This is a genomic window from Chryseobacterium sp. FG46, assembly GCF_057809135.1.
In genome coordinates, this window is the sequence record NZ_JBMDJJ010000017.1 from 57,672 (window position 1) to 102,881 (window position 45,210).

The following is a 45,210-nucleotide window of genomic DNA, read 5'->3' on the forward strand; positions in this document are numbered from 1 at the left end:
CTGTTGGTCCATGGCTGGATACTCCAATCAGAACGATGGAGCAGGTTCAGAATATTGAAACTCCGGATGTGAATGATACTTTAGGTTACGTTTTTGATGCTATTGAACTTACGCTTCAGAAGCTGGACAATGATATTCCATTGATCGGTTTTGCGGGTTCTCCATGGACTATCCTTTGCTACTGTGTGGAAGGAAAAGGAAGTAAAGCTTTTGATATTGCAAAATCTTTCTGTTTCCAGCAGCCTGAAGCCGCTCATTTATTATTACAAAAGATTACAGATACTACAATCGCTTATTTAAAAAGAAAAGTAGAAAAAGGAGTTTCTGCAGTACAGATTTTTGATTCCTGGGGTGGGATGCTTTCTCCTACGGATTATCAGGAATTCTCATGGCAGTACATCAATCAGATTGTTGAGGCATTAAGCCCGCTTACGCATGTTGTGGTATTTGGAAAAGGATGCTGGTTTGCACTGGAAGATATGACCATGTCTAAAGCTTCTGCTCTTGGGGTAGACTGGACTATTAAGCCGGAATTCGCAAGAACTTTAACGAACCATACGATGACACTGCAGGGGAATTTTGATCCTGCAAGACTTCATTCAACCCCTGAAACAATCAAGAAGATGGTGAATGAAATGATTAACCGTTTTGGAAAAGACAGATATATTGCCAACTTAGGTCACGGAATTCTACCGAATGTACCTGTTGAAAATGCTGAAGCATTCATCAGAGCGGTAGTTGACTGGAAACCGAATGTATAAGATTATTCTCTTAAGAAAATATAAAAGCCTTGTTATCCATTAACAGGGCTTTTTAGTATAATTATTTCTCCTGCAAACTGTTAACTATTTATATTTGATTACTAATACTTTAAATCATAATCATGAAAAAACTAAACAAAGAAAAAATGAAAACCGCCGTAGCAGGAGGAGAAATCTACCTTGAATGTGCGATCGGATATTATCAGGTTATATTGATGGCCACTGCTATTGCATTCCCATAGATTAATAAGAAAAGCAGCTCAACAGCTGCTTTTTATGTATATATAATAAGTATAGTATTGATCAGCTCAACATTCTCTGCGCTTTCTTAACGCCTTCTACCAAAGCATCAATTTCTTCGAAAGTGTTATAAACAGCGAAACTTGCTCTTACCGTTCCTGCAATATTAAAGAAGTTCATAATAGGTTGTGTACAGTGGTGTCCTGTTCTTACAGCAATTCCCATTTTATCAAGGATCATCCCTACATCAGAGGCAATCCCCACTCCTTCCAGATTAAAGGAAACAACACCTGTTCTCTTTGCTTTTTCACCATAGATTTTAATACCCTCTATTTCCAAAAGCTGTCTTTGAGCATACTCTAATAATGCATTTTCATGGTTCTGAATATGGGTATGGCCAACTCTGTTCATAAAATCAACAGCAGCACCTAAAGCAATATTTCCACCTACATTCGGTGTTCCTGCTTCATATTTAAAGGGAAGACCCGCATAGGTAGTTCCTTCAAAAGAACAGGTTGCAATCATCTCTCCTCCTCCATGAAATGGCGGTAAAGCTTCTAATATTTCACGTTTTCCATATAAAATACCTGTTCCCATAGGAGCATACATTTTATGACCTGAAAATACAAAGAAGTCGCAATCCATCTTCTGAACATCAATATTGAAATGCGGCGCAGACTGAGCTCCGTCTATCACAACATAGGCATCCGTATTTTTTCTTGTCTTGGCAATAATCTCTTCAATAGGATTCACAATACCCAGCGCATTGGAAACCTGATTTACAGAAACAACCTTCGTTTTTTCACTTAAAAACTGATCAAAATAATCCATCTGAAGAATTCCGTTTTCATCAATCGGAATCACACGAAGTTTTGCTCCTGTCCTTTCACAAAGCATCTGCCAGGGAACAATGTTAGAATGGTGCTCCAGATATGAAATAATGATTTCATCATCTTTCTGCAATTTCTGGGTTAAAATATAAGCGATAAGGTTTAATCCTTCTGTTGTTCCTTTTGTAAAAATCACTTCAAAGTCATGCTCAGCATTGATGAATTTTTGAATCTTTCTTCTTGAAAGCTCCATTTCTTCTGTTGCCAGCTGGCTCAGCGTATGAATTCCTCTGTGAACGTTGGCATTAAGTTCTGTATAATATGCGTGACAGACTTCCAAAACTGAATTTGGTTTTTGGGATGTAGCGGCATTATCCAGGTAAACCAGGGGCTTACCGTTCACTTCTCTGTCCAATATAGAAAACTGGCTTCTTATTTCCTGAATGTCAAACATTTATTTATTTTTTAAATTAAAACGTCCTTATTTAGAACTCTTCAAATTTACGGCTTTTTTTCCGAAAGGAAGCATGGGGTTGGGTACTGATCGTTATCTGTTGATAGAAATATTCAATAGGGCAAGGTGAAGAAAGCCAATAAAACAAAAGATGAAATTACTAAAGGGCAAAAAGACAAAATTGAAAGCAGCCTACCAGATTGTTCAGGTATCCTGCTTACTCGTTATCAAATAAAAAACCCGCCATAACTGACGGGTCCTTATATTGTTTAAATAAGCAATTCTTATTCTGCTGCAGTTTCTGCTGCTGCTTCAGGAGCTGCACCTTCTTCAGTTGCAACTTCATCCTCATCATCATCATCCATTGCAGCTGCACCTCCTTTCATTGCATTTCTAGACATCTTAACAGCAACTACTACTGCATTGTCCGGGTGTACGAAAGAATATCCTTCTGTTTTGATACCACCGATGTAAAGTTTGTTACCAATTCTTAATGGAGTAACATCTACAACGATTTCGTCAGGTAGGTTAGCAGGAATAGCTTTTACTTTTAGTTTTCTGAAAGACTGACGTAAAACACCACCAGCAACAACACCTTTAGAACGTCCGGTAATTCTTACAGGAACTTCCATGATCACTGGCTTATCGTCAGATAACTGATAGAAGTCGATGTGAAGAATTTTGTCAGTAATTGGGTGAAACTGAATATCCTGAAGAACAGCTGGAATTGTTTTTCCGTCAACCTCAATAGATACCGTGTGTGCTTCAGGAGTGTATACTAATCCTTTGAAAGCTCTCTCTTCAGCAGAGAAGTTCAAAGGTGCTTCACCTCCATAAACAACACAAGGAACTAATTCAGCATCACGTAAAGCTTTTGTAGACTTTTTGCCCACGCTTTCTCTTTTTGTACCTTGAATTGTAATAGATTTCATTTATAAAAAATTTAAAAAATTGTTCTGATTTTAATTTGCAATCCTCTTAAAATCAATTAAATAACAAATTTACTACTAATTGATTTGTGCTCATGAACCATCGTCATAACGTCAGCAAATAATGGGGCGCAAGATAGCACTTTTATTTTAGATGACAAATTATTTTTAACAGGAATTGAGTCAGTTACAATAACTTCCAAGAGTTTTGAGTTCTCAATATTCTCGTAAGCCTTTCCTGAAAGCACTCCGTGAGTTGCCATAGCTCTTACTGTTTTTGCTCCTTTTTCAATTAAAATATCAGCTGCTTTACAAAGCGTACCCGCAGTATCAATCATGTCATCAATAAGAATTACATTCTTACCTGTCACATCCCCGATAAGGAACATTTCTTCTACAACGTTTGCCTTTTTTCTTTCCTTATAAGCAATTACTACTTCTGCACCCAGGTGACCAGCATAGTTTTTAGCTCTTTTTGCACCTCCCATATCCGGAGAAGCAATGGTAAGATTATCAAGGTTTAAAGATCTTATATAATCTACGAAGATACTGGAAGCATACAGGTGATCTACCGGAATTTCGAAGAACCCTTGAATCTGATCTGCGTGAAGATCCATCGTCATAATTCTTGTTGCTCCTGCAGCTGTAAGAAGGTTGGCAACTAATTTAGCACCGATCGGCGCTCTTGGTTTGTCTTTTCTGTCCTGTCTGGCAAGTCCGAAGTAAGGAATTACTACGGTAATGCTCTTTGCAGAAGCTCTTTTTGCTGCATCAATCATTAGAAGAAGTTCCAAAAGATTGTCTGCAGGAGGGAATGTAGATCCAATCAGGAAAACTCTTCCTCCTCTTACAGATTCATCCAAAACAGGCTCAAATTCCCCGTCACTGAACTCCTGAAAGTTGATTTTTCCTAATTCTTTCCCATAATTCTGGGCAATTTTCTCTGCCAAGTCCCTGCTGGTTCTTGTACAAAATAGATAACTTAACTGATCGGCCATTTTTACTTTTTAAAAGATTTTGCAAATTTAAAAAAAAACCACAAGATTTACTCCTGTGGTTTCTAAGTTTTTATTTTATCAATTATTAAGGGAACTTAACTCCTGAATATTTGTTCGGATCTACCTGTGGAAGTGTAGACTTGTATTTAGCATTGATAGACTTAATAAATTCATTAGCAACAATACCATATCCACGTCCTGTAAGGTGAACTCCATCTAAAGAGAAGGCTCCTCCTGTAACAAATTTCGCAGAATATTTTACACCATTAAATACAATTCCTGACTGTGCATTCAGTTCAACCATCTTAGTATTGGCATCTACAAATGCAAGTCCATAGGAATCAGCAAGTGATTTTATAGAAGCATTATATGCCGTTGTTGCTGTTTTCACATAGCCGGCTTCTGTTTTTGTTAATACATGCTGGTTTTGTAATGGATAAGAAATTCCATAAATATTTACCGGCGCAGGAACTCCTGCTGCAGTGCTTCCAATCACAGAGCTGGTAGTAAGCAAGATATAATCATCTGCCGTTGCCTGTCTTGCCTGACCAAAGATTTGCCCAAAAGCAGCAGCTGTTGGCGCTCCCAAAGCAGGAGTAAGCGCTGCTGTAAGCTGAGCAGAAAGATCCGTCAGTGCAACATCTTTAATTAAAACAGGGTTCGGACCTGTAGCGGAAAGTAAATTAATTCTATCCCCAGCTCCAAAAGCAGTAAGTGCCTGTTTCAAAGGACCATATAAACTCGTATTAAGAGTTGTCAAATTTGAACCTAAAAGAGCAGGTGTTAAAGGGTTATAAGGCACAGTAGTAAAGAAAGGCACTGAAGTAACAGAAGGGATATTGGCAATAACTCCTTTTGTTGTTCCTACACTTTTAAGCCCGTCTAAAACCGCCTTAATAGATCCGGCAACAAGTGCAGGATCCGAGATATCATTTGATTTATAAGTTGTAGGATTTGTATTTCCTGTCTGAACTGTCGCAATCGAATATGTTGTAACTCCTCCTACAGTCTGCGAGTTTGTTCCTCCGTTGGTAGCATATGACAATACATCATTATTTCCTATCCAAAGAGAGAAAAACGTAGCTTTCTGAGCCATAGCATCAGCAAGCACACTGGTTGTTGCAGAAGAAGCAAATCTTACAAAATAAGGATTGGCCGTACCAGTTAGAAGGCCTGCCTGACTACCGTATCCAGGAGCTACCAAGTGGAATGACTTCGCACCAGGAACCCCCATGTTATTATAAGATCCTCCACCAGACAATACATCCAGTGCAGCTGCCGCACCACTTGGCACAGGAGCTAAAGATCCGTTAACAACCTGCAGAGTCAATTTACCCGGGAAGCCTGGAAGATTATTGAACCCACCTACGTCATTAGGCATCAAAGGTTGTTTAAAGTCTCCTCCGCCTGCAAGTTTCATCTGTGCAGCAATCATACTTGGATAAGATTCATTCTGACCACTGCTGTACAGCGCACCATCACGATATCCTGAAGTAAGGGAATTCCCTAAAGATATATATTTTGAAAAGTCTGCGTCACCTTTTGTTACCGGGATATCTTTTACATCCGTATCGAAATCCGTATTACAGCTTACTGTAAAAAGAAGTGCAGAAACTGCAATTGTCGATATTATAATTTTTTTCATAGTCTTCTAAAATTAAAATGGATTATAAGATAAACCTAGACCTAAGTAAAATGCTGTTGCTTTAGACTGTCCATAAAACCCTAAATTAGCATTATTTACATTTCTGTATTGAGGCATTGCATATCCTCCCGCAATATCAACCCCAAATTGTTTCAGCTTAATACCGATACCTCCTGTAATAACATAAGTGTCATATGAAGGTGTTTCCGGAATAAAGTTATCCGTTGTATAAGGTGCTTCATCATAGTAAGCCCCCAAACGTCCATAGATCATATTGGTGAATGCGTATTGAGTTCCCAATCGGAATGTTTTGGAGTTTTTAAAGTTTTTAGGATTTGTAAGAACGGTCGGATCTGATGGATTGTTTCCAATTGGAGCATTCTCGAAATCCAATGTAAGTTTACTGTATCGCTCCCATCCATGGTAGTTAAAGTCTGCAGAAACCTGCCATTTTGGCGTCACCTTATAAGTTAAACCGATTGTATATTCTTCAACCAACGGAAGTGTAGCTGAAAAACCATCCTGTCCTGCTGCATTCAGTTTTAGCTGATTATAAACAGATTGTGAAGGGAACTGGAATGTAGCTGTACCGTTTTTAGCTTTCATGTCTATTGCTGAACGGTAGGCAATACTTACATCTAATTTCGGATCAGGTCTGAAATAAAAACCGAAACCATATCCGTGTCCGCTTGCTTTTTTATCATTGATATTCACTTTTCCGTCAAATTGCGTTACTGCCTTGTCCCAATCTACCACTCCTTTTGCATAAATATAGCTAGCCCCAAAAGACACCCATGGAGCAAGTTTCACAGAAATCATTGGCTGGAAATAGAAACTTTTCAGTTCTAATTTCTGAACCATTTCTTTACCTTCCCAATTATCAGGCCATTTGATTGTACTTCCGAAAGGTGTTGTTACACTAAGACCTACGGTAAGTTTCTCTATTGGTCTATAAGTAATCGCTGCATAGAAAGGGGTTCCTACAGGGTTATCTGTTTCCGTACTTTGCAAAGTATTGAAGTTTTGAAAAGTAACTTTGTTACTTGCAGCAAACCCTCCTGCCACTACACTCAGTTTGGAAGGGATAAATGACATACCCGCCGGGTTAAAGAATGTCACACTCGCGTCTTCGGCATGAGCACTAGTATGCGCCATGGCCAATTGTTTTACCCCCTGCAGGGAAACTCTGAAGCCTCCTGCGTAAGATAGAACTCCCGCCAATAAAGCAGTTGATACTAATATTTTTTTCATAGACTATTATTATATAAGTCAAATATAAAATTATTTTGAATACATCTGTTAATATTTGCTAATATTTTAAACAATATCCCCAAAGAAAACTATGTTTAAAATAACACATTGAAATAAAATAAAAGAAAACTATCATTATTAAAGGTTTAAGGACACGAAAGAGAAGCCCATACCCTACTGTTTAATTTTAAACAACCGTTTAATTACAAACTGTTATGCCACAAAAAACAAGATTACAACAATGAAATGATAATAAATGTTAAAGAAAAAAAACACCTTTTTTATTACCCTATATCAGCTTTTATACAGCCTCCAACGTTCATTCTTATTCAAAATAAAGAAATGTTTTATTCCGAATTCGGGTTATTTAAGTATTTTAGAATTGCATAAAGATAAAAATACATAAATTTGCAGATTATAAATAATAGAAATATGAGTTGTGGATGTAAAACATCCGGCGATTCTGCACATTCTTGCGGCCCTAAAAAAACCGCAAATGGCTGTGAAAATGTAAATACCTGCGGGAATAGTTATAAATTAAGTGTTTTTGACTGGCTTTCTAACATCAACAATCCGGCACCAAACAGGTGTGATTTTGTAGAAGTTAGGTTTAAAAATGACAGAAAATCGTTTTATAAAAATGTAAATAATATTCCTTTACATATTGGTAGTGTAGTTACAGTAGAATCAAGTCCGGGACACGATGTAGGCGTAGTAAGCCTTACGGGAGAATTAGTAAAGATTCAGATGAAAAAGAAAAAGTTTTCTGAAGAATCGGCACTCAAAATATACAGACAGGCCAACCAAAAAGATCTTGAGGTATGGCAGGAAGCAAGAAAAAAAGAAGATGGCGTAAAGCTTGAAGCAAGAAAAATTGCACAAAGATTAGGCCTTGAAATGAAAGTTACTGATGTGGAATATCAGGGTGACTCTTCAAAAATCACTTTCTACTACACTGCTGATAACAGGATAGATTTCAGACAGTTGATTAAAGATTATGCCGGAGCATTCCGCACAAAGATCGATATGAAACAAATCGGTTTCAGACAGGAAGCGGCAAAAGTGGGTGGAATCGGGTCTTGCGGACGTGAGCTTTGCTGCTCTACATGGCTTACAGATTTCAGATCTGTAAACACGAATGTTGCAAGATATCAACAGCTGAGTATCAACCCTCAGAAACTGGCAGGACAATGTGGTAAGCTTAAATGCTGTCTTAACTATGAGCTTGATAGTTATCTGGATGCATTAAGCAACTTCCCTTCTTCTTCAACTACTTTGGATACAGAGAAAGGGAAAGCGTTCTGTATTAAAATTGACGTTTTCAAAAAGAAAATGTGGTTTGCTTATGTGGATAGTTCCATTGCATGGTATGATTTCGATATTGATCTTGTTAAAAAGCTGATTTCAAAAAATAAAAGAGGAGAAAAAACACTTCCTCTTGAAGACTTGAAACAGCCTGAAGCCTCTACTCATACTATTGATCTGATCCAGGAAAACAATGTGGATCGTTTCGAGAAGAAAAACAGAGGAAACAGGAACAGAAACAACCAGAATAAGCAGAATAACAACCAACAGGGACAACAGGGGCAAGGACAAAAAAGAAACAGACCGGACAGACAAGAAAGACCGGAAAGATCTGATAAAACAGAAAATCCAAATGCTCAGTCTGCCAATCAGCCTAAACCTCAAAAGCAGCACCCACAGCAAAAAGCACCTGTGGAAAAAACTGTGAATAATTCTGACACTGATAAAAAACAACAGAGCAACCCAAACAAGAAGAAATTCAAAAAGAAATATCCTCCAAAAAAAGATAATAATGCATAAAATCTTAGGATTACTGTCACTTATCCTTTTCTTTAGCTGTAACTCTTCCTCAGGAGGAGATATTATGATGAATTCCGTTGATAACAAATGGAATAAGAAAAGTGAACAAAAATTTAATCTTGAAATTTCAGATCCGCAGAATCCTAAAAATATTATATTTGTTGTAAGAAACAACAACAATTATCCTTACAGCAATATAAGGTTTATAGTGAATTTCACCAATCTCCAAAACAAAAAAAAGGAAACAGACACCTTGAATTATGTACTGGCAAAACCGAACGGAGAATGGCTTGGTACAGGGTTTGGTGATACGAAGGAAACTTTGTTTCAGTATAAAGTAAATTATCAATTTCCAGGGAAAGGAAAATATGAAATCGGCCTTACTCAGGCTATGAGAAATGACAACCTTCCGGGAATTGAGGATATTGGCGTAAAAATAGAAACGGCTAAACCGTAACCATAAATGGAAGAAAACAAAAAAAATGCAGGAAATAAGGGGAAAACATTTCCTCTGCCTCCCAAGAAAAAGAAAGACACCTCCTGGAAAAAATGGGTTTCGTTTATTTGGATCGGACTCATTGCAGTAGTTCTGGGAATTTCAGGGCTTTTCTTTTCGGTTTCTCAAGGGTTCCTTGGGGAAATGCCTGATGTAAAAGAACTTGAAAATCCGGATATCTTTGTTGCTTCTGAGATCATTTCTTCAGATGGAGTAACTCTGGGTAAATTCGAAAAAGAAAAAACTCAGCCAATTGTTTACAAGGATCTTCCTCCTTATCTTATTTATGCGCTGCAGGCTAAAGAAGATGAGCGTTTCAAAGAACACTCAGGAATCGATTTATATTCCGTTGCCAGAGCCGTAGCGTATGGTGGTGGACGTGGCGGGGGTTCTACCATTACCCAGCAGCTTGCCAAACTTCTTTTCACAGGAAACGCTTCTCAGAATAAAGTTCAGAGAGCATTCCAGAAACTGAAAGAATGGGTGGTAGCGGTAAGCCTTGAGAAAAGATATACCAAAGAAGAAATTATCACTCTTTATTTTAATAAGTTCGATTTCCTTTTCAATGCTAATGGGATTGAAATGGCTTCCAGAGTTTACTTTAACAAGAAGACTTCTGAGCTTACACTACCTGAAGCAGCAACATTTGTTGCCATGCTTGAAAATCCAAGAAAAAACAATCCTTACCGATATCCTGAAAAGGCCAAAGAAAGAAGGAATGTCGTATTGGATCAAATGCAGAAAACCGGATATATTGATGCTGCAACCTATGAAAAAGCAGCCAGTACTCCAATTGAAGTAGACTTCCACCCTATCAAAAGTATCACTGACGGATATTCTGCTTATTACAAATTTTATCTGAGAAAAGAGATCGACAAATATCTTGAAGCTCATGAAAAAGAAACCGGTAAAAAACTAAACCTTTACAAGGACGGTTTAAAAATATATGTTACTCTTGATTCTAAAATGCAGAAATATGCTGAAGAGTCAATCAAAGAACACTTAACAGATCTCCAGAAGAGATTTGATGCAGAACAGAGAGGAAGAAAGAACAGACCTTTCTACTACCTTAATGACAAACAAATCAAAGATGTAATGGTTCAGGCCATGAAAAGAACCGGCCGTTACAAATTGCTGAAAGCTGACGGAATGCCTGAAGATTCTATCATGATGGAGTTCAAGAAACCTATCAAAACTTCACGATTCACATGGGCCGGAGAAGAAGAGGTTGAAATGTCTCCTTGGGATTCTATCAGATATCACAAACAAATTGCACAGGCAGGTTTGATGTCTATGGTTCCGGGAACCGGAGAAATCAAAGCATGGGTAGGTGGTATAGACTGGCAGCACTTCCAATATGACCACATCAAGCAAGGTAAGAGACAGGTAGGATCTACATTCAAACCTTTCGTATACGCCACTGCGATTATGAAACTGGGAATGACTCCTTGTTCGGCTGTTTCTAACGGAACTTATGATCATAACGGATGGCACGTACCGGGAAGAGGCGGAATGCTTACCTTGAAAGATGCATTGGCACACTCACAAAACCCTGTTGCTGCAAGACTTATTGAAATGACAGGAGTGGACGCTGTCATCCAGACTGCAAGAGACCTGGGAGTAACAGAAGATATTCCAAGAAACAATACCATTGCTTTAGGTTCATCAGACATTACAATTTATGAAATGTTAGGTGCATACAGCACTTTCGCCAACTATGGAAACTACAACAAACCAGAGATGATCTGGAGAATTGAAGATGCCAACGGTAGGGTGATCAAAGAAGTAAACGTAGAACCGAAAGAAGTAATGAACCCAATGTATGCTTACACCATGATTGAACTCATGAAAGGTGTTGCACAATACGGAACCGCTTCCGGAGAACTGGGCAGAAGAGGAATTTCAAAAGCGGTAGAAATTGCTGCCAAAACAGGAACCACTCAGAACAACTCCGATGGATGGTTTATGGGAATTACTCCAAAACTGGCAACCGGAGCATGGGTTGGATGGGAAGACAGAGCGACTCACTTCTTTGGAACAGGTGAAGGTCAGGGTGCGAAAATGGCATTACCGATCTGGGCAATTTTCATGAAGAAAGTATGGGCAGATAAGAGCTTAGGAGTTACTCCTGATGACAAGTTTGTAAAACCTTCAGACTGGAAAGACGGATGTTCAAACCTTAAAGGATTAAGTGGAGGATATGGAGATGACGGAAGTCTTCAGACCATTGACGAAATCAAAAATCCAAGACCGGCAGATCCAGCTCCTAAAAAACCAACAGAAAAGAAAGAGGACAACATCAATGAAAACCTTCATTCTAATGATGAAGTAGACTTCAATAAATAAATTCTCTTTTAGAAATATACAAGACCTTTCAAGAATTTGGAAGGTCTTTTCTTTTATAATTAATACCTTTGAAGCATGAATATCGAACGTATCAGACAGCCATTTATTGAAAATTTCCCCGGTGATTTCTCCAACAACCCCATGCAGAGAAATACTCCAAAGGTTTTATTTGCCACCATTAAACCTGCCGGCTTTGACAAACCTGAGCTGATTGCTTTTAATGAAGCCTTATCAGAGGAAATAGGTCTGGGAAAATTTGAAGATAAAGATCTGAACTTTCTGGTGGGAAATAACCTTCCGGACAATGTTCGACCCTATGCTACAGCTTATGCAGGACATCAGTTCGGAAACTGGGCCGGACAGCTTGGAGACGGAAGAGCCATCCTTGCAGGTGAAATTATTAATGAGGCAGGAAAAAAGACAGAAATTCAGTGGAAAGGAGCCGGTGCTACCCCATACTCCAGACATGCCGATGGAAGAGCCGTATTAAGGTCTTCTGTACGCGAATACCTGATGAGTGAAGCTATGTATCACCTGGGCGTTCCCACAACAAGAGCACTCAGCCTGGCTTTTACAGGTGAAGATGTAATGCGTGACATCATGTATAACGGAAATCCAAAGTTAGAAAGAGGTGCAGTGGTTATCAGAACTGCTGAAAGCTTTTTACGTTTCGGACATTTCGAGCTTATGTCTGCCCAAAGAGAATACAACAGTCTTCAGGAGCTTGCTGACTTTACCATTGAAAACTATTACCCCGAGATTACAGCAACTGACAGCAAGAAATACAGAGATTTCTTTGAAAATATATGTACCCGGACTGCCAACTTAATGGTTGAATGGTTCAGAGTAGGCTTCGTACATGGAGTGATGAATACAGATAACATGTCAGTTCTGGGATTAACCATTGATTATGGTCCTTATTCAATGATGGACGAATATGATTTGAATTTCACACCCAATACAACAGATCTTCCGGGAAGAAGATATGCATTCGGAAAACAGGGGCAGATTGCCCAGTGGAATCTTTGGCAGCTGGCTAATGCCCTTCATCCATTAATGAAAGATGAAAAGTTTTTGGAAAATACTTTAAATAATTTTGGCACCTATTTTTGGGAAGCCCATGACCAGATGCTTTGCAAAAAGTTCGGATTTGATCAGCTGCGACAGGAAGATGAAGATTTCTTCACCAACTGGCAAGGTCTTATGCAAGAGCTTCAGCTGGATTACACCCTGTTTTTCAATCAACTGGTAAAAACAACTCAAGAAACCAATATATCAGAGCATTTCAGAGATGTGTCTTATATTATTTTGAGCGAAGAAAAGCTGGCAAAACTTAATAATTTCATCAAAAGCTACAGATCAAGATTAGAACTAAACTCTATTTCCAAAGAAGAATCTTTAGCCATGATGGAAAAATCAAATCCAAAATTCATCCTTCGAAATTATCTTCTTTACGAATGCATTGATGAGATCAGCAACGGTAAAAAAGAAATGCTGGAAAAGCTTACCAAAGCTCTTGAAAATCCATATCAGGAAATCTACCCTGAATTCTCCGTCAAAAGACCGTCGGGATATGATGATACTGCGGGATGTTCCACACTTTCATGCAGCTCATAATTAATTATTATTCATGAAAAATTAAAAAACATGTAATTATTTTCATTTTTTTATTACATTTACTAATAACTTTAAACGTAAACCAAATGAAAACAAAATTACTATTCATCTTCTTAGTCTCTTCTATATTGGGAAATGCGCAGATTCTCTCAGAGACTTTTCAGGGCACAACATTTCCTCCAACAGGATGGACTACCGGAACAAATGTAGCTTCAAGACCTTGGGGATTCACTACCACCATCTTCAATGCAACCGGACAAGCAACATTTAATATCAATGGTGGAAAATCCGCAGGTATCGGATGGATTGACCAGCCACAGGATGCTCATTTAACAAGTCCTTCTTTTAGCTTGCTAGGAACAACGAATCCTATTTTAAAGTTTAATGCAAAAATAGGGTATGAATATATGGTTGACCCATTTCCAAACGGAGATCTAAAAGTAGAAGTATCCACAGATGGAGGAACCACATGGAACCAGGTATGGGTTGAAGAAAACTATGGATTATTTATCGATTATGAAACATTGGCAATTACAGTGAGTTTAACTCCTTATGCAGGGCAAGCCAATGTTAAATTCAGATTTCATTACGTAGCTAATGACGCAGACAGCCTTTCTATAGATGATGTACAGGTTTTAGCAAGTGCTACATTAGCTACTCAGGAAGCAAATACTAAAGTAAAAGATTTCACAGATATCTATCCAAACCCAACAAAAGGAGAAATCAACATCAGAACAGACAAAAAAATCAAATCTTCCACAGTATTTGATGTAAGCGGAAAATCTCTGCTTAACAATACTTCTGAAAGATTGGATATTTCTTCACTTCCAAAAGGAATCTATCTATTAAAAGTTGACTTCTCAGACGGAACGTCCAAAACAGAAAAAGTAATCAAAGAATAACAACGTTCATACAATCTTTCACAACCACCATTTTTGGTGGTTTTTTTATTTTATTTTTGCAAAAAATTTGACCTGTGTCTTATATCAAAACAAAAATCATCAATTTTTTCAAACTGGTTTTTCCTTCCACCTACTCTGAAGTGGCAGTATTTCTGTTTTTCATTGTCTGTTATGGAATTTTAGGTTCATATATTGCAATCCATTACAGGATTATTTTTGACAATAGAATTCCATGGGATGCTTATTTCAGTTTTGACAATAAGTCTATTCTTATGACGGGAGGTAGTTTTGAGAGACATCCTCTATCCTACTATTTTTTTAACTGGGTAAGAGAGTTTTCATTATTTATTTCAGGGGGGAAAATGGACGCCAACTTCAGGCTCACGCTGGCATGGCTTAGTAACATCATCATCACATTGAACATTATTCAGGTATTTAAATATTTAAAGAATATCATTCAGCTTCCTTTATGGTTAAGCCTTTTAATTACTTTGTTCTTTGGAGTTTTTTCAACTAATATCATCCTGTCTTTCACTCCGGAGAACTTTACTTACACTTTATTCTTACTCTCATTATACAATTACTATGCAGCCATAAAACTGAGAAAAGAAGAAAAGATACCCGCAACTGCATTATCCCTGGCAGGGATAACTATTGGAGGGCTTACCATTACCAATTTTGCCAAAGTTTTCATTCCTCTTATTTTTGAGAAAGATCTTTTCAGAAGCTGGAAAAAATTTGGGAATGCATCACTTAGAGTGGCAATCACTATGATCTGTTTCATTGTTCTTTATTTGAACAGAATTGATTTTAAATACCAGAACATCTTTTCAAAAACAAATCAGCAGTATGAAAAGTTCTCAAATGTAAAGTCGATGCCAACATGGGATATGATTCTTTCTTTCTTCTTCGGAGGTAATATTCTTTTCCCGGGATTCATCATGTCAGACAAGCATAATATGAAAGGATTTAATTTCAAAGGACTTTATATGGATATTTATTCATCAGCTATTCCTTACTTTTTCATAGCAATATTACTCATCCTGATAAGTTGGAGTTATATTAAGAATTTTAAAAACAAATGGGTTCAGATAATTATTATTTCGTTTTTGATTGACATTGTTATCCATTGTGTGATGAGGTTTGGCCTTCACACTTCCTATATCTATGGAGGACATTTTGTTTTTGTCTATCCTCTGCTTTTAGGATGGCTCTTTTTTGCTTACAGATCATCACCGAAAATGATGTCATTTTTAACATTAACTGTGGCAATATTATGTACTTATCTGCTGGTCAATAATATCTTTAGAATGTCAGAATTCTTCTGGTTTATGGAAAATTATTATCAATAAAAAAGCTGAGAAATTTCTCAGCTTTTTTATTGTATGTTGAAATAAACTTTTCTTATTTTGCCTCGGCACAGAAAATTCTATACTGCACTGCAACTGCTGATTTAAAGTATTCTCTGATTTTAGAAAGGTCACTGGCAGCACTTTGTTTTGTGAAATAACTTCCGGCTAAAATTTTATAATTAGGTCTTAAAGATGCATCTGTTTCCACTTTCAGGTTAGGAAATCTTTTTCTGAAATAAGACTTCACCTCATTAGCTTCTTCATTACTTTTCACTGTTGTAATCTGGATTTTAAACCCTAAAATTCTAGGATTTTTCTTACAGATTTCGGCATTCGTAAGCTCTCTGCTCGGCACAAATATCTTAGGAGGTCTCGTATTTATTCCTGTAGAAATTCCAGTATCATTATTACTGAAATCTTTAGAAGAATTTGTTGGAGTCACTTTAGCACACTTCCCTTCAATTCCTTCCAAAGCAGCATTTATTTTAGAATCCATTGTCATAACAAGCTCTGTTCCTGACAGGGTATCCTTTTTAACAACTTGCTGTGCTTCAATATTATAAAATCCAAATAATGATAATATCGAAAATATTTTGATTAGATTTCTCATTTAAACTTGTTTCCGCAAATTTATACAAATTAAAAAACTATACCAAACTGGTTATTTAGAATCAATACAAATTAAACGTAAATGATATTTTCCCTTTTCGATATACCGTTAAATTCCTGTTAAAAATATTATTTTTGCGGAATTGATTGAATGTTCAATAATTTACTAACATAAGATAATTTAAATGATTAGTTGGAGAAAGCATTATAAAAAAACGTTGATCGCAATAGGCTTATTGCTATCAACCAGTGCTTCATTTTACGGGCAAGACGGCGATCCTAAAAACGGAGAGAAACTTTTCAAAGCGAATTGTACTGCATGTCACGCGCTGGACAAACAAGTTGTAGGACCACCATTAAAAGGGGTTGTAGAACGTGTAAAGACAGAAGGTGGCGTAGACAAAGATTGGCTTCACAAGTGGATCAAAGACAACAAAGCTCTGAGAGCTTCCGGGGATAAATACGCCAATGAGATTTTTGAGAAGTTTAACAAGACTGAAATGCAGCAGTTTCCTAATCTTACAGATAAGGATATTGACGACATTTTAGCTTTCACTACTAATCCGCCAGAGCCGGAACCAAAGAAAGATGATGCGAAAGCAACAGCTGATGCTGGCTCTACTGCTGCAGCTCCTGCAGACAAAACTACTACAAACGTTGTCATCATTTCGCTTTTAGCAATCGCAGGTTTACTGGTTTGGATCTTGGCTAAACTAAGACAACTGGTAAAATTAGGTCAGTCTGAAGATTTAGCCGGGCTTAATGAAACAAGAGTGCGCTCTTTCAGTGAAATGTATGAGAAGTTCCACTTCATTGGCAAAGGTTTATTAGCAATTCTTGCTATTTTAGCCGCTTACGGAGTATGGAACTGGTTAATGTGGATTGGGGTTTACAAAGGGTACAAACCTGAGCAGCCTATCTACTTCTCTCACAAAATTCACGCCGGAGAACAAAAAATTGACTGCCAGTTATGTCACTCCAGTGCTAAATACGGAAAAGTATCTGAAATTCCTTCTATGAACGTTTGTATGAACTGTCACAGAACAATTTCTGAATACAACGCAGATCACTACATGGAGCCAGGAAAAGATAAGGCATTCTATGACGGAGAAATCCAGAAGATCTACGCAGCAACAGGCTGGGATCCTGCAAAACAACAGTACACAGGAAAAACACAGCCGGTTGAATGGACAAGAATCCACAACATGCCAGATTTCGTTTACTTCAACCACTCTCAGCACGTAATTGCTGGAGAACAAGCCATCATCAATTCTTTCAACAAAAAGAACCCTAACAACAAAATCGATGTTGTATGTAAAGCTTGTCACGGTAAAATTGATACAATGAATGTTGTTCAGATGGCAAACGACTTTACTATGGGATGGTGTATCGAGTGCCACAGAACGACTGAAGTTGATATGAACAACGGTTATAATAAAGAGTACTTCAAAAATCTACATGACAAGTTGAAAAAACAATATCCTCAGGATGGAGGTAAGATCACTGTAGATGCAATTGGAGGTCTTGAGTGTGGTAAATGTCATTATTAATAACTAAAAAATTAGAAGTATAAATGGCTTCAAACAAAATACAATTCAGAAGTATTCATGAACTTAAAGATCCGGCTTTGAATAATAAGCTGGCTCAGAAAGAGTTTCAGGAAGAAATTCCGGTAGAAGATTTCCTTGGAGATGCTGAGAAAAACGGATCTAGTACTTCAAGAAGAGATTTCCTTAAATTACTAGGTTTCTCTACAGCAGCAGTAACATTAGCTGCCTGCGAAGCTCCGGTAATTAAAACGATTCCTTATGTGGTAAAGCCGCATGACATTATTCCGGGAATCCCTAATTATTACGCTTCAACTTATTTTGATGGTTTCGACTTTGCTAGTGTTTTAGTAAAAACCCGTGAAGGTAGACCTATCAAAATTGAACCCAATCCGGCGGGTGGTGATTTAGGTAAAACTAACGCAAGAGCTCAGGCAAGTGTTCTTTCTCTTTATGATAATGATAAAGTAAAGCAGCCTAAACTAGACGGTAAAGATGAAACTTTCGATAAAGTAGACAGTTTCGTTATTAAAGGTTTGGAAGAAGCTAAAGCGTCAGGCAAAAAAATTGTGGTTTTATCACACTCTTTTGCTTCACCAACTTTCAAAAAGTTATTCGCTGAATTCAAAGCTAAATATCCTACAGCTGAATTAGTAACTTATGATGCTTTCCCTTACGCTGCAGGATTAGATGCGGCTCAGGAAGTATTCGGACAAAGAGCATTACCTGTTTACGACCTTAAAGGTTCTGAATTGGTAGTTTCTTTCCAGGCTGATTTCTTAGGAGATTATAACGCTTCAAGCTTAGAAACTTCTTATGCAGCAGCAAGAAAGCCAGGACCAAACATGTTAAGACACATTCAGGTGGAATCTAACATGTCATTAACGGGTGCTAATGCTGATTCAAGATACAGATTAAAACCAAGTGCTGTAAACAAAACTTTAGTTGAAGTTTACAATGCAATTGTAGGTGGTGGTACTTCTGATAAGACTGCAACCGAAATTGCAAACGAATTGAAAGCAAAAGGAAGCAAAGCTGTTGTTTTTGCTGATGGTTCCAAAGGAGCACAGGTTTTAGCACACTTAATCAACCAAAAATTAGGTTCAGTAGCTTTCACAGGTAAAGCAAACTTCCTTAAAGAATTCGACGGTGCAAGATATCAGGAATTCCTGGGATGGATAAATGGTGGACAAGTAGGTGTATTGGTTACCAACAACGTAGACCCTATCTACTCTCATCCAAAAGGAGAAGATTTCAAAAAATCTTTATCAAAAGTTCCTTACGTAATTGCAGTAGCAGATAAGAAAAATGAAATGTACAAAGCAGCGAAAGCTGTAATTCCGGTTGCTAACTGGCTGGAGTCTTGGGGAGATATCGAACCACAGACAGGAGTATATTCATTAATGCAGCCTACGATCCAGAAGATCTACAAATCAAGACAGATTGAAGAATCTCTATTGGTATGGAAGAATGGAAAAAACAATGCAGCAAACAACTACTACGATTATTTAAAGGCAAGCTCTGCTTCTCTTTTAGGTGGTACTTCTTTCAACAAAGCATTGTATAATGGTATCAACGCTTCTACAAACGCAACTACTTTATCTTATGCAGGTGGAAACGCTGCTCAGGCTGTTGCTGAACTAGGAAACTTTAAAGCTTCTGAATTAGAATTAGTATTATACACTAAGACTTCAATGGGAGACGGTACTCAGGCAAACAACCCTTGGTTACAAGAATTACCTGACCCGATCACAAGAATGTCTTGGGATAACTACCTTACAATTTCTCCTAAAGATGCAGAGAAATTTGCAATTGATAACGATCTTAATGCGAGAATGCAGTTAGATGGTTCTATTGTAAACCTTACTGTAAACGGAGTTACAATAAAAGATGTTCCTGTATTCGTACAGCCAGGACAAGCTGAAGGATCTGTAGGTCTTGCACTTGGTTATGGTAAGAAAAACTCAGGAGCAACTGCAGATACTGGTGTAAATGCTTATCCTTTATTTGACGGTTCTAACCTTGTTCTTTCAGGGGTAAAAATCGAAAAAACAGGAGAAGATCACGAATTCGCAGGTATCCAGCTTCAAAATACATTGATGGGTCGTTATGAGATCGCGAAGGAAGTTCCTTTAGCAGATTTCATCAACGTAGCTTTCGATGATGAGCACAAAGGATGGAACAAGCCTTTGGAATACCACACGATCAGCGGAGCACTTCCTGCGAGAAAAATCGACCTTTGGGATGCTTTTGATGATACGGATGGTCCTCACTTTAATTTATCTATTGACTTAAACTCTTGTACTGGTTGTGGAGCATGTATTATTGCTTGTCAGGCAGAAAACAACGTTCCTGTAGTAGGTAAAGAAGAAGTAAGAATGTCCAGAGATATGTACTGGTTAAGAATTGACCGTTACTACTCTTCAAGACAGAAAGTTGAAGTTTACGAAGGATTGAAAGAAGGAATGGCTGTACCAGAATTGTACGGTACTGCTTTCGGAGACGGAGGTGCATTAAACCACCCTGCAGACAACCCGGATGTAATCTTCCAACCAGTAATGTGTCAGCACTGTAACCACGCTCCATGTGAAACTGTATGTCCGGTAGCGGCTACTTCACACGGTAAGCAAGGTCAAAACCATATGGCTTACAACAGATGTATCGGTACCAGATATTGTGCAAACAACTGTCCGTACAAAGTAAGACGTTTCAACTGGTTTACGTATAACCTAAATGACAAGTTCGATTTCAACATGAACAATGATTTAGGAAGAATGGTACTTAACCCTGATGTAGTTGTAAGAACTAGAGGGGTAATGGAGAAATGTTCAATGTGTATCCAAATGACTCAGAATACTATTCTTGAGGCTAAGAAAGAAGGAAGAAGAGTGAAGGATGGAGAATTCCAGACTGCTTGTTCTAAAGCTTGTTCTACTGGTGCAATGACATTTGGAGACATGAATGATAAAGATTCTTCAATCAGAGAGCAGTATGCATCTAACAGAAGATATTATTTACTAGAGGAGATCGGAACAAAACCAAACGTGTTCTATCATACTAAAGTAAGAAACAGAGTAGAAAAATAAAGTTTAAATAATAAATAGGTAAAAAATGTCAGGACATTACGAAGCTCCGATAAGGGAACCTCTAATTATTGGTCACAAAACTTATCACGATATTACAGAAGATATCGCACGACCTATCGAAGAAAGAGCAGGTAAATTATGGTGGATCTCATTATATGCTGCACTAGTTCTATTCCTCTATGGATTCGGCTGTATCGCTTACACTATCGGGACAGGTATTGGAGCATGGGGGCTTAACAGAACTATTAACTGGGGTTGGGATATTACCAACTTCGTATGGTGGGTAGGTATCGGTCACGCCGGGACCCTAATCTCCGCAGTATTATTATTATTTAGACAGAGATGGAGAATGTCTGTAAACAGATCTGCAGAGGCGATGACGATCTTTGCGGTTGTACAGGCAGCAATCTTCCCTGTAATTCACATGGGTAGAGTTTGGGTTGGATACTGGGTATTCCCTTTACCAAACCAATTCGGTTCTCTTTGGGGGAACTTCAACTCTCCTCTACTTTGGGACGTATTTGCGATCTCTACGTATTTCTCAGTATCAACTGTATTCTGGTTCATGGGACTAATCCCTGACTTTGCAATGATCAGAGATAGAGCTAAAACCCCTTGGACTAAGAAAATTTATACATTCCTTGCATTCGGTTGGGGTGGTAAAGCAAAACACTGGCAAAGATTCGAAGAACTTTCTTTGGTTCTTGCAGGTTTGGCAACTCCACTTGTATTCTCAGTACACACAACCGTATCCTTTGACTTCGCAACTTCAGTAATTAAAGGATGGCACTCAACAATCTATCCTCCTTACTTCGTTGCTGGTGCAATCTTCTCAGGATTTGCAATGGTACAGACCCTATTGTTGGTTGCAAGAAAAGTGTGTCACTTGGAAGAGTATATTACAATGTATCATATCGAAATCATGAACATCGTAATCATCTTAACGGGTGGTATGGTAACTGTAGCTTACGCAACTGAATATTTCATCGGATGGTACTCAGGTTCAAGATTTGAAGATTTCACATACCTTTCTCCAGGTGCTGCTGTAGGACCTTACTGGTGGGCATTCTGGTCATTGATCATCTGTAACCTTGTTATCCCGGCTTCTTTCTGGTTCAAGAGACTTAGAACGAACATTATCTGGACATTCATCGTTGCATTAATCATCAACATCGGTATGTGGTTTGAGCGTTTTGATATCATCGTTATCAACCTTTCAAGAGACTACTTACCAGGATCATGGACTATGTTTAAGCCAACGATCATTGATGTGGGTGTATACTTAGGAACAATCGGATTCTTCTCTGTATTATTCTTATTATATGCAAGAACATTCCCTGTAATTGCACAGGCTGAATTAAAATCGATTTTGAAAATCTCAGGTGAAACTTATAAAGCAAAAGAAGGAGATGAGCACCACTAAAATTGTATACGGACTTTATGCTGACGACGACGACTTAATGAACGGCGTTAAAGCATTCAACGATAAAGGAATCGCAATTAACGAAGTTTATACTCCGTTTCCGGTTCACGGACTAGACAAAGCTTTAGGTTTAAAGAAAACCAGAATTTCTGATGCCGCTTTCATCTATGCTTGTTATGGTGTAACGATCGGTGCTACTCTTACCTGGTATGTGATGAATCACGACTGGCCTCAGAATATCGGTGGTAAACCAGCTTTTGACTGGGGACACAATATGCCGGCATTCGTAGTTCCAATGTTCGAATTAATGGTATTCTGTGCTGCTCACATGATGTCTTTAACTTTCTTGGTTAGAAACAAAATGTATCCAGGAGCTCCAGCTCAGAACCCGGATCCAAGAACTACTGATGATAAATTCATGATGGAATTTGTAACTGAAGATGTAGAATCTGTAAAACAGTTGCTTATTGAAACTGGAGTTGAAGAAATAACTGTTAAAGACGCTTAAAATGAAAAAGAATGTATTAAAAATTACAGCGGTTTTAGGTTTAACAACAGTTTTACTTAACTCTTGCGGACCAAAGGAGAATACTCCGTTGGTATATTTCCCGGACATGTATTTTCCGGTAGCTTATGATCCGTTGATGAAAGCTCAGGATGCTTATTCAGATCATGAAAATGAAATTCCTGCTTTTGTTAAAAATAATGGTGCAACAGGTCTTTCTCCGGTAGAAGGATCAGTTGCTCAGAATAAAGATGGAGTTTTTGAAGAAAGCTTATTACCTAAGAATGTTGACGAGTACAATGCAGGGTATGAAGCATCTAAAAAACTTACAGTATCTCCTTTGAACCCAGCTAACGCAGCTAAGGATCTTGAAAGAGGTAAAATATTGTTTGATCACACTTGTGCTGCATGTCACGGTACTGGAGGTGATGGACAAGGACCTATCGTTCAAAGTGGAGCATTCTCTGGAGTACCTAACTATGCTGACAGAGAAATTACTGTAGGATCTGTTCATTATGTATTAACAAACGGTAGAAATGCCATGGGATCTTATGCGGGACAATTGAACGCAGGAGACAGATGGAGAGTAGCAATGTATGTGATGAGTGCTTTCAAAAAAGGAGCAGCAGCACCGGCAGCAGCTACAGCGGCGGCACCAGCAACAACTGAAACGACTACCGAAACTAAAAAATAAGAAAAGAAATGTATAGTTTTTCACCAAAATTAAAATCAACTTCTATAATACTTCTTGTTGTAGGTTTAGTTCTTTTCGGTATTGGTTTCTTTTTGAACAAAGGAATTTCTACTGAGAAAATAGAACAAATGATGGAAGCTGTTCATGCTTCTGGTCATACCGCTCCTACACACTCAAGTGAAATGGTTGGACCTCAGGATCACGCGGCTCACCTTGAGCACGCTACATTGCAGGTACACAACCAGCCTTTAGCAGCAATTCATTTTGTAGCTGTATTTTTCTTTGGAGTAAGCTGCTGCGTATTATTCTTCTATTCTATTCAGCACGCTGCACACGCAGGATGGCCAATCATCATTACAAGAGTAATGGAAGCTATTGCTTCTTATATCCCTTACGGTGGTGCAATCCTGGTAATCCTGATGATCTTAAACATCACTCATAATGGTCACTTATTCCACTGGATGGACCCTGAATTGACCAACCCGGATTCTCCGCATTTTGATGTGATCTTATTCGAAAAGAAAAAATTCTTAAATATTCCTTTTTACGCACTAAGAACTTTAATCTATGTGATTGGTGCTTCTTTCTTCGCTTGGAAATTAAAAGCTCAGTCTAAGAAGGTAGATGAAACGAAGTCTAAAGTAGAGTACCAAATGCTTTACAGATGGTCAGTAGGATATATTGCATTCTTCGGATTTGCTTCTGCAGCTTGGGCTTGGGACTGGTTGATGTCTATTGACCCTCACTGGTATTCTACAATGTATATCTGGTATTCAATGGTTAGCTGTCTTTCAAGTGGTATCGCTGTAATCATTCTATTAAGTGTTTATCTTAAGAAAAATGGTTTCTTACCACAGTTCAATGACAACCACTTACACGATTTAGGAGTATTCCTTTTCGCTACAAGTATGCTTTGGACATACACATGGTTCGCTCAGTTCATGTTGTACTGGTATGCAAACGTTCCGGAAGAGGTTAACTACTTCTTCGGTAGATTCCAGCACTACTCTCCTACTTTCTTACCGATGTTGATCATCAACTTCTTATTACCACTATTGGTATTAGTAAGCAGCAGCATCAAGAGAAACTACAAAGTAGTTACTACAATGGCAGTAGTGGTGATCTTAGGACACATCTTAGATTACTTCAACATGGTAATGCCAGGAACAGTAGGACCATACTGGAACACTCCTGAAGTATTCCTGTTAATCCTTGGAGCCATCTTATTCGTAGCTGGATTATTTATGTTTACTGTACTTTCAGCTTTATCTAAACTGAAGTTGATCCCTACAGGAAACCCATTCTTACACGAATCTGAAATTTATGAGTATCCTTTCTAAGGACTTGTAACAAAATAAAATGATAAAAGACTGATTGTTAAAACGATCAGTCTTTTTTTATGCATACAAAACCACAGATCGTTATGCATCTCTATGATGAGATCAAAAACTTAACAAAACATTACTATGAAAACAAAACTTTTCATTTACTCATTCTTCCTTTTTTTATATAGTTTTATTTCTGCTCAGACAATCACTTTTGTTTCTGAAAAAAGTAATACTCCCCTTCCCAGAGTTTCAGTGTTTGGGAAAGATGGAACCATTGTAGCGTATTCTGATATTGAAGGTAAGATTGACAAACAATCACTCTCGCCTTCTCAGGAAAAGTTTCAGCTTGTCTACAATAATTTTCCGGTTGCCTCCTTATCTTACTCAGAATTTGATCAATCCGTTATAAAAATCAATGATCAGGTAAAAGAGATTGAAACCGTGGTTATCAAAAATAATAAGCCTGCCAGGTATATTTTTATCAAAGGAAATTTTAATGCTTATGTAACGGTAAACAACAAGCTTAACAGCTATGCCGATGGAATTGTAACTTACATTTTTGACAATAAAACAAAAAAACTGAAAAGTACCAATGTGGAACAGTACAGGGTTTTCAGACTAACGGACTCTAAAAACGAGAAGAAAGAAACTTCATCATGGGATTATGGAAATTCTCTACAGATTCCCAAACTTAAAAATGTGGGAAATCCGGAAGAATATAAAACAAAAAGAAATACCATCAGAGAATTGAAAGGTGATCGTAACGATCAGATTGAAGTAACGGGTGGAGCACTTCAGGAAAAAGAATTTTCGTTTTTCGGATATCGATTTTATGATATCAGAACCATTTTGAATATGTCCTTTGAAAAGGGATCAGAAAAGACACTGAAAGATTTCCAGGAATACAATGAACTTGTTTTTGTTAAATTAAAGCATAAAAGCGAACCCGAATACAACCAGATTGCACTTTACACTAATTTCTATCCTACGGAACTCAGATTCAATAATGACAACGATATTGAAAAGGTAAAATTCAATAAAGATAACAGCAGTTATCAGACGTCTTATTGGAAGGATTCTTCATTCCCCAATATGCAGACCATCTTCAGTAATTTTTTCAAAGGAGACTTAAAAGAACAACCCAACAAAAAGTAAAAATATAGGATTATGACTCCCGTGATCAAGAAATAAAACAAGCCATAAAACATAAAGTGAAAATAAAATCCAGTATTAATAAAGGTTTTATTAAATTTGCAACAAACCAAATAAAAATGAAAAAGTTTTCTTTTCTACTTGTTTTCAGTCTGTTGCTTTTTACAGCATGTAAGAAAGATCATGTAGATGCTACGAATACTAAAACACTGCAGTCAAGTATCAATGATATGACTTCCAGTTTACCTACCATTAAGCAGATTAAGTTTAATGAAGCTCTTTATATCCTTAAAACATTTGGAGTAGAGGCAGATGGTGATATCAATGAGCTAAAGGCCCTTGGAAAACTGATTAACGGGAAGAAAGTTCCTGAAATCATGTCTTTGGCTGACGAAGTTGCACAGAAAAACGGAATAGAATGGGCCAGTACTGCCCCGCCATCACTGGGAGAAATGAATATCTTCGGGGATGATAAAGCTAAAGAAAGCGATCCTAATGATGTAAAAGCAGGATCATTAAGCCTTGTGACAAGACCTACAGGAGATGACGGAACCGGAGCGCCTACGGCCATTCAGATTGTTCCAAGACTTGTAGATGCAGCCGGAAATCCGGTATCTTTCACAGGAGCCGGCCTTGAAGCCACTCTTGAAGTCTTCAGCAATGGTGTAAGATTGGCTACAGCTAAAAACCTGATGCAGGATAATAACTTTAAAGGATTCAATTTAAAGTTCTCATCTATTCCTGCTTCAAAAGTGGTAGATAATAAAATCGACATCACAGTTTCCGTAAAAACTACGGCAAAAACTTTCAAAATGTCAAAAATCGGACTTGATGTGAATGCAGCAGCTCTGAAAGTTCCGGCCATTCCAAAAACGGATTCTACAGCGGTAACAGAACAGCCAAGCGCAGTGGTGGATCCAAACAATCCTACAGCACCTTCCGGAACAACTACAGATCCTGCAACAGCCACTCCTGCAACACCAGCTGCACCAAAACAGCCTACTGCAGATCCTAAGAATACAGTAAGTAAATTCCTGAACAGTGTAAGTTCTCAAAATTTAAAAGCCGCATACGAAACAGCCAGCAATCCAAGCTGGGGAAGCTATGAATCTTTCTCAAATCCTACTTCAGGTTTTGGATCCGTAAAAAATGTAAGTGTAAAAAATATTACGACAAGTGGAGCTAATGCTAATAGTGCCAGCGTAAATGCTACTTATGATGTAACAGATAAAAGCGGGAAGACAACTTCTTTAAAAGTAACTTTCGGACTTAAAAATGTAAATGGAGACTGGAAAATTTCCAGCTATAAAATCAATTAATAAATGGCTTCAGCAGAACTGATCAAAAGATTAGAAGAAACAATTGAAAATATCCCTGATTTTCCGATTCCGGGAATACAGTTTAAGGATATTTCACCCATCTTTTTGAACCCAAAACTTTATGAAGATGTTATTGCAGATCTTGCTGCCTTCAGTAAAGGGAAAATAGATGCAGTCTGCGGAATAGAAAGCCGTGGTTACCTTTTTGGGATCGCAATTGCTGTAGCATTGGAAGTACCTTTCATCTTAATCAGAAAAGCAGGAAAACTTCCGCCGCCCATCATTTCAGAAAAGTATGATCTGGAATATGGAAGTGCCATTATTGAAACCCGTGAAGGCCAGATAAAACCCGGACAAAGAGTTTTAATCCACGATGATCTTTTAGCAACGGGAGGAACTACTGAAGCCGCTGCAAAGTTGGTAGAAAAACAAGGAGCAATTGTTTCACAGTTTAGTTTCCTTATCGGTTTGCAAGGTTTGAATGGTGACGAAAAACTGAAGAAATTCGGCGCAGAAGTTTACCATATTTTAGGGTATTAAGATTCAATATATATGCTTCGACTCCGCTCAGCATGACAATCGCTACTAAGGTTGTACATTAGTACTATTAGAAGTGTCACGCTGAGCGGAGTCGAAGCGTTTTTTATAAGAATTTACATTATTTGTTTAAATAAAATCAACAATATAAACAAAGTATTTTGTAAATCTCTCAGAAACAATTAAATTTGCATTTCAATTTTTAAAAACTTATGGCAAAATTGGGAAAGAGTGCTCAGCATGAGCAAGAAGGTAAAGAAACGGTTGAGTTCTTTAAAGACCTTGACAGAGAAGCTTTAAACACTGAAAGATTTGTTGAAAAATATTCAAAACCACTGGGTTTTATATTCGGAGCATTGATTTTGGGAGTTTTAGGATTCTTTGCTTATAAACAATTTGTGATTGCTCCAAAGAACACTGAAGCTGTAAAGAGTTTCCTTGCTGCTCAAAAAAATCTTACAGAAGGTAAAGATAAAGATGCTTTAGGTGGAAAATCTGCTGCTAATCCTGGCTTTATAGGAACAGCCAACGAGTATTCTTCTACTGAAATTGGTAAACTTTCTGCTTACAATGCCGGTTTATTAAAATTCAAAGAAGGAAAATTTCAGGAAGCATATGATCTTTTGGATAAATTTTCTTCCAAAAACAAGACTCTGATGGCAATGAAATATGGAGCTATGGCTGACGCAAAATCAGGTCTTAACAAAAACGACGAAGCTCTATCTTTATTAGACCAGGCCGCATCAGCATCTGATGATCCTTATACAACTTATTATTTTACAAGAAAAGCAGGTATTCTTGCTTTAGGATTAAAGAAAAATGCAGAAGCTAAAAAATACTTCTCTGCAATTGATGAGAAATATCAGGACTACGACAACGGAATGTCTGATTCTTATATCGAAATGACTAAATATTATTAAAAAATGGCAACAGTTAATCTTTCCGATTACAAGCCACTTCATATAACGAATGCCGAAGATTTTTCTATCGGCATTGTTTTTTCTGAGTGGAATGATTTTGTAACGTACAATCTTCGTGATGCAGCTTTGGAAATCCTTGAAAAAGAAGGTGTAAAAACAGAAAACATCAAGCTTTTTCCTGTACCAGGAGCTTTTGAATTAAGCTATGCAAGCATGCAGCTTTGCAAAGAGAGAAAATATGATGCAGTAATCTCTATCGGATGTGTAATCCGTGGGGAAACACCACACTTCGACTATGTATGTTCTGCAGTAGCACAGGGAATCAAAGACTGTAACATCATGACTGATACTCCCACAATCTTCTGTGTATTAACAGATGATACCAAAGAACAATCTATCGCAAGAAGCGGCGGTGACCTTGGAAACAAAGGGGTAGAAGCAGCCGTTACAGCGCTAAGAATGATTGATTTCAAAAAAAAATTATCTGATAAAAAAGGAAATATCGGTTTTGGACACTCTTAACTGCTTATCCACTTTGACAATATAATGGACTATTTTTTAATAGTCCTTTTTTATTAGTATATAAATAATTCTTAAATCTTACTAATAACAAGGATGTTTTTCTTTTTTTCAGTCAAAAGTTCTCTACAAAAACTATCTTTGTGAAAATTAATAAAGACGGTCAAGACATGTTTTTAAAGAAAGTAAAGCCCTTCCTGTATTTAGGAATTTTTTATCTTATTATTTCTTTGATAATAAGAGCAATATTCTTTTTTCATCCAATTACTACCGCTAGTTTCGGATTTTTCGAAGTTGTAAAAGTTTTGCTGATAGGTCTGGTGAATGACGTTTTCGTCTTCATATTGGCCAGCTCTATTCTTGCCCTTTACTTCCTCTTTCTTTCAGATTCAAAATATAAAAAGCCTTACGGTTATACTATTCTGGGAGCGCTGGTTCTATTCTTCCTTTATATCTGGCTTGTTCCGAATAACATTTTCAAGCAGTATGGAGGTTCTGTTATGGAGATCGCTCTTGTTTTTGTAGGAATAAAGACGCTTTTCTTCGGATTGATGCTGTTTCTTCCTACACAAAGAATTAAAATCCGTAATACCTTATATTTCATCACATTACTGTTATATGTTCTGCTGATCATTTTCAACGGAGTAAGTGAATATTTCTTCTATAATGAATTTGGAGTACGTTATAATTTTATTGCAGTAGATTATCTTATTTATACGAATGAGGTGATTGGGAATATCATGGAAAGTTATCCGGTTATTCCGCTGTTTTCAGCCATCATGATCGTTACCCTTGCCATCACCTGGTTTATTTATAAGAAAACAAAAAATGAACTGCTGGAACTTCCTGATTTTAAACAAAAAATGGTGCTGTTGGGCAGTTATATGGTGCTTTCTGCGTTGAGTGCACTGGCAATACCTTCTTTGATGCAAATCAGATCCGAAAATGTTTTTGCAGACGAAATTGAAGCCAACGGACTTCCCAGGTTCTACTGGGCATTTACCCATAATGAGCTGGATTATTTCCAGTTTTATTCACAGATTAACCAACAGCAGGCTGAAAAGAATTTCTTAAGCCAATATCCTCTACAGACTTTATCAAGGACTGTTGTTGCTGCACAGCCTGAAGTAAAGAAAAACGTAGTATTGATCTCCATTGAAAGTCTTTCTGCAGATTTCATGGAACACTATGGTAATACCCAAAAAATTACTCCTTTTCTGGATAGCCTTGCTGATAAATCACTGATGTTTACCAATCTTTATGCAACCGGAAACAGAACTGTACGCGGACTGGAAGCTTTGACATTATGTATTCCTCCCACAGCAGGAGAAAGTATCATCAAAAGAGATGACAATAAGAATAAGTTCACAACCGGAAGTGTTTTCAAGTCTAAAGGATATGATGTCAAATTTTTATATGGTGGATACAGCTATTTCGATAATATGCAGGACTTCTTCGGAGGAAACGGGTATGGTATTGTAGACAGAAATAATTTTAAACCTGAAGAAATCACTTTTGCCAACGTTTGGGGTGTTGCTGATGAAGATATGGCCAGAAAAGCTATTCAGGTGATGAATGCTGAAGCCAAGTCAGGAAAACCGTTTTTCAATCACTGGATGACGGTTTCCAATCACAGACCGTTTACTTATCCTGACGGAAGAATTGATATTCCGGGAACGGCAAAATCCCGTGAAGGCGGTGTAAAATATACAGATTACTCACTTAAACTGTTCTTCGATATGGCCAGGAAACAAGACTGGTATAAAAATACAGTTTTTGTGATCATTGCAGATCACTGTGCATCCAGTGCGGGAAAAACGGAACTTCCTATGGATAAATACAGAATTCCTGCCATGGTATTTTCTGAAGGATTTATTCAGCCTCAGAAATTTGATGCGCTGATGTCTCAGATAGATGTGATGCCGACCGTTTTGGGCTTATTAAACTTCAGCTATCAGTCTAAATTCCTGGGCCAGGATGTGTTCAAACCGGAATTCCAGCCTAAAGCTTATGTGGCAACCTATCAGGACCTTGGATTTATCAAAGGGGAACGTTTGACCATTATTTCGCCGGTAAAAAAGGTAAAACAATATTCTTTGGAACTGGAAAAAAGTGATCTGAAACCGGAATTTAAACTGTATTACAACGAGAAATTATTAAAAAATCCAGATCAGAAACTGGTGGATGATGCTGTATCAGCGTATCAGTCTACCTCTTACTGGCTAAAGACGAAACAACTCAACAGATAAATATCTAGATATTTTCGCTTATAATCTGGCGTAAAATATTTAAATTAACCCATAAATTTATTAGTATGAAATGGACAGACGACAGAGGCGGAAACGTTGATGACCGCCGTGGTTCAGGAGGCGGAGGTGGCGGTATGATTGTAGGTGGTGGCCTCGGAACTTTAATTATAGCAGCCATTGTGTTCTTTTTGGGAGGTGACCCATCCGGTATTTTGAATTCCGGCAGCATGCAGCCTTCAGGAAATTCCGGAGAACAAAGAGAACTTACAGCCAGCGAAAAACAGATAGGGGAAATGGTTGACATGATGTCCGGATGGAATACCTTAACCTGGAACCAGATATTTAAAGAAAATGGGATGACTTTTTCTGAACCCGGAATTGTTCTTTTTGAAAATACAACCTCTTCAGCATGTGGTACTGCCCAATCTGCTATGGGACCTTTCTATTGCCCTGCTGATCAGAAAGTGTATATGGATATGAGCTTTTTTGGTGAGCTTCAGCAAAAATTCGGAGCTAAAGTAACGGAATTTACCGTAGCGTATGTTCTTGCTCATGAAGTAGGACACCATGTTCAAACTCTTTTGGGAACTACTCAGAAGGTGGATGCCTTAAGAAGAAGCGGAAGATACTCTGAAGAACAGATGAACAGAGTATCCGTTGCTACAGAATTACAGGCTGATTTCTATGCCGGAGTATGGGCAAGAAGGACCAACGACAGCAAACACATTCTTGAACCGGGAGACATTGAGTCTGCCATAGATGCCGCAGAAGCAGTTGGCGATGATAATATTCAGAAAAGAGCACAGGGATATGTAAATCAGGAAAGTTTTACCCATGGATCATCTGCACAGCGTAAAGAATGGTTTATGAAAGGCTATAACACCGGTGATATCAGACAGGGTGATACTTTCAACCAATTATTGAAATAATTTTATCAGATTTATTGATTATATAAAAACAAAAAATGCGGTCTCAGTGTGAAACCGCATTTTTTATTGCAATTCGATTGGATTTGAATTTTTCTTGGCTTCTTCTTTTACCCTTTCTTCCATTCTTTTTCTCATATCAGCAGGATTTTGGTTTCCACCGCCGAGGCCTCTTCCACCTCCACCTACTCTCATCGGAGCGCTGATACCTCCTGTACCCTGACTCATGAATGACATAGGGTCAGCCTTGAACTTTTGCTGCTGCTTTAAATAATCTGTTCTTTTTACTTTCAGAGTATTTCCAAACTGATTCAAAACAGGAAATTCTGCAATTTTATAATTTTTCATTAAATCAAAAGAATAATCTCCTTGATCATCTTCTACTTTTACAATCAGCCCTGGAAGTCCTCCGAACTTATAAGGTCCGTCCTGGTAAGGAAGATCTGTTGTAAACCATGCCGTCCATTTTCTTCCTCCAAAATCAGTTTGAGCTTTCTGAACCTTGTATTCACCAATTTTTCTCGTTTCTGATTCAATTTTCCAGTTCAAAGGTCTGTCTTCTTCGTAGGAGTAATTATCCCGTCCGATTCTGTCTTTAAAATAGGTCTTTTGATTTGTTTTATCTTTTTCAATGGAATAGCTGATATTCGTTCTCAGTCCTTCCATCTGATCTCTGTTGATAGTTGCTCTTCCGCCTCCACCCTGAAATGCTTTTTGCATAATAGAATCTCTTTTGATTCTGTTTTCAGAATAAAACACAGATTTTTCGGAAGAAATATCCAGATAAGCATTTTCAGTCTTGATATCTGTTTTATTTTCTGCGTCAGGCTTCATAGTCACCTGATACACAAACCTGTTTGTCTGTGCAGAAACATTCTGTATGAAGAGGGCCAATGCGATAATGCCTAATTTTTTCATTTATATTTTTTATTTTTTTGAATTTAAAAAGAGAACTGTATAAAATGATGGTTTCTATTTTTTTATAGATCGAAAATACGATTCAAGGTTAAATCCGTAATGAAATCTTCACATTGAATGGCAAAATTTATCATTTTTTAACATAATTTATCCTCTCAGAAATTGCTATTAATATCAGAATCATTAAAATAGATATCTTCGATTTGAGATTGCGGAAATTAGTTTGTATTTTTGCATCATTAAATCATTCTAAATAAATACAATGATAAAAGTATCAGACTATGCAAAGGAGAAAGCCATCCAGTTAATGACGGAAGATGGTTTTAACCCTGCTGAAGATTATATAAGAGTAGGGGTGAAAAGCGGCGGATGCTCTGGTTTAGAGTATGTTTTAAAGTTTGATAACCAAAAAACAGAAACAGATCAGATTTTTGAAGATAATAACATTAAAATTATTATAGATAAAAAATCCATCCTTTATTTAGCAGGAACAACTCTTGAGTATTCAGGAGGATTGAACGGAAAAGGGTTTGTTTTTAACAACCCGAATGCATCCAGAACATGTGGATGTGGGGAATCATTTAGTCTTTAGAGAAAAGACATTAGATCCTGGATTTCAGACCTCAGAGCTATTCTGAATTCTGAAATCTAACATCTGAAATCTAAAAAAAAGTAATGAGTAAATATACAGAAGACGATTTAAGAGTCGATCTAGAAAATAAAAAATACGAATTCGGTTGGGAAACGAAGATTGATTATGAAGATTTCCCGATTGGTTTAAATGAAGACATCATCCGTGCGATCTCTGCTAAAAAAGAAGAGCCGGAATGGATGACTGAATGGCGATTGGAATCTTTCAAAATATGGCAGAAGATGGTAGAGCCTGAATGGGCAAACATCAAGTATGAAAAACCAGATTTCCAAGCAATCCGCTACTACGCTGCTCCTAAAGTAAAGCCTGAGCTGGCAAGTCTTGACGAAGTAGATCCTGAGTTGTTGAAGACATTCGCAAAGCTAGGGATTAATATCGAAGAGCAAAAAAGACTTTCCGGAGTTGCTGTAGACATCGTAATGGACTCTATTTCTGTGAAAACTACTTTTCAGGACACATTGGCAGAAAAAGGAATTATTTTCTGTTCAATCTCTGAGGCTATTAAAAACCACCCTGATTTAGTAAGAAAATATCTTGGAAAAGTAGTTCCAAGAGGAGATAACTTTTATGCAGCATTGAATTCCGCAGTATTTTCTGACGGAAGTTTCTGCTATATTCCTAAAGGGGTAAAATGCCCAATGGAACTTTCCACTTATTTCCGTATTAACCAGGCAGGAACAGGACAGTTTGAAAGAACTCTTCTTGTAGCTGATGAAGGAAGTTATGTTTCTTATCTTGAAGGATGTACGGCACCATCAAGAGATGAAAACCAGCTTCACGCAGCTGTTGTAGAGCTTATTGCTTTAGACAATGCTGAGATCAAATATTCAACGGTACAGAACTGGTATCCTGGTAATGAAGAAGGAAAAGGCGGGGTATTCAACTTTGTAACGAAAAGAGGACTTTGCGAAAGAAATGCAAAAATCTCATGGACACAGGTAGAAACAGGTTCTGCAGTAACATGGAAATATCCGTCTTGTATCCTTAAAGGAGATAATTCTATCGGAGAATTCTACTCTATTGCGGTAACCAACAACCACCAGTATGCAGATACAGGAACAAAAATGATCCACATTGGTAAAAACACCAAATCTACGATTATTTCAAAAGGTATTTCTGCCGGGAAATCTCAAAACTCCTACAGAGGACAGGTGAAAGTAATGCCTTCTGCAAAAGGAGCAAGAAACTTCTCACAATGCGACTCTCTGTTGATGGGTAATGAATGTGGTGCTCATACTTTCCCTTATATTGAAATCAAAGATCCCACGGCACAGTTGGAACACGAGGCAACGACTTCAAAAATCGGGGAAGATCAGATTTTCTACTGTAACCAGAGAGGTATTGATACTGAAAGAGCAATTGCTCTGATAGTAAATGGCTTCAGTAAAGAAGTTTTAAATAAACTTCCGATGGAGTTCGCTATTGAGGCACAGAAATTATTGGAAATTTCACTGGAAGGTTCAGTGGGATAATAGAAAAATTGATTTTTATGAAGAGGTTTTTATTAGCATTTTTTGGATTTATTTCCTTAAGTTTTTCTGCTCAGGAAAATAAAGGGTTTCAGTTATCAAGTCATATTCTTGATATTTCGCAGGGAAAACCTGCCGGAAGTGTGGTCATAGAACTGGAGAAATATAATGAAACAAACAGACAGTGGGTTTCTATAGGTAAAAAGCAAACTGATAATAATGGCAGGGTTTCAGATTTTTTACCATATCAAAAAGCTGGTAACAACGGAAAATACAAACTTGTATTCTTCATAGAAGATTATTATAAACATAAAAATATAGAAAGCTTCTATCCGTCTATTGAGGTAATATTCCAGATAAAAGATAACGAGCATTATCATGTTCCAATCACATTATCACCATTTGGATATTCCACATACAGGGGAAGCTAATACAATTATAAAAAGCAAAAGTTAGCAAGAATGTTACAAATTAAAGACCTTCACGCCAAAATTGAAGATGGCGCAGAAATATTAAAAGGGATTAATCTTGAAATAAAGCCGGGCGAAGTTCACGCAATCATGGGACCCAACGGGGCTGGTAAATCTACCCTTTCCTCTGTAATCGCTGGAAAAGAAGATTATGAGGTAACTGGTGGAGAGATTCTTTTCGAAGGACAAGACATCAGTGAAGAAGCTCCTGAAGATAGAGCTCACAAAGGAATTTTCCTTTCTTTCCAGTATCCAGTGGAAATTCCGGGAGTTTCTGTAACGAACTTTATCAAAGCTGCTTTGAACGAGACAAGAAAAGCAAACGGACTGGAAGAAATGCCGGCAAAAGAAATGCTTGCGCTAATCCGTGAAAAATCTGAAAAATTAGGAATCAAAAAAGATTTCCTTTCAAGATCATTGAACGAGGGATTCTCCGGAGGTGAAAAGAAAAGAAATGAAATTTTCCAGATGATGATGCTTAATCCTAAACTGGCTATTCTTGATGAAACTGATTCAGGATTGGATATTGACGCTTTAAGAATCGTAGCAGATGGAGTAAATCACTTTAAAAATGAAGGAAATGCAGTTCTTTTGATTACGCACTATCAGAGATTGCTAAACTATATTCAGCCTGATTTTGTTCACGTTTTAGCAGATGGTAAAATCATCAAAACAGGTGACAAGTCTTTAGCATTAGAACTTGAAGAAAAAGGTTACGACTGGCTTCTTAACTAAGAAGAATATATATTATTTCAGAGATTAACCTTTCCTGTAATCATTCATACAATGTGTCAGAAAAGAATCTCTACTATTAAAAATTGGTTTTCCTATTCCTCGGAATAACAATATTTTAGTTAATAAAAAAAGAAAAAATGGTGCAAACCACAGATATACCAGTAATGGCATTAAAAGAACAAATTATAGAGAACCACAATGAATTTTTGGAGAGTCTTCGTCACAGATTTCTGGATGATGAAAGAAAAATGGCACTTCAGAGATTTGCAAACCTTGGTTTTCCGACAAAAAAAGACGAAGAATATAAATATACCAATCTAAAGGAAATCACGGAAAAAAGCTACAACTTCTTCCCGAAAGAGAACCACAATATCACTAAAGAGCAGTTTGATGAACTGCACCTTGGAGAAGAAAATTTTGATTGGATTGTTTTTGTAAACGGCAAGCTTCACAAAGAGCTTTCAAAAGTTTCTATTGAAAATGCAGAGTTCCTTTCATTCAATTATGCATTGAATGATGAGAAGCATAAAGAGGTTTTTGAACAATATTTCAATACTATTGCTTCCAAAGAACAGGCATTTACGAACTTAAATCTTGCCTACTGCAAATACGGATTCTTCCTTAAAGTTCCTAAAAATGTAGTGATTGAAAAGCCAATCCACGTTTTTTATATTTCTCAGAACCAGGAGGAAAATACATTCTACAATACCAGAAACCTTCTGATCGTAGAGGAAGGAGCTAAAGTAGAGGTCATTGAAAGCCACCACAATTTTGACAGCACTTATGTATTAACCAACTCTGTAACAGAGATCTTCACATATCCGAACGCAAAAGCAGACTGGCACAAACTTCAAAATGACAACAATACAACTTACCTGATTGACAATACGTTCGCAAGACAGGAAAAAGACAGTTTAACCACTGTAAATACATTCTCTTTCGGAGGTAAACTGGTAAGAAACAACCTTGATTTTATTCATAATGGATCTAATATCAATTCATTCATGAACGGAATCACCATTATCGGAAAAGATCAGCTGGTAGACCACCATACGGCAGTTCACCATAACTTCCCGAATTGTGAAAGCTACCAGAATTACAAAGGAATCTTTGATGGGAATGCTCACGGAGTTTTCAACGGAAAAGTTTTTGTAGACAAAATTGCTCAGAAAACAAATGCTTACCAACAGAATAACAACGTATTGCTAAGCGAAGGGGCAAGTATTGATACAAAACCTCAGCTAGAGATCTTTGCTGATGATGTAAAATGTTCTCACGGCTGTACGGTAGGTCAATTGAATGAAGATGCTTTATTCTATCTGAGAGCAAGAGGAATCTCTAAAAAAGAAGCACAGGCATTACTTTTATATGCTTTCGCTAATGATGCAATGCAAAACATTGATATAGAACCTCTAAAAGATAAAATTTCAAAACTTTTAGCTGAGAAATTAGGAGTTGATATAGAATTTTAAAACTTATATATATATTGATACACAAAAGCACTTCATTTTGAAGTGCTTTTTTAATGTATTTCAGATTTTTCTATCTTATTTTTTCAACCAGCTTTGGTTATCTTTATTTTCTGAACGCTTCTTACCGTTATCAAAATTGTAGGCCAAACCTACTCCTAATGTCTGTTTCAACTGTGTTTTCCATATCTGGTTATGATCGTACAAAAGGTCAAGGGTAACGTTGGTAGAAATATATTTATTGATTTTCATACTTAAAACTCCACTATATCCAAGAACAAGCCTGTCCGGATGATCAAGATAGTTGGAGAATACAGAAGCCGTATTCAGCAAGGTGATGTTCTCCATAATCTTCAGCTTATACATGGCTGTTCCCAGAAAACCGAATTGGAAAAGAGAAGAATCTCCATCATTTTTAAGACCATAAGTTCCTGCTTTCTGAAGATCTTCGTCTAAAACAAAAGTCCATCTGGCATTCGCCGGGCGTAAAGTCACTGTAAAGTTGTCATTGGGACGATAAGTAACCCCAGCTCCTACGCTCAGATATCCGGGAGCCATAAAATTGGAAATCTTTTTAGCATCAGGATTATTTCCATCTTCATATCCCGGTGCAAACTGAGTCTGAAGCCCAGCACCAGCTGAGAGATACCAATGCTTGGCAAATTCTCTACCATAGTTTGTAGAAAGATTAATAACATCCTGAGTCTTTCTTACTCCAGTTCCCTGCGTGTTATTTTGTCCGTAACCCAGGATAATTATATTTTCCCAAAGATCTTTCCCTTTTTCATAGGTGAGGTTATAATTAACACCGGCAAGCCAGCCCACATTGTTGGCTCCCCCGCCTACCCAGTTTGAAAAGGCAGCCTGATTGAGCATTAAGGTATTTTGCCCGTGAATAGACCAGGCTTTAACGGTATCTGATGCCGGAGCATCTGTTTTAGTCTCCTGGGCAAGCGCTAAAGCACCAAGAGAGATAGAACTGATTAATAAAAGTTTTTTCATAAATGACGATTTATTACAAATGTATAAATAATAATCTATGCCATTATAAAATTCACTTTAAAATGAATTTAACATAATTTATTTCACAGCAATAACAAATTGAAAATAAGACAATTAAATACAAATATTTTATCCCGTAAACTTAAAGCAACTTAAAATTACAGTATTGTAAAAACAAAAAACACCTCATTTCTGAAGTGCTTTTCCTGTTTATGTATTTTATTCTATATTATTTTTTGATCCACCACTGGCTGTCTTTACGGTCGGAGCGTTTCACCCCATTATCCAGCGTATAAGCGAAACCGATTCCAAGAGTTTGTTTTAACTGTGTTTTTTCTATCTGATTATGATCGTAGAGCAAATCTACCGTCACATTGGATGAGATATATTTGTTTACTTTCAGGTTCAGTAAAGCTCCATAAGCAAGAACCAATCTGTCCGGACGGTCGAGGTAATTCGAGAAAACAGAAGCTGTATTGGTTAAGTAAATATCTTCCATTATTTTCATTTTATATATTGCCGTTCCCAGGAAACCGAATTGCAATAAGGAGGTATCACCGTCATTTTTTAACCCATAGCTTCCAGCCGTCTGAAGATCTTTATCCAATACAAAAGTCCACCTGGCGTTGATAGGACGTAAAGTGACAGTCAGATCATCATTCGGTCTGTATGTGATACCCATACCGACATTCAGATAACCTGGCGCCATAAAATTTGATATTTTCTTCGCCTCAGGATTATTTCCATCTTCATACCCTGCTGCAAACTGTGACTGTAAACCAGCTCCTGAAGAGAAATACCAGCTTTTTGAAAACTTCCTCCCATAATTGGTAGAAACATTGATCACATCCTGGGTTTTTCTTATTCCTAACCCTTTTGTGTCATTCTGCCCATAACCCAGTATAACAATATTCTCCCAAAGATCTTTGTCTTTTTCATAGGTTATATTGTAATTGACACCGGCAAGCCATCCTACGTTGTTGGCACCACCTCCTACCCAGTTTGAAAAGGCAGCCTGGTTAATCATTAATGTATTTTTTCCCATTACTGACCAGTATTTTACAGTGTCTACAACTACGGAATCTTTTTTCAATTCTTCTTGTGCACTTGCATTTATTCCTATAAAACAGGAAAGAATCAATAAAAACTTCTTCATTACTCTAAATAATTTTCAATGCAAAAATATTAATATAATTTTTTTAAAGGTAAATCTGGCTCTAAAAGAATCTGATTTCAATAAAGTTTAATCACCTCATAACAAGATATTTCTATAAAATCAATGCCAAAATAATAAGTTCAACAGTTAAATTTAATACCTTTTGTCTTAAAATCAGGTCAGTAGAAACTTATTCATCGCCAAATTTTCCGAAATTTATCATTGGCTTTTGATTTGACGTAAAATCCACATGTTCAAAAATGTAATTTCCAAAAGAGCGGTTATATACCCATTGCTAATGCTTTCAGCGATGTGGTTCGGGTATTTTTTACAAATGCAGGGCTTTTTTCAAAGCTGTTTTGGAGCCATTATTCCTCTCTTGCCCGAGGGATTATTTGGTATAGTTACATCTCCCCTCTTACATGGAAACATCGATCATATTATAGGAAACTCTATCCCGATAGCGGCACTTATGTTTTTATTATATCAGTTTTACCCTTTGGTAGCCAATAAAGTTTTTATTATCGGCTGGCTGGCAACGGGGCTTTTGGTATGGCTGCTTCCTCCTATTGACATTCTCACTGGCGAATATATGTACACTTGTACCATCGGAGCCAGCGGTGTGGTATATGTTCTTGCTTTTTTCCTTTTCTTCAGCGGTGTATTCAAATGGAATACAAAACTTCTTACTATTTCAATGCTTGTAGTGCTTTATTATGGCAGTTTGGTTTGGGGAATGCTTCCGGAAGAACTGTTTTATAATATGCAGGAACCGAGTAAAATTTCATGGCAGGCCCATCTTTCCGGAGCTGCAGTAGGCAGTATTATTGCGTTTGCTTTTAAAAATGTAGGAGAAAAGAAGAAAAAATTTATCTGGGAGTTTCCGAATTATTATAGCGAAAAGGATGATAAATTGTGGCAGGAATATAAGGAAAATCACCCTGAGGATTTTATGGAACTTCCCTATAAGAAAAAAGATGATATCTGGGATCATCTGGAGGAATTGAGAAAAAGATAAAAGGTCATCCATTTAATATAAAAAACCGTCTAACACTTTAGATGGTTTTTTTATATATCTCATTAGCTGATCTTTAATGTAGGATCAAAAATTCAGAACCTGTTATTTTCACTTTCAGTCAGAAACATTGTTCTTCTTCAGATAATAACTTTCTTAAAACCATCATCTCCAATTATTCTTCGCGCAAACGATTCCTCACACTATCTGAAAGGACTTACTTACTGATGTAAATTGAAATTCAGCCCAGACATGTAGCTTTTGATTTACATGGGAAAAATTTTAAATCTACATAGTAATGAATTTATATCTACAAATAATATTCTAGATTTTGTTTCAATTATATGAAATTTGTTTCACTAACCAAACACCTATAAACCGCATAAAGTCAATACATTAAGTAATATCCGAACCATCAGAAAACTATTGAATTTACTGCACATTCTGGAACAGAATCAGATTGTAGAACACAATTCAAAGAACATTGGGATTTACAGATGTACTTATTCTAAATGCCATAGCAAAGCCATTAGTAGAGGAATATAATAATTGTTAAACATTCAAAGAAAAAAAATATGGTTACTGATAAACAATTAAAAAAAATTAACGAAAGAATAATAAAGGCTCAGGCTAAAACATCACGGGAAAGAAGCTTAGACTTGTCCGGTTTATCTATAGATTCAGAGACTTTAGAGAAAGTGATGCCTGAAATATTGAAGATCCCTAATCTTACGAAACTTGATGTAAGTAAAAACGATCTTACAAGCTTACCCGGCAGTATAGGTGAACTATCAAGCCTTACCCAATTGATTGTCAAAAACAATAGTATTATACGCGTTCCTAATACATTAGCTAATTTGGGAAATCTTGAAAAATTAGATTTTGCAAGAAACCCTCTTCTACCTAAATCAGAGGAACTTGTGAATCATATTAGACAAACAATACCAGGCATAGCTAATAGATATAAAAATGCACTAAGCAAATTGTATCCGAATGATAAAGAGCGGGCAAAGATCTCAAAACAGATAGAGGCTTCTGATTTAGATCCTTCACCTATTGCCAATGAAATTAAATTAAATGGTAATTTTATTCAGAATACAGTGATCAAATCTTCCAAAAATGCCATAAAACTATTTTTGAGTAAGGTGCCTGTTCATAATGAGGATGTACTGAATTTATATGGTCCTACTGTTAAAATGCTGCTATCTCAACTTCGTGATCCAACTATTTCCATTGAAGACAGAAATACGATACAGTTAGGAATCACGAGTTCCCTGGGAAACTGTGATACTCCGGTTAAAGAGCATTTGATGAGAGTGAAGATTGCAGAGCTATTAAAATCAGGAGAAAAATTATCTGATGAAAATTATCTGATGATAGAAAGGCTGGCCCTTATTGAGGAAACAGGTAAGCTGAAAAATCTATTATCAAAAGAAAAAATAGAAGCAGTAAATAGTCTGGTTAGTTTAGTGTATTCTGAAAAACATATACGTCCTCTAGCTGAAAAATTAAATATTCAACTACCGTTTATTACAGGGAAAAATAATGGTATTAATGATAAACAGAGAGATCTACCTCTTATATCGGGAAATTCAGGATATGGTTTGACCTTACTAAAACCTGAAGTAATTAATGAATTTTTTGCTTTGGTTGGTGCAAAAAAAGCGGGTCCATTTTGTGTACTGAATGAGGAAAAACTAAAGGAACTGACAGACAATTATCTATCCAGCATGGGATTACAGAATGATTCTGTTGTAGTAGAACGGGAGAAGCATATCCAGAAATATCCGGAAGATATGCAGACGTTTATTATGGAAAACTCCGATATATCGGATACCCTCTTTTCTGCTGATTTGGATGAGGCAGGAGAACTGATGAACTTCCCCGCCCATCAGGAAGTACTTAGGGGCTTGCTAAAAAATGAGAATAAGGAAGAATCCATAAAGCAGAAATACAAAGAATATCTATCGGAACAACAAAGTAAAATTCAGGATTTTGTGAGCCAAAAGCTAACTCCCCAAAATACGCAGGCAGAGCTACAGAAAGAAGAACAGCCACCTCTACCACCTCGCTCTCAGGCTCGACCTCAAACACGGAGAGGAGAACCTCGCCCCCTACCGCCACCGCCTCTACCACCTCGACATCCGACCCGTCCTCAAACAGAGACACAGAGAGGAGAACTGCGTCCGCTACCGCCGCCTCTACCACCTCGGCATCCGACTCGTACTCAAACAGGGGAACGCAGAACTCAAGCACAGATGCAGGGAGAGTCAAGAGAGAGTACCATCAGGGATAATAGGTATCGTCAGATGGCATCTGTACAAATTCAACCTCAAACAGAAATGCAGAGAGGAGAATCACGTACTTTATCAACCTCTGCCCGACATGATCGAACAGAGACACAAAGAGAAGAATCCCGCTCTTTACAAGGCTCCTCCAGACATCGACGTTAAAGAAATACATAACCACCAAAATTAATTTGATAGTAGATGTAGATAAAAAAGAAGTTGTTTAAACTTATTTAGGGAAAAAAGTTCCGAGAAAATTAGCAATTTTGGATTGCAATTAAAAAGACTAATAATCTGGAACTCATCAGCAAAGATAAAATAGAGAAATGGATTTTACCTCATTTAAGCAAAGGAAAGAGAGGATTTTCTACGAAGTTTGACCTGGTAAAAATAATTAAGACCATTATAAAACGGCTGAAAACCGGTTGCCAGTGGCGTGAAATTTCGTTAAAGGACTATTTTGGGGAAGAAAAAATAAGCTGGCAAAATGTGTATTATTTTTTTAATAAATGGAGCAAGGACGGCAGCTTCAGAAATATTTGGGTTCACCTTTTGAATCGTAACAAAAGGTTATTGGATCTGTCGTGTGTTCAATTGGATGGAAGTCAAACCCGATGCAGAATGGGCGGCGAATCAACCGCATATCAGAGCAGGAAGTCTGCGAAAACAAGCAATATGATTTTTCTGTGCGACAATCATGGTCAAATGCTTTCGATGGGAAATCCCAGAAGCGGAAATCATCACGATTTATATGAAATAGAAGATGTTCTGGGCGAGATCATTGAAGTTTTATCAGAAGCGGAAATCTCCCATACAGGTCTTTTTTTGAATGCAGATTTAAAATAGAGCAGGCAAATGCATGGTTAGACGGCTTCAAAGCTTTACTTATAAGATTTGAAACATTGGATATTACTTGGAAGAGCCTGCACTTTTTGGCGTTTTCATTTAGACTGATCAAAAAATTAAAAGTTTAAACAACTTCTATGTAAACAATCTCAATTTACAACTACATTAATTGTTATTGTTACTTCAATGATATACCTATATTTAGCTTGTTCTTTAACGATATGTCCTAAACATTAAAAAAATAAAATATATGATTAGTAAAGAAAAATTAAGAAGAATTAACGAAAAAATATCAAAGGCCCAGAATGATGGAAGATCCGGAGAAACAGCTTTACATTTATATTCATCAGATATAGACACAGAGGTGTTAAAGGAAATAATGCCTCAAATACTAAAGATCAATAATCTTATCACATTAGATCTATCACACAACCCTTCAATTACTCAATTACCTGAATCTATAGGGCAGCTATCTAACCTTACTAAGCTTGAGGTATCATACAACGCTTCAATTACTCAATTACCCGAATCTATTGGGCAGCTATCTAATCTCAATGAGCTTAATATCACACACACTACAATTACTCAATTACCTGAATCTATTGGGCAGCTATCTAATCTTAATGAGCTTAATATATCAAACTCTTCAATTACTCAATTACCCGAATCTATTGGGCAGCTATCTCATCTTACTAAGCTTGATATATCAGACACTTCAATTACTCAATTAC

At 37.2% G+C, this 45,210-nt stretch carries 39 protein-coding genes and 1 pseudogene (1 of these 40 cut by a window edge); 31 read left to right on the forward strand and 9 right to left on the reverse strand.

All coding sequences use genetic code 11. The features are described from left to right. Together hemE and ACODR7_RS13865 are read left to right on the forward strand one after the other, a co-directional pair. On the forward strand, nt 1-761 hold the 3' portion of the coding sequence (gene hemE, locus ACODR7_RS13860; protein WP_488839887.1) for a uroporphyrinogen decarboxylase. The gene continues 271 nt to the left of window position 1, outside the view; the window shows 761 of its 1,032 coding nt (coding positions 272-1,032); the start codon falls outside the window, past its left edge; its stop codon occupies nt 759-761. 122 nt (nt 762-883) lie between these two features. Next, complete coding sequence (locus tag ACODR7_RS13865) at nt 884-1,003, forward strand: GNAT family acetyltransferase (RefSeq protein ID WP_488839889.1); 120 nt, start codon at nt 884-886, stop codon at nt 1,001-1,003. Nucleotides 1,004-1,064: 61 nt separating this feature from the next. On the opposite strand, the gene ACODR7_RS13870 is transcribed toward ACODR7_RS13865, so the two are convergent. From ACODR7_RS13870 to ACODR7_RS13890, 5 genes are all read right to left on the reverse strand, one after another. Next, nucleotides 1,065-2,285 carry an aminotransferase class V-fold PLP-dependent enzyme gene (locus tag ACODR7_RS13870; RefSeq protein WP_488839891.1) on the reverse strand — a complete coding sequence of 407 codons (1,221 nt, stop codon included), beginning with the start codon at nt 2,283-2,285 and terminating at the stop codon, nt 1,065-1,067. Nucleotides 2,286-2,569: 284 nt separating this feature from the next. Continuing rightward, nucleotides 2,570-3,217: a 50S ribosomal protein L25/general stress protein Ctc gene (locus ACODR7_RS13875; protein WP_488839893.1), complete on the reverse strand. Its 648-nt coding sequence runs from the start codon at nt 3,215-3,217 to the stop codon at nt 2,570-2,572. A 56-nt stretch (nt 3,218-3,273) separates the two neighbouring features. Then, entirely contained in the window at nt 3,274-4,212 is a 939-nt protein-coding gene (locus ACODR7_RS13880; RefSeq protein ID WP_076596457.1) for a ribose-phosphate pyrophosphokinase, read from the reverse strand. 85 nt (nt 4,213-4,297) lie between these two features. Beyond that, on the reverse strand, nt 4,298-5,857 hold the full coding sequence (locus tag ACODR7_RS13885; RefSeq protein ID WP_488839894.1) for a G-D-S-L family lipolytic protein: 1,560 nt from the start codon (nt 5,855-5,857) through the stop codon (nt 4,298-4,300). Between the two features lie 12 nt (nt 5,858-5,869). Beyond that, nucleotides 5,870-7,108 (reverse strand): OmpP1/FadL family transporter, encoded by a 1,239-nt coding sequence (locus ACODR7_RS13890; protein WP_076596459.1) that lies wholly within the window; start codon nt 7,106-7,108, stop codon nt 5,870-5,872. Between the two features lie 432 nt (nt 7,109-7,540). Between ACODR7_RS13890 and ACODR7_RS13895 the strand changes: the two genes are divergently transcribed. From ACODR7_RS13895 to ACODR7_RS13920, 6 genes are all read left to right on the forward strand, one after another. Next, the gene (locus ACODR7_RS13895; protein WP_488839936.1) at nt 7,541-8,932 is read left to right on the forward strand and encodes a PSP1 domain-containing protein; all 1,392 of its coding nucleotides are present in this window, start codon (nt 7,541-7,543) and stop codon (nt 8,930-8,932) included. Further along, nucleotides 8,925-9,389, forward strand: coding sequence for a gliding motility lipoprotein GldH (locus ACODR7_RS13900; protein ID WP_488839895.1), 465 nt, complete (start codon nt 8,925-8,927; stop codon nt 9,387-9,389). Before ACODR7_RS13895 ends, ACODR7_RS13900 begins: the two co-directional genes overlap by 8 nt. A gap of 6 nt (nt 9,390-9,395) precedes the next feature. Beyond that, on the forward strand, nt 9,396-11,774 hold the full coding sequence (locus ACODR7_RS13905) for a transglycosylase domain-containing protein (protein ID WP_488839897.1): 2,379 nt from the start codon (nt 9,396-9,398) through the stop codon (nt 11,772-11,774). A gap of 75 nt (nt 11,775-11,849) precedes the next feature. Beyond that, a complete protein-coding gene (locus ACODR7_RS13910; protein ID WP_488839899.1) occupies nt 11,850-13,391 on the forward strand; it encodes a protein adenylyltransferase SelO in 1,542 nt (513 codons plus the stop codon). Nucleotides 13,392-13,477: 86 nt separating this feature from the next. Next, a complete protein-coding gene (locus tag ACODR7_RS13915) occupies nt 13,478-14,293 on the forward strand; it encodes a T9SS type A sorting domain-containing protein (protein WP_488839901.1) in 816 nt (271 codons plus the stop codon). A gap of 74 nt (nt 14,294-14,367) precedes the next feature. Then, nucleotides 14,368-15,645, forward strand: coding sequence for a DUF6080 domain-containing protein (locus ACODR7_RS13920; RefSeq protein ID WP_488839903.1), 1,278 nt, complete (start codon nt 14,368-14,370; stop codon nt 15,643-15,645). A gap of 52 nt (nt 15,646-15,697) precedes the next feature. Here ACODR7_RS13920 and ACODR7_RS13925 read toward each other — a convergent pair whose 3' ends face one another. Next, the gene (locus tag ACODR7_RS13925) at nt 15,698-16,255 is read right to left on the reverse strand and encodes an SPOR domain-containing protein (protein ID WP_488839905.1); all 558 of its coding nucleotides are present in this window, start codon (nt 16,253-16,255) and stop codon (nt 15,698-15,700) included. A gap of 184 nt (nt 16,256-16,439) precedes the next feature. Here ACODR7_RS13925 and ACODR7_RS13930 point away from each other — a divergent pair, with 184 nt between their 5' ends. The 13 genes from ACODR7_RS13930 to ypfJ all read left to right on the forward strand — a co-directional run bounded on the left by ACODR7_RS13930 (nt 16,440) and on the right by ypfJ (nt 32,462). After that, nucleotides 16,440-17,804, forward strand: a complete 1,365-nt coding sequence (locus ACODR7_RS13930) for a c-type cytochrome (RefSeq protein WP_488839906.1) — start codon at nt 16,440-16,442, stop codon at nt 17,802-17,804. A gap of 23 nt (nt 17,805-17,827) precedes the next feature. Further along, complete coding sequence (locus ACODR7_RS13935) at nt 17,828-20,887, forward strand: TAT-variant-translocated molybdopterin oxidoreductase (RefSeq protein ID WP_110366572.1); 3,060 nt, start codon at nt 17,828-17,830, stop codon at nt 20,885-20,887. Between the two features lie 25 nt (nt 20,888-20,912). Further along, nucleotides 20,913-22,310: an NrfD/PsrC family molybdoenzyme membrane anchor subunit gene (gene nrfD / locus ACODR7_RS13940; protein ID WP_034691792.1), complete on the forward strand. Its 1,398-nt coding sequence runs from the start codon at nt 20,913-20,915 to the stop codon at nt 22,308-22,310. Continuing rightward, complete coding sequence (locus ACODR7_RS13945; RefSeq protein WP_027371993.1) at nt 22,297-22,818, forward strand: DUF3341 domain-containing protein; 522 nt, start codon at nt 22,297-22,299, stop codon at nt 22,816-22,818. The genes nrfD and ACODR7_RS13945 overlap by 14 nt, the downstream gene beginning before the upstream one ends. Before the next feature lies 1 nt (nt 22,819). After that, on the forward strand, nt 22,820-23,509 hold the full coding sequence (locus ACODR7_RS13950; RefSeq protein ID WP_488839909.1) for a c-type cytochrome: 690 nt from the start codon (nt 22,820-22,822) through the stop codon (nt 23,507-23,509). Nucleotides 23,510-23,517: 8 nt separating this feature from the next. After that, entirely contained in the window at nt 23,518-24,849 is a 1,332-nt protein-coding gene (locus ACODR7_RS13955; RefSeq protein ID WP_488839911.1) for a quinol:cytochrome C oxidoreductase, read from the forward strand. Nucleotides 24,850-24,975: 126 nt separating this feature from the next. Next, on the forward strand, nt 24,976-25,992 hold the full coding sequence (locus ACODR7_RS13960) for a hypothetical protein (RefSeq protein ID WP_488839913.1): 1,017 nt from the start codon (nt 24,976-24,978) through the stop codon (nt 25,990-25,992). Between the two features lie 116 nt (nt 25,993-26,108). Then, the gene (locus ACODR7_RS13965) at nt 26,109-27,308 is read left to right on the forward strand and encodes an NTF2-like N-terminal transpeptidase (RefSeq protein WP_076596471.1); all 1,200 of its coding nucleotides are present in this window, start codon (nt 26,109-26,111) and stop codon (nt 27,306-27,308) included. A 3-nt stretch (nt 27,309-27,311) separates the two neighbouring features. Beyond that, on the forward strand, nt 27,312-27,848 hold the full coding sequence (locus ACODR7_RS13970) for an adenine phosphoribosyltransferase (RefSeq protein ID WP_488839915.1): 537 nt from the start codon (nt 27,312-27,314) through the stop codon (nt 27,846-27,848). 209 nt (nt 27,849-28,057) lie between these two features. After that, on the forward strand, nt 28,058-28,765 hold the full coding sequence (locus tag ACODR7_RS13975) for a YfgM family protein (protein ID WP_488839917.1): 708 nt from the start codon (nt 28,058-28,060) through the stop codon (nt 28,763-28,765). A gap of 3 nt (nt 28,766-28,768) precedes the next feature. After that, entirely contained in the window at nt 28,769-29,287 is a 519-nt protein-coding gene (gene ribH / locus ACODR7_RS13980) for a 6,7-dimethyl-8-ribityllumazine synthase (RefSeq protein WP_488839918.1), read from the forward strand. A 167-nt stretch (nt 29,288-29,454) separates the two neighbouring features. Continuing rightward, the gene (locus ACODR7_RS13985) at nt 29,455-31,533 is read left to right on the forward strand and encodes an LTA synthase family protein (protein WP_488839938.1); all 2,079 of its coding nucleotides are present in this window, start codon (nt 29,455-29,457) and stop codon (nt 31,531-31,533) included. 65 nt (nt 31,534-31,598) lie between these two features. Next, nucleotides 31,599-32,462 carry a KPN_02809 family neutral zinc metallopeptidase gene (gene ypfJ, locus ACODR7_RS13990; protein WP_488839920.1) on the forward strand — a complete coding sequence of 288 codons (864 nt, stop codon included), beginning with the start codon at nt 31,599-31,601 and terminating at the stop codon, nt 32,460-32,462. Between the two features lie 63 nt (nt 32,463-32,525). Here ypfJ and ACODR7_RS13995 read toward each other — a convergent pair whose 3' ends face one another. Beyond that, nucleotides 32,526-33,377 (reverse strand): GLPGLI family protein, encoded by an 852-nt coding sequence (locus ACODR7_RS13995; RefSeq protein WP_488839921.1) that lies wholly within the window; start codon nt 33,375-33,377, stop codon nt 32,526-32,528. Nucleotides 33,378-33,639: 262 nt separating this feature from the next. Here ACODR7_RS13995 and ACODR7_RS14000 point away from each other — a divergent pair, with 262 nt between their 5' ends. From ACODR7_RS14000 to sufD, 5 genes are all read left to right on the forward strand, one after another. Further along, the gene (locus ACODR7_RS14000; protein WP_076596478.1) at nt 33,640-33,969 is read left to right on the forward strand and encodes a HesB/IscA family protein; all 330 of its coding nucleotides are present in this window, start codon (nt 33,640-33,642) and stop codon (nt 33,967-33,969) included. A gap of 83 nt (nt 33,970-34,052) precedes the next feature. Continuing rightward, nucleotides 34,053-35,501 carry a Fe-S cluster assembly protein SufB gene (gene sufB, locus ACODR7_RS14005; RefSeq protein WP_076596479.1) on the forward strand — a complete coding sequence of 483 codons (1,449 nt, stop codon included), beginning with the start codon at nt 34,053-34,055 and terminating at the stop codon, nt 35,499-35,501. Nucleotides 35,502-35,518: 17 nt separating this feature from the next. Further along, nucleotides 35,519-35,929 carry a hydroxyisourate hydrolase gene (gene uraH / locus ACODR7_RS14010; protein WP_076596517.1) on the forward strand — a complete coding sequence of 137 codons (411 nt, stop codon included), beginning with the start codon at nt 35,519-35,521 and terminating at the stop codon, nt 35,927-35,929. 30 nt (nt 35,930-35,959) lie between these two features. Next, nucleotides 35,960-36,703: a Fe-S cluster assembly ATPase SufC gene (gene sufC / locus ACODR7_RS14015; protein ID WP_034691829.1), complete on the forward strand. Its 744-nt coding sequence runs from the start codon at nt 35,960-35,962 to the stop codon at nt 36,701-36,703. 164 nt (nt 36,704-36,867) lie between these two features. After that, a complete protein-coding gene (gene sufD / locus ACODR7_RS14020) occupies nt 36,868-38,175 on the forward strand; it encodes a Fe-S cluster assembly protein SufD (RefSeq protein ID WP_076596518.1) in 1,308 nt (435 codons plus the stop codon). 75 nt (nt 38,176-38,250) lie between these two features. Here the strand turns inward: sufD and ACODR7_RS14025 are convergent, their stop codons facing one another. Together ACODR7_RS14025 and ACODR7_RS14030 are read right to left on the reverse strand one after the other, a co-directional pair. Continuing rightward, nucleotides 38,251-39,174 carry a DUF3078 domain-containing protein gene (locus ACODR7_RS14025; RefSeq protein ID WP_488839925.1) on the reverse strand — a complete coding sequence of 308 codons (924 nt, stop codon included), beginning with the start codon at nt 39,172-39,174 and terminating at the stop codon, nt 38,251-38,253. Between the two features lie 229 nt (nt 39,175-39,403). Continuing rightward, the gene (locus ACODR7_RS14030; protein WP_488839927.1) at nt 39,404-40,330 is read right to left on the reverse strand and encodes a DUF3078 domain-containing protein; all 927 of its coding nucleotides are present in this window, start codon (nt 40,328-40,330) and stop codon (nt 39,404-39,406) included. Nucleotides 40,331-40,580: 250 nt separating this feature from the next. Here ACODR7_RS14030 and ACODR7_RS14035 point away from each other — a divergent pair, with 250 nt between their 5' ends. The 5 genes and pseudogenes from ACODR7_RS14035 to ACODR7_RS14055 all read left to right on the forward strand — a co-directional run. Further along, entirely contained in the window at nt 40,581-41,348 is a 768-nt protein-coding gene (locus ACODR7_RS14035) for a rhomboid family intramembrane serine protease (RefSeq protein ID WP_488839929.1), read from the forward strand. 572 nt (nt 41,349-41,920) lie between these two features. Further along, nucleotides 41,921-43,798 carry a leucine-rich repeat domain-containing protein gene (locus tag ACODR7_RS14040; protein WP_488839931.1) on the forward strand — a complete coding sequence of 626 codons (1,878 nt, stop codon included), beginning with the start codon at nt 41,921-41,923 and terminating at the stop codon, nt 43,796-43,798. A 228-nt stretch (nt 43,799-44,026) separates the two neighbouring features. Beyond that, nucleotides 44,027-44,116, forward strand: a pseudogene (locus ACODR7_RS14045) (IS5/IS1182 family transposase); the annotation flags it as partial. 138 nt (nt 44,117-44,254) lie between these two features. After that, on the forward strand, nt 44,255-44,479 hold the full coding sequence (locus tag ACODR7_RS14050; protein ID WP_488839933.1) for a hypothetical protein: 225 nt from the start codon (nt 44,255-44,257) through the stop codon (nt 44,477-44,479). Between the two features lie 250 nt (nt 44,480-44,729). After that, nucleotides 44,730-45,210: leucine-rich repeat domain-containing protein (locus tag ACODR7_RS14055; RefSeq protein WP_488839935.1), on the forward strand; the 481-nt coding region annotated here is incomplete at its 3' end.

Bases quoted from the DNA above. Each gene is read 5' to 3' on its own strand.
- ACODR7_RS13865 (WP_488839889.1), top strand. From the start codon at position 884: ATGAAAAAACTAAACAAAGAAAAAATGAAAACCGCCGTAGCAGGAGGA.
- ACODR7_RS13870 (WP_488839891.1), bottom strand. From the start codon at position 2,285: ATGTTTGACATTCAGGAAATAAGAAGCCAGTTTTCTATATTGGACAGA.
- ACODR7_RS13875 (WP_488839893.1), bottom strand. From the start codon at position 3,217: ATGAAATCTATTACAATTCAAGGTACAAAAAGAGAAAGCGTGGGCAAA.
- ACODR7_RS13880 (WP_076596457.1), bottom strand. From the start codon at position 4,212: ATGGCCGATCAGTTAAGTTATCTATTTTGTACAAGAACCAGCAGGGAC.
- ACODR7_RS13885 (WP_488839894.1), bottom strand. From the start codon at position 5,857: ATGAAAAAAATTATAATATCGACAATTGCAGTTTCTGCACTTCTTTTT.
- ACODR7_RS13890 (WP_076596459.1), bottom strand. From the start codon at position 7,108: ATGAAAAAAATATTAGTATCAACTGCTTTATTGGCGGGAGTTCTATCT.
- ACODR7_RS13895 (WP_488839936.1), top strand. From the start codon at position 7,541: ATGAGTTGTGGATGTAAAACATCCGGCGATTCTGCACATTCTTGCGGC.
- ACODR7_RS13900 (WP_488839895.1), top strand. From the start codon at position 8,925: ATGCATAAAATCTTAGGATTACTGTCACTTATCCTTTTCTTTAGCTGT.
- ACODR7_RS13905 (WP_488839897.1), top strand. From the start codon at position 9,396: ATGGAAGAAAACAAAAAAAATGCAGGAAATAAGGGGAAAACATTTCCT.
- ACODR7_RS13910 (WP_488839899.1), top strand. From the start codon at position 11,850: ATGAATATCGAACGTATCAGACAGCCATTTATTGAAAATTTCCCCGGT.
- ACODR7_RS13915 (WP_488839901.1), top strand. From the start codon at position 13,478: ATGAAAACAAAATTACTATTCATCTTCTTAGTCTCTTCTATATTGGGA.
- ACODR7_RS13925 (WP_488839905.1), bottom strand. From the start codon at position 16,255: ATGAGAAATCTAATCAAAATATTTTCGATATTATCATTATTTGGATTT.
- ACODR7_RS13930 (WP_488839906.1), top strand. From the start codon at position 16,440: ATGATTAGTTGGAGAAAGCATTATAAAAAAACGTTGATCGCAATAGGC.
- ACODR7_RS13935 (WP_110366572.1), top strand. From the start codon at position 17,828: ATGGCTTCAAACAAAATACAATTCAGAAGTATTCATGAACTTAAAGAT.
- nrfD (WP_034691792.1), top strand. From the start codon at position 20,913: ATGTCAGGACATTACGAAGCTCCGATAAGGGAACCTCTAATTATTGGT.
- ACODR7_RS13945 (WP_027371993.1), top strand. From the start codon at position 22,297: ATGAGCACCACTAAAATTGTATACGGACTTTATGCTGACGACGACGAC.
- ACODR7_RS13950 (WP_488839909.1), top strand. From the start codon at position 22,820: ATGAAAAAGAATGTATTAAAAATTACAGCGGTTTTAGGTTTAACAACA.
- ACODR7_RS13955 (WP_488839911.1), top strand. From the start codon at position 23,518: ATGTATAGTTTTTCACCAAAATTAAAATCAACTTCTATAATACTTCTT.
- ACODR7_RS13960 (WP_488839913.1), top strand. From the start codon at position 24,976: ATGAAAACAAAACTTTTCATTTACTCATTCTTCCTTTTTTTATATAGT.
- ACODR7_RS13965 (WP_076596471.1), top strand. From the start codon at position 26,109: ATGAAAAAGTTTTCTTTTCTACTTGTTTTCAGTCTGTTGCTTTTTACA.
- ACODR7_RS13970 (WP_488839915.1), top strand. From the start codon at position 27,312: ATGGCTTCAGCAGAACTGATCAAAAGATTAGAAGAAACAATTGAAAAT.
- ACODR7_RS13975 (WP_488839917.1), top strand. From the start codon at position 28,058: ATGGCAAAATTGGGAAAGAGTGCTCAGCATGAGCAAGAAGGTAAAGAA.
- ribH (WP_488839918.1), top strand. From the start codon at position 28,769: ATGGCAACAGTTAATCTTTCCGATTACAAGCCACTTCATATAACGAAT.
- ACODR7_RS13985 (WP_488839938.1), top strand. From the start codon at position 29,455: ATGTTTTTAAAGAAAGTAAAGCCCTTCCTGTATTTAGGAATTTTTTAT.
- ypfJ (WP_488839920.1), top strand. From the start codon at position 31,599: ATGAAATGGACAGACGACAGAGGCGGAAACGTTGATGACCGCCGTGGT.
- ACODR7_RS13995 (WP_488839921.1), bottom strand. From the start codon at position 33,377: ATGAAAAAATTAGGCATTATCGCATTGGCCCTCTTCATACAGAATGTT.
- ACODR7_RS14000 (WP_076596478.1), top strand. From the start codon at position 33,640: ATGATAAAAGTATCAGACTATGCAAAGGAGAAAGCCATCCAGTTAATG.
- sufB (WP_076596479.1), top strand. From the start codon at position 34,053: ATGAGTAAATATACAGAAGACGATTTAAGAGTCGATCTAGAAAATAAA.
- uraH (WP_076596517.1), top strand. From the start codon at position 35,519: ATGAAGAGGTTTTTATTAGCATTTTTTGGATTTATTTCCTTAAGTTTT.
- sufC (WP_034691829.1), top strand. From the start codon at position 35,960: ATGTTACAAATTAAAGACCTTCACGCCAAAATTGAAGATGGCGCAGAA.
- sufD (WP_076596518.1), top strand. From the start codon at position 36,868: ATGGCATTAAAAGAACAAATTATAGAGAACCACAATGAATTTTTGGAG.
- ACODR7_RS14025 (WP_488839925.1), bottom strand. From the start codon at position 39,174: ATGAAAAAACTTTTATTAATCAGTTCTATCTCTCTTGGTGCTTTAGCG.
- ACODR7_RS14030 (WP_488839927.1), bottom strand. From the start codon at position 40,330: ATGAAGAAGTTTTTATTGATTCTTTCCTGTTTTATAGGAATAAATGCA.
- ACODR7_RS14035 (WP_488839929.1), top strand. From the start codon at position 40,581: ATGTTCAAAAATGTAATTTCCAAAAGAGCGGTTATATACCCATTGCTA.
- ACODR7_RS14040 (WP_488839931.1), top strand. From the start codon at position 41,921: ATGGTTACTGATAAACAATTAAAAAAAATTAACGAAAGAATAATAAAG.
- ACODR7_RS14050 (WP_488839933.1), top strand. From the start codon at position 44,255: ATGGGCGGCGAATCAACCGCATATCAGAGCAGGAAGTCTGCGAAAACA.